We start from the raw sequence: 57,671 nt of genomic DNA, 5'->3' as shown, positions 1-57,671 counted from the left end.
TGCATCCTCGGCGCCGATAGCCATGTCGCAGCAACTGATCAACCCCAGGGCGCCGCCAAAGGCCGCGCCCTGCACCACGGCCAGGGTGGGTACCTTCAAGCGGTGCAGGGCGTACATCAGTTCGCCCAGTTCACGGGCGTCATCGAGGTTGGTGTTGAAGTCCAGCTGTGCCGATTGCTGCATCCACGCCAGGTCTGCGCCGGCGCTGAAATGCCGGCCACGGCCGCGCAGCAGCATGAAGCGCAGGCTGGCGTCGTCGGCCAGCTGGCCGAGGGCGACGATCAGCTCGCGGATCATCTGTGCATTGAAGGCGTTGTTCTTGTCCTCGCGGCTCAGCCACAGGGTGGCGAAGCCGCGCGGGTCGCGGATCACTTCGAGGGTGCTGAAATCGCTCATGGGTCACATCCGGAAAATGCCGAAGCGGCTCTGTTCGATTGGTGCGTTCAGCGCGGCGGACAACGCCAGGCCTAGCACGTCGCGGGTCTGCGCCGGGTCGATGACGCCGTCGTCCCATAGCCGGGCGCTGGAATAGTAGGGGTGACCCTGGTGTTCGTACTGGTCGAGAATGGGCTGCTTGAGCCTGGCCTCATCCTCGGCGCTGAAGGCCTGGCCGCTGCGTTCGCTCTGCTCGCGCTTGACCTGGGCCAGCACCCCGGCAGCCTGTTCGGCCCCCATCACGCCAATCCGCGCATTGGGCCACATCCACAGGAAGCGCGGATCATAGGCGCGGCCACACATGCCGTAGTTGCCAGCGCCAAAGCTGCCACCGATGATCACCGTGAACTTCGGCACCTGGGCGCAGGCCACGGCGGTGACCAGCTTGGCGCCGTGCTTGGCGATGCCGCCTTCTTCGTACTTCTTGCCGACCATGAAGCCGGTGATGTTTTGCAGGAACAGCAGAGGGATGCCGCGTTGGCAGGCCAGTTCGATGAAGTGCGCGCCTTTCTGCGCGGCTTCGGCGAACAGGATGCCGTTGTTGGCCAGTATCGCCACCGGGTAGCCGTGCAGGTGGGCAAAGCCGCACACCAGTGTGGTGCCGAACAGTGCCTTGAATTCATCGAACACCGAGCCATCGACCAGCCGCGCAATGACCTCGCGCACATCGAACGGTTGCTTGGCATCCGCCGGTACCACGCCATACAACTCGTCGGCGGCATACAGTGGCGCCACCGGGGCCAGGCACTGCAGCTTGCCCAGCTTGTGCCAGTTGAGGTTGGCCACGCTGCGCCGGGCGATGGCCAGGGCGTGCTCGTCATTGTCGGCATAATGGTCGGCCACGCCGCTGGTGCGGCAGTGCACATCGGCACCGCCGAGGTCTTCGGCGCTCACCACCTCACCCGTCGCGGCTTTCACCAGTGGCGGGCCCGCCAGGAAGATGGTCGCCTGCTGGCGGACCATGATCGCTTCGTCGGCCATGGCCGGCACATAGGCGCCGCCTGCGGTGCACGAGCCCATGACCACGGCGATCTGCGGGATGCCCAGCGCGCTCATGTTGGCCTGGTTGAAGAAGATTCGCCCGAAGTGCTCGCGGTCCGGGAACACTTCATCCTGGCGCGGCAGGTTGGCGCCGCCCGAGTCCACCAGGTAGATGCACGGCAGACGGTTCTGCTGGGCGATGGCTTGCGCACGCAGGTGCTTTTTGACCGTCAGCGGGTAATACGAACCGCCTTTTACGGTGGCGTCGTTGGCCACGATCATGCATTCCACGCCTTCGACACGGCCGATGCCCGCGATGACGCCGGCAGCGGGCACGTCTTCGCCGTACACCTCATGGGCGGCCAGCTGGCCGATTTCGAGAAATGGCGAGCCCGGGTCCAGCAGACGATCGATACGCTCACGCGGTAGCAGTTTGCCCCTGGAGGTGTGCCGTTCTTGGGCCTTGGGCCCGCCGCCTTGTGCAATGTGGGCGAGCAGGCCGCGCAGGGCCTGGACCTGTTCGAGCATGGCCGCGCTGTTGCCGGCGAATTCCGCCGAACGCGGGTTGATCTGGGTGTGCAAGGTAGCCATGTGCGCCCGTCCCTTGTGCTCAGCGGGTTTCGTTGAACAGTTCGCGGCCGATCAGCATCCTGCGGATTTCGCTGGTGCCGGCGCCGATCTCGTACAGCTTGGCGTCGCGCAGCAAGCGGCCCGCCGGGAATTCATTGATGTAGCCGTTGCCGCCGAGAATCTGGATCGCTTCCAGGGCCATCTGCGTGGCGCGCTCCGCGGTGTACAGGATCACCCCGGCGGCGTCCTTGCGTGTGGTCTCGCCACGGTCGCAGGCCTGGGCCACGGCGTACAGGTAGGCGCGGCTGGCGTTCAGTTGGGTGTACATGTCGGCGATCTTGCCCTGGATCAACTGGAACTCGCCGATGCTCTGGCCGAACTGCTTGCGGTCGTGGATGTACGGGACCACCAGGTCCATGCAGCTTTGCATGATGCCGGTGGGGCCACCGGAGAGCACCACGCGCTCGTAGTCCAGGCCGCTCATCAGTACGCGCACGCCGCCGTTGAGCTGGCCGAGGATGTTTTCTTCCGGCACTTCGACGTCATCGAAGAACAGCTCGCAGGTGTTGGAGCCGCGCATGCCCAGCTTGTCGAACTTGTTGCTGCGGCTGAAGCCTTGCCAGTCGCGCTCGACGATGAACGCAGTGATGCCGTGGGCGCCCTTGTCCAGGTCGGTCTTGGCGTAGATCACGTAGGTGTTGGCATCCGGGCCGTTGGTGATCCAGGTCTTGCTGCCGTTGAGCACGTAGCGGTCGCCGCGCTTTTCGGCGCGCAGTTTCATCGACACCACGTCGGAGCCGGCGTTTGGCTCGCTCATGGCCAGCGCGCCGATGTGCTCACCGCTGATCAGCTTGGGCAGGTACTTGAGCTTCTGCTCATGGGTGCCGTTGCGGTTGATCTGGTTGACGCACAGGTTGGAGTGGGCGCCGTAGGACAGCGCCACCGAGGCTGAGCCACGGCTGATTTCTTCCATCGACACCACGTGGGCCAGGTAGCCCAGGCCGGCGCCGCCGTATTCTTCCGGTACCGTGATGCCCAGCAGGCCCATGTCGCCAAACTTGCGCCACATGTCGGCAGGGAAAAGGTTGTCGTGGTCGATCTGTGCGGCGCGTGGCGCCAGCTCGGCGGCGACGAAGGTGCGCACCTGGTCACGGAGCATGTCGATGGTTTCGCCCAGGGCGAAGTTCAGGGAGGGGTAATGCATGGGGCACCTTCTTGTTCTTGAAATTAGGAAACACCGTAGCTCAGCAAGCGGTAGCCATTGGCTATGAGCGCTATGTCGTTTTCACCTTTACGTTAACGTAAACCTGCGGTCCGCCGGTGTCAATCCGGTCATCACCTTTACGTAAACGTAAATCTGCGCCACAGTATTTGTCGCTTGCTTGAGCCGTGCCCAGAACAACCACAAGAAGGGACACCCATGAGTCAACCCAGCTACACCCAAGGTCGTCAGGACCAACCCTTGCTGACCCTGACCATTGGCCAGGCCTTCGATGCGACCGTGGCCCGTTACGCCGATGGCGAAGCGTTGGTGGTGCGCCAGCAGGGCCTGCGTTTCACCTGGCAGCAGTTGGCCGAACAGGTCGATGTCCATGCCCGGGCGTTGATGGCCCTGGGTGTCGACAGGGGGGACCGGGTCGGCATCTGGTCACCCAACTGCGCCCAGTGGTGCATCCTGCAGCTGGCCAGCGCCAAGGTCGGTGCGATTCTGGTCAATATCAACCCGGCCTACCGGGTGGGCGAGCTGGAGTACGTGTTGCGCCAGTCCGGCTGCCGCTGGCTGGTGTGCGCCGATGCCTTCAAGACGTCCGATTACCATGCCATGGTCAAGGAGCTGATACCGGGGCTGGCTGCAGTGGTGCCCGGTGACTTGGCCAGCGAGCGCCTGCCCGAGCTGCGCGGGGTGATCAGCCTGGCCGGCAACCCGCCCCCAGGTTTTCTGGCGTGGCATGCGCTTGGCGAGCGGGCAGGGGAGACGGCTGTTGAGGCTTATCAGGCTCGCCAGCGCAGCCTGCAGTTCGATCAGCCGGTGAACATCCAGTACACCTCCGGCACCACTGGCGCGCCCAAGGGGGCGACGCTCAGCCATTACAACATCCTCAACAACGGTTTCATGGTTGGCGAAAGTCTGGGCCTGACCAGCACCGACCGCATGGTGATCCCGGTACCGCTGTACCACTGCTTCGGCATGGTCATGGCCAACCTCGGTTGCATCACCCATGGCAGCACCATGATCTACCCTAGCGACGCCTTCGATGCCGAGCTCACTCTGCGTGCGGTCGCCGAGGAGCGCGCCAGCATCCTCTATGGCGTGCCGACCATGTTCATCGCCATGCTCGACCACCCGTCGCGCCAGCACCTGGACCTTTCGACCCTGCGCAGCGGCATCATGGCCGGTGCCACATGCCCGATCGAGGTCATGCGCCGGGTCATCGACCAACTGCACATGGCCCAGGTGCAAATTGCCTATGGCATGACCGAAACCAGTCCGGTGTCCCTGCAGACCGGCCCCGACGATGACCTGGAGCTGCGCGTGACCACGGTTGGCCGCACCCAGCCCCAGCTGGAGACCAAACTGGTGGATGCCGACGGCTGCATCGTGCCCAGGGGCGAGATCGGCGAATTGTGCACCCGTGGCTACAGCGTGATGCTCGGTTACTGGGACAACCCGCAGGCCACGGCGGATGCCATCGATCCTGCAGGGTGGATGCACTCGGGCGACCTGGCGGTGATGGATGAAGATGGCCATGTGCGCATCGTCGGGCGCAACAAGGACATGATCATTCGCGGTGGCGAAAACATTTATCCGCGCGAGCTCGAGGAGTTCTTCTATACCCACCCGGCGGTGGCCGATGCGCAGGTGATCGGCATTCCATGTAGCCGCTACGGCGAGGAAATTGTGGCCTGGATCAAGCTGCACCCTGGGCACAGCGCAACCGTCGAAGAACTGCGGGATTGGTGCAAGGCGCGCATCGCACACTTCAAAGTGCCGCAGCATATCCGCTTTGTCGATGAGTACCCCATGACAGTGACGGGTAAGGTGCAGAAGTTCCGGATGCGAGAGGTCAGTGTGGCAGAAATCGTGGCGACTTGAGAGTGATGCTCCTCGGGTTGCCCCGCTTTAAGTGCTTCGAACAACCTGAGGAGCCTTGCCATCCACTGTACTGCTGGCGGAATTGACTAGTTTTTATTTTTTCTGACAACCGATAGTAGTCTACTCAATAAGCTTGGTTTTTCTGGGTAAAAAACGATCGGCTTGGGGTTTTTGATTTCCAGATTTGTTTCTATGTTTAGAAACTCCCCGTCAGTGTGGTGTAGCCGGAAGACATTCTTTTTATAGGTATATACTGGGCGCTCGGTCAAGTTTGCCATTGTTTGCCCGACGGGTTTCGACCAGCCGGTATAGCCTCCCCTACTTCCGGCTTTACAGCTAAGCAAGTGTATAGGGCCGTCAGTTAGCTCAAGGTTGGCGTCCTGCATCTTTTGCAGTACTTCACGGGGCTTGTATCCACCAATCGTGCCTAAGCTTCTATCGCCATGACCTTTAATATAGGTCATGCCATCGGAGTTGTAGCCTACCAGTAGTGCCCGGTTGTACCCACTTTGATTATCGACGACTTTGCCCAGTGCTATCATCGGACCGTCGGTGACCAATACCGGCTTTAAATTAAGACTGCGGGTGCGCCAGCGCCCACTGGGATCACTAAAGTTTGTAGGGTCACCGGACACAAATGCGTAAGCATTAACACCACCCCTGTCGAAAGGGCTGAAGTCATCAGGGCAGGTGAACCTGCGTAGAGTAGGGAGATAAGACCGATACCCCATGCCTAACCAGTATTGCGAACTGATGGCGTCGAAATACTCACCGTTGAATGCGACAGGTTGTACTTCATCCAAAGGGCTATGCCCGTATGCATCGTAAGCTACTAAATTCCGTATTGTTGAGGTGCTGTCGCTGATGGGGGAGTTATGTGGGTCGCAGGCCAATAGATGTATTTCTTTGTTTTTTCTATAGGCCGAAATAACTGTTTCATTCCTCAAGATGTAGGAAGTTTGTGTAGGGCTAAGCGTTGTAATATATGTGGCGTTACGGTAAAAGTGTCTTTTCATCGTCCAGGCCTCTTGGGGTAATTGGCACAGCGGCCCACTCGCTCACCTGCGCAGTCAGCGCATAGCATGTGTCGCGCACTTCAAGCGGCAAAGTTCTATAGGCTGGAGATGAGTGTGGCACCAAGGATTATCCCAATAGTGAGTTTTCTGAAAAATTGGGGGGGCCATCATCGAATCAATCCGCCCACGCCGCTACTGGCAAAAATATCAGGTGGCGTGGTCTACCCTTAAGCCTTCACCGGTGGCTCCTGGCTCGGCGGGTCGCCGACCGTCGGCGGCTCGGTCGGCTTGATCGGCAGCTCGTCCGGATCATCTTCCGGCACGGGCGGCGGCAGGCTCGGGTCGTCGATGTTGGGGTCGGGTGTCTCTGGTGGAATGGGAATGTTCATGGCCTGACCTCGCAGGGTGAATGAGAGGGTGGTGCAGGCTTTGATACGTGGCTGCGCCGTTTGCTCAATTTTTTTGAACCCCCTGCGTGGACGATGGCTCTGAACCCTTACCGCCAATGCCAACAGGGAGCCAGGACCGATGTCGCGCAACGAGCCCTTCGAAAGCGTACCGATGGCGAACGATCACCCCGACCAGGCCATCAGCCTGTCCCAGGCGCTGCTGGCGCCGCGCATCGTGATCGAGGATACCCAGCCCGCACTTGACGGTGGCGGTTTCGCCGTCAAGGCCATCAGCGGCCTGCCGGTTGCAGTCAGCAGCAAGGTCTACAGCGATGGCCACGATCGCCTGGCTGTGATGCTCAAGTGGCGGCAGGCCCATGGCCGGCGCTGGCACTGCGTGCCCATGCATTCGCCGGGCAACGACCTGTGGCTGGCCGAATTCACCCCCACCGAACTCGGCCCGCACCTGTTCAGTATCGAGGCCTGGATCGATCCGTTCGCCACTTATTGCCACGACCTGGAGAAGAAGTTCCACGCCGGCGTCGACGTGAAGCTGGAACTGGAAGAGGGCCGCCAGCTGCTCGGCAAAGGCGCAGAGCGCAGCGAGGGCGAACTGCGCAAGCAGATCGAGGCACTGCAGGCTCAGTTGCCCACGTTGGCCCAGGCTGACCAGGTGGCGCTGCTGCTGGATGCGCAGGCGTCGCGCCTGATGACCGAGGCCGAGCACCGCAGCTACCTCACCTGCAGCCGCGAATTCCCGGTCGATGTCGACCGCCCGGCCGCGCAGTTCGCCAGCTGGTATGAGCTGTTCCCGCGTTCGATCACCGACAGCCCTGAGCGCCACGGTACCTTCAACGACGTGCACGAGCGTTTGCCGATGATTCGTGACATGGGCTTTGACGTGCTGTATTTCCCGCCCATTCATCCGATCGGCAAGCAGCACCGCAAGGGCCGCAACAATGCCTTGCGCGCTGAGCCCAACGACCCGGGCAGCCCCTATGCCATCGGCAGCCCCGAGGGCGGGCACGATGCCATTCACCCGCAGCTGGGCACCCGGGAGGACTTCCGCCGCCTGGTGGCCGCCGCCGCCGAGCACGGGCTGGAGATCGCCCTGGACTTCGCCATCCAGTGCTCCCAGGACCACCCGTGGCTCAAGGAACATCCCGGCTGGTTCAGCTGGCGCCCCGATGGCACCATCCGCTACGCCGAAAACCCGCCGAAGAAGTACCAGGACATCGTCAACGTCGATTTCTACGCCGCTGACGCCGTGCCGTCGCTGTGGCTGGCCCTGCGCGATGTGGTGGTGGGCTGGGTCGAGGAGGGGGTAAAGACCTTCCGCGTCGACAACCCGCACACCAAACCGCTGCCGTTCTGGCAATGGTTGATCGCCAATGTGCGCAGCCAGTACCCGGACGTGATCTTCCTGGCTGAAGCCTTCACCAAACCGGCGATGATGGCGCGCCTGGGCAAGGTGGGGTACGCCCAGAGCTACACCTATTTCACCTGGCGCAATACCAAACAGGAACTGCGCGAGTATTTCGAGCAGCTCAATCAGCCACCCTGGAGCCTGTGCTACCGGCCCAACTTCTTCGTCAACACGCCGGACATCAACCCGTTCTTCCTGCACACCAGTGGCCGTGCGGGGTTTCTGATCCGCGCCGCGCTGGCGACCATGGGGTCGGGGCTGTGGGGCATGTACTCGGGCTTCGAGCTGTGCGAAGGCACACCCCTGCCGGGCAAGGAAGAGTACCTGGATTCGGAGAAGTACGAGATCCGCCCGCGCGATTTCACCCAGCCCGGCAACATCATTGCCGAAATCGCCCAACTCAATCGCATCCGCCGGCAGAACCGTGCCCTGCAGACGCACCTGGGCGTGGCGTTCTTCAACTGCTGGAACGACAACATCCTGTATTTCGCCAAGCGCACGCCCGAGCGCGACAACTACATCCTGATAGCGGTCAGCCTCGACCCGCACAACGCCCAGGAGGCCAGCTTCGAACTGCCGCTGTGGGAGCTGGGGCTGGACGATGACGCCGACACCCTGGGCGAAGACCTGATGAACGGCCACCGCTGGACCTGGCATGGCAAGACCCAATGGATGCGTATCGAACCGTGGCATCAGCCATTTGGTATCTGGCGCATAGAAAAGGCCCGATAAGCCCCAGGGCGGCGCTGAACCCGCAATTGAAAGGAGTCGCACATGGCCAAGCGTTCCCGCCCGGCAGCCTTCCTCGACGACCCGTTGTGGTACAAGGACGCCGTGATCTACCAGCTGCACATCAAGTCGTTCTTCGATGCCAACAACGACGGCATCGGTGACTTCGCCGGCCTGATCAGCAAGCTCGACTACATCGCCGACCTGGGCGTCAACACCCTCTGGCTGTTGCCGTTCTACCCCTCGCCACGGCGCGACGACGGTTATGACATCGCTGAATACAAAGCCGTACATCCCGACTACGGCAGCATGGCCGATGCCAAGCGTTTCATCGCCGAGGCGCACAAGCGCGGGTTGCGGGTGATTACCGAGCTGGTCATCAACCACACCAGCGACCAGCACCCCTGGTTCCAGCGCGCCCGCCATGCCAAGCGCGGCAGCAAGGCCCGCGACTTCTACGTATGGTCGGATGACGACCAGCAATACGACGGTACGCGGATCATCTTCCTCGACACCGAGAAGTCCAACTGGACCTGGGACCCGGTGGCCGGCCAGTACTTCTGGCACCGCTTCTACTCGCACCAGCCGGACCTGAATTTCGACAACCCGCAAGTGCTCAAGGCCGTGATCGGGGTGATGCGCTTCTGGCTGGACCTGGGCGTAGACGGCTTGCGCCTGGACGCCATCCCCTACCTCATCGAGCGCGATGGCACCAACAACGAGAACCTCCCCGAGACCCACAAGGTACTCAAGGCGATTCGTGCCGAGATCGATGCCAATTACCCCGACCGCATGCTGCTCGCCGAGGCTAATCAGTGGCCCGAGGACACGCGCCCGTACTTTGGCGAGGGCGATGGCGACGAGTGTCACATGGCCTTTCACTTCCCGCTGATGCCGCGCATGTACATGGCCTTGGCCATGGAAGACCGCTTCCCAATCACCGACATCCTGCGCCAGACCCCGGAAATTCCGGCCAATTGCCAGTGGGCCATCTTCCTGCGCAACCACGATGAGCTGACCCTTGAGATGGTCACCGATCGCGAGCGCGATTACCTGTGGAACTACTACGCCCAAGACCGTCGCGCGCGCATCAACCTGGGTATTCGCCGCCGCCTTGCGCCGTTGCTGCAACGCGACCGCCGGCGCATCGAGCTGCTCACCAGCCTGCTGCTGTCGATGCCCGGCACGCCGACCCTTTACTACGGTGACGAACTGGGCATGGGCGACAACATCTACCTGGGCGACCGTGACGGTGTGCGTACCCCCATGCAGTGGTCGCCGGACCGCAACGGCGGTTTCTCCAAGGCCGACCCGCAGCGCCTGGTACTGCCGCCGATCATGGACCCGTTGTACGGCTACCAGACTGTCAACGTCGAGGCGCAGGCCCACGACCCGCATTCGCTGCTCAACTGGAACCGCCGCCTGCTGGCGGTGCGCAACCAGCAGAAAGCCTTCGGCCGCGGCACCTTGCGTACGCTCACCCCGAGCAATCGCCGCATCCTGGCGTACATCCGCGAGTACACCGATGCCGAGGGCAACAGCGAAGTCATTCTGTGTGTTGCCAATGTGTCGCGTGCGGCGCAGGCCGCAGAACTTGAATTGTCCCAATACGCCGACAAGGTGCCAGTGGAGATGCTCGGCGGCAGCGCCTTCCCGCCGATCGGCCAGCTGCCGTTCCTGCTGACGTTGCCGCCTTATGCCTTCTACTGGTTCTTGCTGGCAGCGCACGACCGCATGCCCAGCTGGCATGTTCAAGCTACCGAGGGGTTGCCGGAATTGACTACGCTAGTGCTGCGCAAACGCATGGAAGAGCTGCTGGAAACGCCTTCGAGCGATACATTGCAAGGCGCGATTCTGCCGCAGTACCTGCCCAAACGGCGCTGGTTCGCCGGCAAGGAAGGGCCTGTCGACCAGGTGCGCCTGTGTTACGGCGTGCGCTTGGGCACCGCCACGACACCCGTGCTGCTCAGCGAAATCGAAGTGCTGGGCGATGGCGTGGCCAACCGTTACCAGTTGCCGTTCGGGCTGCTGCCTGAAGACCAGATCAGCAGCGCGTTGCCGCAACAACTGGCGCTGTCGCGGGTACGCCGTGGCCGTCAGGTGGGCCTGATCACCGATGCCTTTGTGCTCGAACCCTTCATTCGCGCTGTGCTGCGCGCCTGCCAGGACGGCCTGCGCCTGCCCTGTGGCAATGGCCAGGGCGAGCTGCGCTTCCACTGCACCGAACCGCTGGCCGGCCTGGGCCTCGATGAAGACAGCGCTGTGCGCTACCTGAGCGCCGAGCAGTCCAACAGTTCGGTAGTGGTGGGCGATCGCGTGGTGCTCAAGCTGATCCGCCGGGTCAACCCGGGGGTTCACCCGGAGCTGGAAATGAGCGCCTACCTCACCGCCGCCGGGTTCGCCAACATTTCGCCGCTGCTGGCCTGGGTCAGCCGCGTGGACGAGGCGCAGGCCCCGCACCTGCTGATGATCGCCCAGGGTTACCTGAGCAACCAGGGCGACGCCTGGGCCTGGACCCAGAACACGCTGGAGCGGGCCATCCGCGACGAGATGGAGCCATCCAGCAACGATGGTGAAGCGCATACCGACGCACTGGCCGAGCTCAACGGTTTTGCTGCCTTGCTTGGCCAGCGTCTGGGCGAGATGCATCTGTTGCTGGCCGCCCCGACCGACGACCCCGCCTTCCGGCCGCGCAGCAGCGATGGTGAAGACAGCGAGCGCTGGGCCCAACAGATCAGCAGCGAGCTCTGCCATGCCCTGGACTTGCTGGCGCAGCACCGCGACAACCTGGACAACGACAGCCAGGCGTTGGTCGACGACCTGCAACAGCAACGTGAAGGCCTTGCCCAGCACATCGCCAACCTGGCCAGGCAGGCCCAGGGTGGCCTGCTGATGCGGGTTCACGGCGACCTGCACCTGGGTCAGGTGCTGGTGGTGCAAGGGGATGCCTACCTCATCGATTTCGAAGGCGAGCCTTCGCGTGCGCTGCAAGAGCGGCGGGCCAAGCACAGCCCGTACAAGGATGTCAGCGGCGTGTTGCGATCCTTCGACTATGCTGCTGCGATGATCCTGCGCAGCGCCTCGGCGGTAGACGCTTCCGAGGCGGCACGGCAGGCTCGTCAGCGGGTCGCCCGGCAGTACCTGCACCAGTCGCGCCACGCCTTCGTCGAAGCCTATGGCCTGGCCACCGCCGCCATGCCTCACGCCTGGCAACAGGCCGAGGGCGAACGCGCCGCACTGGAACTGTTCTGCCTGGAAAAGGCCGCCTACGAGATTACTTATGAAGCCGAAAACCGGCCAAGTTGGCTGGCCGTGCCTTTGCATGGCTTGCATGGATTGATCAGTACCTGGGGAGAGTCATAGATGAATGCAACCACGCGTGATAACGGTGGCCTTCGGCAGCGGGAGCTCGATGCCCTTGCCCGCGCCGAGCACGCCGATCCTTTTGCAGTACTTGGCCCCCATGGCGATGGCGCGGGCGGGCTGTGGGTCCGCGCTTTTCTGCCAGCTGCCCTGAGCGCCCGGGCGCTGGCCCGCGATGACGGGCGTGTGCTTGCTGACATGCAGCAGGGCAGCCTGCCCGGGTTGTTCACCGCGCACCTGGATGATGCACAGCCGTACCTGTTGCAGATCGGCTGGGCCGGTGGCGAGCAGGTGACCGAAGACCCGTATAGCTTCGGCCCGCAATTGGGCGACATGGACCTGCACCTGTTTGCCGAGGGCAACCACCGCGACCTGTCCGGGCGCTTCGGCGCCCAGCCCATTGCGGTCGACGGCGTCCATGGCGTGTGCTTTTCGGTATGGGCGCCCAATGCGCGGCGCGTGTCGGTGGTGGGCGACTTCAACAATTGGGACGGCCGTCGTCACCCGATGCGCCTACGGCACAGTGCCGGGGTGTGGGAACTGTTCGTGCCGCGCCTGGGCGTAGGCGAAACCTACAAATTCGAGGTGCTGGGCAAGGAGGGCGTGCTGCCGCTGAAGGCCGACCCGCTTGCCCGCGCCACTGAGCTGCCGCCCAGCACCGCATCGAAGGTGGCCGGCGAACTCAGCCATTCATGGCAAGACCAGGAGTGGATGGAACACCGCGCCCAGCGCCATGCCTACAGTGCGCCGCTGTCGATCTATGAACTGCACCCAGGCTCCTGGCAGTGCGAGCTGGATGACTTGGGTGAAGTGTCGCGCTTCTACAATTGGCGCGAGCTGGCCGAGCGCCTGGTGCCCTACGTGCAGAAGCTCAACTTCACCCACATCGAGTTGCTGCCGATCATGGAGCATCCGTTCGGTGGCTCATGGGGCTACCAGCCCTTGTCGATGTTCGCGCCGACCTCGCGCTACGGCACGCCAGAAGACTTTGCCGCGTTCATCGACGCCTGCCACCAGGGCGGTATCGGTGTGATCCTCGACTGGGTGCCGGCGCATTTCCCTACGGACGAGCATGGCCTGGCGCGCTTCGACGGCACCGCTCTTTACGAGTACGACAACCCCCTGGAGGGCTTCCACCAGGACTGGAACACGTTGATCTACAACCTGGGCCGCAACGAAGTACGCGGTTTCATGCTGGCTTCGGCACTGCACTGGCTCAAGCACTTCCATATCGATGGCCTGCGGGTCGATGCGGTGGCCTCGATGCTGTACCGCGACTATTCGCGCAAGGCTGGCGAATGGGTGCCCAACCGCCATGGTGGGCGCGAGAACCTGGAGGCCATCGATTTCATCCGCCACCTCAACGGTGTGGCCGCCCATGAAGCGCCGGGCGCGCTGATCATCGCCGAAGAATCCACCGCCTGGCCGGGTGTCAGCCAGCCCACCCAGCAAGGTGGCCTGGGCTTCGCCTACAAGTGGAACATGGGCTGGATGCACGACACCCTGCACTACATCCAGAACGACCCGGTGCACCGCAGCTATCACCACAACGAGATGAGCTTCGGCCTGATCTATGCCTATTCCGAACATTTCATCCTGCCCATTTCCCACGATGAAGTGGTGCACGGCAAGCATTCTCTGATCGACAAGATGCCCGGTGATCGTTGGCAGAAGTTCGCCAACCTGCGGGCTTACCTGACCTTCATGTGGACTCACCCGGGCAAGAAGCTGTTGTTCATGGGCTGTGAGTTCGGCCAATGGCGGGAATGGAACCATGACCACCAGTTGGACTGGTACCTGCTGCAGTACCCCGAGCACCAGGGCGTGCAACGCCTGGTGGGTGACCTGAACCGGCTGTACCGTGACCTGCCGGCATTGCATGAGCAAGATTGCCAGCCGCAAGGTTTCCAGTGGCTGATCGGTGATGACGCGCAAAACTGTGTGTATGCCTGGCTGCGCTGGAGCAGCAACGGTGAGCCATTGCTGGTGGTGGCCAACTTCACCCCGGTACCGCGCGAGGGGTACCGGATCGGCGTGCCGTTCGGTGAGCGCTGGCAAGAGCTGCTCAACAGCGACGCCGAGCTGTATGCCGGGTCGAATGTGGGCAACCTGGGCGCGGTGGAGAGTGACGAGGTCGCCAGCCACGGGCAACCGCTGTCGCTGGCCCTGAACCTGCCGCCGCTGGGTGTACTGGTGATGAAACCCGCCTGATCCTTGGGCCTGAGTTGGCCTCTTGGCGGGCTTGTCCCGCGAAGAGGCCACACTGATCACCAGCGCATCCTGACCCCCAGGCTGCCGATCAACCCATTCAGATCGTTGTCATCCACATCACTGCTGTAATCGGCACTGACAAACAACGCCATGGAAGGTGTCACCCGCGCCACCAGGCCCAACCCCAGTTCCACCGTGGTCGAATAGCGCGAGCCGGATATCTTGTCGACCTGGTCCAGCTTGACTTCGTCGGCATCGCTGAAGTCATACCAGACGTTGGTCCGCACATAGGGTTCGATGGGCATGCCCCGCACTTCGTAGCGCCCGGACAACTTGGCACCGACCCGGCCGCTCCAGGTTGGCTGGCTGTCGAATGCCTGCAGCGTCTCTTCCTGCACCTGGTTGCCAGGGAAGAACTGCTGGTTGATCAACTGTGCCTGGGGTTCGATCACCCAACTGCCACCCAGGCGGATCGGGTAACCCCCCTCCACGGAAAACGTCATCGCATGGCCGCTGTCGTTCACCCGCTGGCCCGTCTCGCCCCGGCCCAGCACATCGATGCGCGTGCCCATGGCTACAGCGTCCACGTGCCAGCCCTGATCATGGGTCATGCTCCAGTACACCCCCAGGCTCTCGCCACTGAGGTTCACTGCATTGCGCTGCTTGTCGCCGAGCATCACACGGCTGCCCTTCAAGCTGCTTTGCAGATTGTTATGCCCCACGAAAATGCCCGCGCGGTGCACATTGCCGCCGCTGGTTTCACGCACGAACAGGTCCGGGCCAATCGTCAGTTGCTGGCTGGGTGCTTCCAGCTGCTCGGGGGCCTGCGCACCCGGGCGAGGTGTGCCTGGGAAAAACTGCGCCCATTGGCTGGCTATCAGGTCGGGCGCCAGCGGGCCATGGCGTTCGGCCATCTTGTTGCTGAAGGCCGTCAGCGTACCCAGGCTCAGGCCGCTGGCGCTGACGGGGTCAAGCGACAGCTGGGCCATTGCCGGCTGCTGCAGGAACAGGGGTGAGCTGGGGTCGTCCAGCAATGGGGAGGCGAAGGTTTCCACCGGGGTTGCCAGAAGCATCGACGTGGAAACCGCGTAGAAAATACGGTCGAAGCGCAACGGGTTCGAGGTGCTTTTCATGGCGGATCTCCTGTGTTTTTGTTGTACAGCCCAAGGACCTGGCCTGTTGTCACGAGCTGTACGGCAAAACACAGGGCGACCCAAACCAGTACGCCAGCTTTCTCAAGCACGCACGAAGGCGCGAGCTAAAGGCCCGGCGCAATTTTTTTACGACTAGATAATCTTTAGCTAAGGAGAGGTAAGGGCTTGCGTCAAGAAAGTGTTAAACAGGCGGGGAGCTTCAGGGCGCAGAGTTAACATCATGATTTCTGGCGAAAACACTACGCGCATAGCGGCGTTCGCTATTTCCTGCACCCTGGCTATGCCGAAACATTGCTAGCGCCGCTGTTACGCCGGGTGCGAGCCGTGCGTCCAAGGTGGCCAGGCGCAGCCGGCCCTGAGATCCGTTCGGTCCAGGGCCGGTTGAGCCAACCCCGGTTCAGTCCTCCTCGCGCTGCAGCACCATCAGCAGCAACGAGCGCCCCTGGACCTGGAACGTGCTGTCGAATGGCAAGTGTTGCCCTTTGCGCAGTTCCGGCCGGTCGGTGTCCACCAGGCAGCTCCAGTAGTCACCGTCCGGTACCGTCGGCAGCAGGAACGGCACCACATCGTGGTGCGCATTGACGATCAGTAGCACCGTCGCCTCCGAACCCGGCCGGGCGATGCCACTGACCTGGGCGCGGCCGTCGATCAGCATGCCCAGGCAACGCCCATGCGGGTCTTCCCACTGCTCCACACTCATCTCGCTGCCGTCGGGCGCCAGCCAGGTCACGTCCTTGACCCCGATCGCCTCGTTGTAGTCGCCGACCAGAAAGCGTGAGCGGCGCAGCACCGGGTAGGCCAGGCGCAGGCGGGTCAGGCGCTTGACGAAGGCCAGCAGGCCTTTGCCTTCTTCGTCCAGGTCCCAGTTGACCCAGCCGATCTCGCTGTCCTGGCAGTAGGCATTGTTGTTGCCGTGCTGGGTGCGGCTGAACTCGTCGCCAGCGACGATCATAGGGGTGCCTTGGGCCAGCAGCAGGGTGGCGAAGAAGTTGCGCATCTGGCGCATGCGCAGGGCATTGATTTCAGGGTCGTCGGTGGGGCCTTCCGCGCCGCAGTTCCACGACAGGTTGTTGTCGGTACCGTCCTGGTTGTTCTCGTCGTTGTCTTCGTTGTGTTTGCCGTTGTACGACACCAGGTCGCGCAGGGTGAAACCGTCGTGGGCAGTGACGAAGTTGACCGAGGCATAAGGGCGCCGGCCGCGGTTGTTGAACATGTCGCCCGAGGCGGTCATGCGCGAGGCGAAGTCGGCCAGCTGGCCTTCGTCGCCTTTCCAGAAGGCGCGCACGGTGTCGCGGAAGCGGTCGTTCCATTCCGCCCAGCCCGGTGCGAAGTTGCCCACCTGATAGCCACCTGGGCCGCAGTCCCATGGTTCGGCGATCAGCTTGACCTGGCTGAGCATCGGGTCCTGGCGACAGGCGACGAGGAACCCGTGGCGTTCGCTGTAGCCGTCGTGGTAACGGCCCAGGATGGTTGCCAGGTCGAAGCGGAAGCCGTCCACGTGCATCTCGCCAGCCCAGTAGCGCAGCGAGTCGGTCACCAGTTGCAGCACGCACGGGTGGCTGAGGTCCAGGGTGTTGCCGGTACCGGAATCGTTGATGTAATAGCGTTTGTCATCGGGCATCAGCCGGTAGTACGAGGCATTGTCGATACCGCGCATGGACAGCGTCGGGCCGCGCTCGTTGCCCTCGGCGGTGTGGTTGTAGACCACATCGAGGATCACTTCGAGGCCGGCGTCGTGCAGGTGCGCGACCATTTCCTTGAACTCGGCGATCTTGCCGCTGGCCAGGTAGCGCGGGTGGGGGGCGAAGAAGGCGATGCTGTTGTAGCCCCAGTAATTGTTCAGGCCTTTGTCCAGCAGGTGCTGGTCATTGACGAAAGCGTGGATCGGCAACAGTTCGATGCTTGAAACGCCAAGGTCCTTGATGTGCTTGAGCAACTCGTCGTTGGCAAGGCCGGCGAACGTGCCGCGCAGTTTTTCCGGCACGGCAGGGTGGCGCATGCTGATGCCGCGGGCATGCGCTTCATAGAGGATGGTGCGCTCCCAAGGGATCTGTACGCGCTGGTCGCGGCCCCAGGTGAAGGCCGGGTCGATGACTTTGCATTTGGGTACGAAGGGCGCGCTGTCGCGCTCGTCGAACGACAGGTCGCCGTCGGGATGGCCGATGGTGTAGCCGAACAGTGCCTCGGACCATTTCAGGCTGCCGACCAGTTGCTTGGCGTAGGGGTCGATCAGCAGTTTGTTGGGGTTGAAGCGGTGGCCGTTCTCGGGCTCGTAGGGGCCGTAGACACGGTAGCCGTATACCAGGCCTGGGTGGGCGTCAGGCAGGTAGCCGTGGTAGATCTCGTCGGTGTACTCCGGCAGCTCGATGCGCTCGAGTTCCTGCTCGCCTGTGGAGTCGAACAGGCACAGCTCGACCTTGGTGGCGTTGGCTGAGAACAGGGCGAAGTTGACCCCCAGCCCATCCCAGGTGGCGCCGAGCGGGAAGGGCATGCCCTCGCGCAGGCGGGATGGTGCGATGGAGCGGGTTTTCTTGGGAATGCGGGGGCTCATGGCGGTCCTCGGATGGCCGTAGGGAAGGGGGCGGATGGTCCTTCAGTCGCGGCCCCATCGCCGGCAAGCCGGCTGCCACCGCAATCCCAGGGTCTTTGAGATCTTTGTGGGAGCCGGCTTGCCGGCGATAGGGCCGGGACCGGCTTAGCCAGCAGCCGGCTTCTTCACCGTTTTGGGCTTTTTCGCAGCGGCCGGTTTCACCCCTGGCAGCGCCGCAGCCTTGGGCTCGGCAGGTGCTTTTGGCGCCGCCGCGACCTTGGGCTTGGCGGCGGCCTTCTTGCGCGGCGCAGCCTTTGGCGCCAGCGCCTCGGCCTCGGCCAGCTTGCGGGCCATGTCCCAGTGGCGCTCTTCCTCGCCTACAGGCTTACCTTCAGACTCCCAGATCTGGTAGGCAAATTCGCGAATACGTTTTTCATCGACACTCATCATGACGCTCCTGATGCTCAAGATTGTTGTATCAACACATTGACCGGAAATTCCGACAGCACGGCGCTCAACATCAGCTCCTTTGAAGGGCTGACCACCGCGCTTGGGAAAAGTCCCATCGAGTTGGCAGGCGACAAGGCAAACGGCAGAATCACCCGGGTGTCGTCCCAGTTCTGTGCCGGGATCAACGGTGTAGCAGCGCCGCCCAACAGGCCGCTGGCCAGGCGCGGGGCGACGACGATGGCGCGGTGTTCCTCACCCAGCCGGGCAAAGGCCACGACCTTGTCGGCATGGCGGCCCTGCACGTTCAGCGGCAGGTAGGCACCGCGGCGGAACAGCTCGGCGTGGACCTGCCGGCAATCCAGCAGCCGCGCCAGCAGCGCCTGCTTGATGCGGCCGTCGCGCCAGTGCGCCAGCAGCTCTGCCACGGGCAGGGCGTCGTCCAGCGTGTGACGCCTGCAAGCGTAGTCCACGGGGCGGCGGTTGTCGGGGTCGACCAGGCTGAAATCCCAGTACTCATTGCCCTGGTAAAGGTCTGGCACGCCGGGCGCGGTGCTGCGCAGCAAGGCCTGGACCAGGCCATTGAGGGCGCCGGGGGTGGCGATCGACTGCGCCGCGTCGGCCAGGGACTGGCGTAACTGCTGGTTCTCGCGGTCGAGCAACAGGCCATCGACATAGGCGGCGCAGGCGGCCTCGTAGGCTTCGTTCGGCGCGTTCCAGCTGCTACGCAGCTTGGCTTCGCGCAGCGCCTTCTGCTGCCATTGGCGGATGCGCCCGGCATAGTGCTGCAGGGCGTTATCGTCGTGCAGGTCAAGGTCCAGGGGCCAACTGCCCAACAGCGTCTGCAACAGCAGCAACTCGTCGCCCGGGCTCGGCGCAACGCCGTCGTCCAGCTGTTCACGCAGCGGAGCAGCCAGCTCGCGCCAGTGCTCCACGCGGCTGGCGAACCAGGGGCCGCGTTCGCTCAGCACGGCCAGCCGCGCGCGGGTGTCTTCGCCGCGTTTGTGGTCATGGGTGGCGGTGGCCAGCAGGTTGTCGGGGAAGTCGCGCTGGCGGCGCTGGGCCTCGTTGTGGAAGTGTTCGGGGCCGGCACTGAAACGCTCGGCCTCGAAGCCTACGTCATTGCGCGACAGCAGGCGGGCCGAGCGGTAGAAGGTGGTGTCCTCCACGGCTTTGGCGGCGCTGGGCGCGGTGAGCTGTTGAAAGCGCACGCAGGCATGGCGCAGGTGCTTGCGCGGCCGGCCGGGGGGCAGTGCGCGCCATGCCTGGCCGCCGAGCCATTGTTCGAGCTGCTCGAGCAACGGCCAATCGGCTTCGCTGAGGTCGTGGCGGGCATTGGCCAAGGCCTGCTGGAAGAATTTCTCGTCTTCGGCCGGGCGGCCGCAAGCATTGAAATACGTGCGGTACACCGGGTAGTGGGCAACCAGCGCCTGCAACGCGCGGCGGATCGCCCCAAGGGTCAGGTCGCGGGTCATCAAGTCGTCGCGCGCGACTTGCAGCAGCGCCTGGGCCACCGACTCGCAGTCGCCGGCCAGGCTGGCATTGAGCACCAGGTAGCGGGCCTGGCGGACTTCCTCCGGGAAGTTCGGGCGCTCGCTGACAGTGGCCCACAGCTCGGTCAGCGGCGCTTCGCCGGCGGGGTCGTGCTGCAGCAGCGAGACCTGGTTCATGAACTCGTAGCCGGTGGTACCGTCGGTGAGCCAGTCGCGATGCAGGTGTTCATCGGTGCCGAGAATCTTCTCGACGTAGATCGGGAAATGCTCAAGCGCCGCATTGAAGGGGCGCCTGGCAAGCAGACCGTCGACCCGCCGGCGCAGCTTGCGGCAATAGCCGCGTGGGTCGGCCAGGCCGTCGATATGATCGATACGCAGGCCATCGACCAACCCTCGCTCAATCAGCTCGAACAGCTTGGCATGGGTCGCCTCGAATACCACCGAGCGCTCTACGCGCAGACCGCCCAGCTCGTTGATGTCGAAGAAACGCCGCCAGTTGATGTCGTCGGCGGCAGTGCGCCAGCTGGCCAGGCGGTAGGTTTGGCGTTCCAGCAGCAGGTGCAGGCGTTTGAAGCCGCTTTCGGTGCGGCTGTCGAAGGCGAGCAGTGCAGACTGCAGGTCGGCGCCCTCGCGCACCAGGCGGGCCAGTTCGGCTTGCACCGGCAAAGCCGCTGCCAGCGGGTCGGCTGCATCGTTCAGTGCGGTGAAGTGCTCGGCCAGGCGCTGCAGGGCAGGCTCGGGGCTCAGGGAAAGAATCCAGCCATAGTCAACCGGGCAGATCGGGAAGCGGTGCTCGTAATGGGCCACCTGCAGCACGCCGTGTTGCTCGTCGAACTCCAGCGGAATTTCGCCATTTTTCAGCGCCGCGCCATAGTCACAGCCCAAAAACGGCAGCAACAGCTGGCCGGCCAGCAGGGGGTCGCTGGAGTGCCACTGGATATCGAAGAACTCGGCGTAGGGGCTGCGCCGGCCCCACGCCAGCAAGCTCTGCCACCAGGGGTTGTCGGCGCCGCCGACGGCCATGTGGTTGGAGACGGTGTCCAGGATCAGCCCCATGCCGTGCTGGCGCAAGGCGGCCACCAGCCGCTCCAGGGCGGCCTCGCCACCGAGCTCCGGGTTGACCTGGGTCGGGTCGACCACATCGTAACCGTGGCGCGAGCCGGCGCGGGCCTTGAGGATCGGCGAGGCATACAGGTGGCTGATGCCCAGCTGGGCAAAGTAGGGCACCAGCGGCAGTGCATGGTCGAGGGTGAAATCACTGTGCAACTGCAGACGCAGGGTGGCGGACAACGGCTTCATCGGTCACGCTCCCAGGCTTGTTCGCGGGCCTGGGCCAACAGCTCCAGGCGGCGCGCGGCATCTTCATCGTCGAGCAGTTCGCGCACCGGGGGCGCGAATCGCCGGCGCCAGTTGGGGTGGCCTTCGGTCGTGCCGGGGAGGTTGGGTTGCTCTTCACTGCCGAGCAGGTCTTCGAGCGGGATCAGCACCAGCGGTGCGCGGGTGTGACCAACGTAACGGATGGCAGCATCGATCAAGTGGTCGTTGTCCTTTAGTGGGCCGTAATTGGCTTGCAGGGTGCGGCGCAGGCCGTCACGCTCTTTCTGTCGCGCCTGGCGCCAGTGCAGCTCGGTGGCGTCATCGATCAGTTGCAGGCGCTGGCTCCAGTCGATGTCGCGGTTTTGCAGCCAGCCGGCCAAGGGCGCCAGGTCGTGGGTGCCGGTGGTGGCCAAGGCTTTGTCCGGCCAGTCGAGAATCGGCGTGAAGTGGCCGGGCTGGGCCTGCTCGAAAGGCAGCACGCGCATGCCCAGCACGGCTTTGTCGGCCAGTTGTTCGCGCAGGCCTTCAGGCACGGTGCCCAGGTCTTCACCAAGGATGATTGCCTGGTGCCGCACCGACTCCAGGGCCAGCAGGCGCAGCAGGTCCTCCAGCGGATACTGCAGGTAGGCCCCTTCGTCGGGCTTGCAGCCACGGGGGATCAGCCACAGGCGGCGCAGGCCCATCACATGGTCGATGCGCAGGCCGCCGGCATGGGCCAGGTTGGCCCGCAGCATTTCGATGAAGGCGCGGTAGCCATTGCGTTTCAGGCCTTCGGGCGAGAACGCGCAGATGCCCCAGTCCTGTCCGCTGCGGTTGAGGATGTCCGGCGGGGCGCCAACCTTCAGGTTGGCCAGCAACTCGTCCTGGCGGCTCCAGGCCTGGCTGCCGGCACCGTCGGCGCCCACCGCCAGGTCGGCGATCAGGCCGACCGCCATGCCGTTGCCACGGGCGGCTTCCTGGGCGCGCTGCAGGCTGCGCTCGGTCAGCCACTGGCAGAACGCATGGAACTCGACCTTGGCGGGATACGCGCTGGCGAAGGCCTCCACTTCTGGGTGATAGGGGTCGTGCCAGGCGCTCGGCCAGTTGCGCCAGTCGGCACCCAGGCCGTCGTCCACGGCTTGTGCCTGCAGCACTTCAAAGCGGCAGTGGTGCTCCAGCGCCTGGCCACCGGCCTCGCGGAAGCTCTCGAAGTCTTTGCGCAGGGGGTGATCAGCCTGGATGAAATTCTGGTACAGGGCGTCGAGCAGGCGCAGGCGGGCGTCGGCGGCGCGTGGCCAGTCGACCAGCGGGCGTTGCTCGAGGTCTTCCAGGGTTTGCTCCAGGCCACAGGCCTCGACGGCCATGCGCACGGCACGTTCACCGAGCACGGCAGTGGGGCTGGCATACAAGGGGTTGAGCAGCAGGCGGCTGGAGGGTGAGTAGGGGCTGTAGTGTTGCTGGTCGAACGCCGACAGGGCGTGGATCGGGCTGATGGCGAGGGCGTCGGCACCACGCTCTGCGGCGCTGCGCGCCAGTTGCTCCAGAGCCAGGCAGTCGCCGTAGCCGCCATCACCTGGGCGGCGCAGGCTGTAAAGCTGCACCGCAATGCCCCAGCAGCGCGGTGGCGGCTGTTCGACAGCGTCCTCCAGGCTGTGGCAACGCAGCGGCGCCACGGCCACTGTGAAAGTACGGCCATCGATATCGACGCGGTGATAGCCCAAGGGCAATGCGCCAGGCAGTTGTGCCTGGTTGTCGAGGGTCAGGTCGAGCTGGCTGTGGTCTTCCAGGGTGCAGCGGGCGGCGCTGCCTGCGCTGAAGTAGCGCGCCAGTGCCAGTGGCCGGCCCAGGTCGGCAGTCAACAGCGGCGGTAAGTGTTCGCTGTCTTCGGCGGCGTCCACGGCGCGCAGGCTGTCCTGGAGGGCGCGGTCGTCACTGGCCGGGTGGCCAAGCGCTTCAAGGACCTTGCGCAGCACGTCGTCGCTGACCTGTTGTGGCCTGTTGTTGGCGTCGATCCAGTCGCGGGCCAGCCCTACGCGGGCGGCCAGGCGGTGTAATGCAGTTTCACTCATGGGCGCTCCTGGCCAGGTGCAAGCAGGCTGACCACGCAGCTGTACGCAGACAGTGCGGTGTCGGGGTGCGTGGTATCGCTACTGTCGAACAGGCGGTGTTCGGCTGCGGGCAGTTCGACCGGCTGTGGCGTGGCGGCCAGGTTCAGGTCGATGCGCAAGGTGTTGCCATTGCCCAGGCGCCAGCGTGCGGTCAGTGCCTTGTCGCCCAGCACGTCGGTGCCCAGCGCACGGCTGCCAGGCAGGTACGGTATGACATGGCGCCGGCGCAGCTCGAGCAGTTGCTGATAAAGGCCGTGCCAGCCGGCGATCACTTCCTGACGCTGTGGCCGTGAGGCCTGGAATGTCTGTTCGGCATTGGGGTCGGGGATGCGCTCGCGCTGCTCGGGATCGGCAAACGCGGTGAAGTGGGCGAATTCGCCACGCCGACCTTCGCGCACGGCATCGGCCAGCTCGTCATGGAAGTCGGTGAAGAACAGAAACGGCCGGCAACTGCCATCCTCGTCACCCATGAACAACAGCGGGATCATCGGCGACAGCAGCAACAGGCCGGTAGCGGCGCGCAGGGCAGGGACCGGGCACAGGCGTGTCAGGCGTTCGCCCAGGGCGCGGTTGCCGATCTGGTCGTGGTTTTGCAGAAACAGTACGAACGAGCTGGGCTCAAGGTGGCCACTTGGTTCGCCGCGCGGGTGACCATGGCGGTTGGCCTGGCCCTGGAACACGAACCCTTCGGACAGGCAGCGGGCCAGCTTGTTGATCGGCAGGTCCTGGTAGTCGGCGTAGTACCCTTCGGTTTCACCCGTGAGCAGCACGTGCAGCGCATTGTGGCCATCGTCGTTCCACTGGGCGTCGAAGCCCTGTTCCAGCAGGAACGCCTGATTGTGCTCATTCTCCAGCATCAGCCACACCTGGCGGCCAGGTTCCACCGCAGCGCGTACCCGTTGCGCCAGCTCGACCAGGAAGTCGGGCTGGTCGATGGCATGCACTGCATCCAGGCGCAGGCCGTCGCAGCGGTAGTCGCACAGCCACATCAGAGCGTTCTGGATGAAGAACTCACGCACCTCTGGCCGACGGAAGTCAATGGCTGCGCCCCAGGGCGTCTGCCGGTCCTCACGGAAGAACGGGCTGGCGTACTGGTGCAGGTAGTTGCCGTGCGGCCCAAAGTGGTTGTAGACCACGTCCACCACTACCATCAGGCCCTGGCCGTGGGCGTTGTCGACCAGCGCGCACAATTGCTCTGGGCTGCCATAGCTGTGCTGCGGCGCGAATGGCAGCACGCCGTCGTAGCCCCAGTTACGATCGCCAGGGAACTGCCCCAGCGGCATCAGCTCGATGGCGCTGATGCCAAGCTCTGCCAGGCGCGGCAGATGCCGGGCGACACCAGGGTAGCCCTCGAGCACGCCGACGTGCAGTTCCTGAATCACCGCTTCGTGCCAAGGGCGGCCTCGCCAGGGGTGTTGCCAGGCGTAAGCCTGGGTATCGACCACCTGGCTCGGGCCCTGCACGCCTTCGGGCTGGTAACGCGAGGCCGGGTCGGCCACCCGCAGCTCGCCGTCGATGCGATAGTGGTAACGGTCACCGGCCTGGCACAGGGCAACGCCGGTATACCAGCCATCTGCGTCGGGCAGCAGCTCGATCGGCGGCTGCTGCTCCAGTTCCAAGCTCACGCTGCGCGCATCCGGCGCCCATAGGGCGAAGCGCGCCGACGTGGCGTCCAGTAGGTGTGCGCCATGCCTGTGCATCTTCGACTCCCCGCTCAGTAGTGGCTCAACTGTGCCTGTTTGACCAGGTCCTCGTAGAGGCGGGCGTAGGGTTCGACCGCCTGGCACCAGTTGAACGGCTGGGTCATCGACAGGCAGCGCATGGCGTTGAGCAGGCTTTTCTTGCCGTAGACATAGAAGGCACGGCTCAGCGCTTCGCGGTAACTCTCCACGGTCGACTCATCGAACAGGAAACCGGTAACGCCATTCTCGATCGTGTCGGCCAGGCCTCCGGTGTTGCGCGCTACGGGCAGTGAGCCAAAACGCTGCGCATACATCTGGCTCAGGCCGCAGGGCTCGTAGCGTGATGGCATCAGCAGAAAGTCGCTGCCGGCGAACATCCGCCGCGCATCGGTTTCGTTGAAGCCGATACGCACGCCGATGCGGCCGGGATGGCGCAGGGCCAGTTCGCGCATGGCCTGCTCTTCTTCAGGCTCGCCACGGCCGATGATCGCGATCTGCCCGCCCTGTTCGACGATGTAGTCGGCCACGCCCAAGGTCAGGTCCAGGCCTTTCTGGAACACCAGTCGCGAGACCACGGCGAACAGTGGCCCTTCGCTTGGCTCGAGTTCGAACAGGCGGCGGACTTCTTCGGCGTTGCGCGCCTTGCCATCCCAGTCGTTGATACTGAAGTTGTGCTGCAGATGCTGGTCGGTGGCCGAATCCCAGCTTTCGTCGATGCCATTGGGGATGCCGCCGAGCAGGCCTTGCTGGGCCTTGCTGGCGAGGAAGCCATCCAGGCCGCAGCCGAATTCCGGCGTGGTGATTTCGCGGGCGTAGGTGGCACTGACGGTGGTGATGTGGCTGGAGTAGGCCAGGCCGGCCTTGAGGAAGGACAGCTTGCCGTAGAACTCCATGCCTTCCTGCTGCATGGCATGGTCAGGGATCGCCAGTTCCGGGCTGCAGGCGCGGCTGTACACACCTTGGTAGGCCAGGTTGTGAATGGTGAACAGGGTCGGGGTGCTCAGGCCGCGCCAGTGCATGTAGGCCGGGGCCAGGCCTGCGGGCCAGTCATGGGCGTGCACCACTTCGGGCTTCCAGTGGATCTTGCCTTCACCGGCGGCAATCTCGGCCGCGGCAAGGCCAAGGCGGGCGAAGCGGATGTGGTTGTCGGGCCAGTCGCGACCGTTGTTGGCACCATAGGGCGTGCCGTCGCGCTGGTACAGTTCAGGGCAGATCAGCACATAGATGACCAGGCCGTCAGCCATGTCCATGCGGCCGATCTTGCACGGCGGCAGGGCCGCATGGCCGCCGAGTTCACCGACGATATGAATGGGGTTGTCGCTTTCCATCACCTGGCTATAGCCGGGGATCAGCACACGAACATCGTGCAGGTGCGCCAATGCTCGCGGCAGTGCTGCCGAAACGTCGCCCAGGCCGCCGGTCTTGATCAGGTCGGCAATTTCGGAGGTGACGAACAGGATCTTGCGTTTGTTGGGGTTGTGCTGGCGCTGGGCGCCGGGTGCCTTGACTGTCGTGGCGAAATCCGGGGTGAGCGGTTCGCGGTTTTCCGGTTTGAATGAATCTACGTGAGGTTCGACAGCGGCACTGATCATACTTCTCTCCGTCCCTATGGTGTGGCCGAGTGCTGGCACCCGTTTGCTTTATTTCGTGCTGGTTATCTCTGTTTCGTGTCTTCGTAGTGCGGTCCTTGCCCCAAGGTCGTGCGCGCAGGCACGGCGCGATCGGCATTCCCGCCGAAAGCGTTTGGTCTGGAAGGAGTGAGCGGGCTGCAGCGAGGGGTATCCCATTGCTTTGGCCTACTTAAAGTTCCTGACCCGTCGCCTTTTGCAAAAGTTCGACTTTTTTCATGTCGCCTCTTCCCTGAGCAAATCGCGGGCCGAAAGCTGAGTGTAGGAGACCGGAAGTAAAAAGGGTGACCCACTGGTCACTTTCGTTATGACGCGAGATAGACGCAAACGTTGGCGTGTGTCATCGCTTTGAGAAGGGGTGTTCCAAGAGAGGGCGCAGGCAAATTTCGGGGGGCCATTTTGTGGCGAAAAAGGGTGTATGCACCGTTAGGGTGCACGATGGGGCTTACCCATTTTGGCCTTCTCGCAGGTCGATCTGCGAAAAGGCCGACACCTGCAGCTAGAACCTGCGGGTACTGATCAATTCATCCAGGACCCGTGTCGGCACCCTGAACGGCACCGACATGTGATCTTCTCCAGCCTCGAGCTGGAAATCACTGCGCAGCCCGTACTGCGACAGTGCCTCCAGGCGCAATTGCAGGGCCCGGGCATCCTGAATCTCCTGGGGCATCTCGCGGTCACCGATCAACAGCGTAAGGCTGCTATGGGTCAGGTCCAGTTGCCCGGCGTGGGCACGCTGCATGAATGTCCGCTCATGGGCCATCAGGTAGCGGTCACGCCACCACAGGCTCGGGCTGATGGCGATCACGTGCTGGAACAGTTGCGGTCGGGTAAACAGCGCATACACGCCGAACATGCCACCGAACGAATGCCCGACCAGGCTGCGCTGGTCCTGATCGACCTTGAAGCGGGCATTGACCTTTGGCATCAGGCGTTTTTCGATGAAGTCCAGGAACAGGTCCTGGCCACCTTGGGGTGGTTTGTTGCGCTCGGCAGGTTGCGGTGGCGACAGGTCGAAGGCGCGGCGTTCGAAGTCCAGTGGGGTGTCGCTGGGGTAGCCGATGGCGACCAGTATCGCGCCGCGCAGCCGGTCTTGAGCGCGCTTGGCGGCATGAAACGCCGGGAAGTAGGCGTTGCCGTCAAGCAGGTAGATCACCGGGTAGCCGCCGGTCCAGGGCACATCGCCCTCCGGCAGGCTGATCATGATCCGGTATTCGCGGCCCTCGGCACTTTTCATCGACCATTGCTCGGTGCCGTCCAGCGTCACCGGCGCGGCGTGGGCCAGGCTGGCAAGCAGCGCAGTGCCCAGCCAGATCATCAATGTGCGCATGTTCATCCCCCCCTTTACCAGCGATAACTCAGGCTGGTGACCACGCTGCGCGCTTCACCCCGGTAGCAGTAGCCCTGCTGGCAGTTGATATAGCGTTTGTCGAACAGGTTGCGCGCATTGAGCGCCAGGCGAACGCCGTCCAGGCCGCCGCCGAAGTCGTAGTGCACGCCGGCATCGACCAGTGTGTAGCCTTCGTTCTTCACGGTGTTCTGTGCATCGCCGTAGTTGCTGCCGGTGTAGCGGGCACCGCCAGAGACGCCTACGCCCATCGGCAGGCGGTAGTCGAGCCAGACAGAAGCAAGATGGCGGGGAACGTCCAGTGGCTGCTTGCCTTCATTGCCATCGTTGCTTTCAGTCACTTCGGGGTCGTTGAAGCTGTAGCTGGCGGTCATCTTCAGCCGGTCGCTGAGGTCGGAAACGGCTTCCAGTTCCAAGCCCTTGGAGACCTGCTCGCCAGTGGCGATACTGTTGATCGGGTTGGCCAGGTCGCGGGTCAGCACGTTCTTCTGGGTCAGGTGGTACAGCGAGGCGGTGAGCATCGTTGCGCTGCCTGGTGGCTGGTACTTCAAGCCCACTTCGTATTGTTCGCCTTCGGTGGGTTTGTAGGCACCGCTGCCACTCTGTGGCTGGAACGAGGTGGCGTAGCTGGCGTAGGGTGCCAGGCCGTTGTCGAACAGGTAGAGCGCGCCGACCGAGCCAGTGGTGGCTGAGTCACTGGTCTTGCGGTTGATGCCGCTGAGGTTGTCGCTGCGCCGCACGTGCACGAAGTCGCGGCGCAAGCCGGCCGAAAGCCGCCAGCGGTCGAGGTCGATCTGGTCCTGCAGGTACAGGCCGGTGCGTTGCTCCAGGCCATCTTCGTCCGCCAGCGGCGTACCCGGTTTGGCCACCGGTTGGTGGTAGTCGGGCGCGAAGCGGTCGATCGACGGCGCCGGGCCGCTGGCATACGACAATGAGGTGTCGATCCAGCCGTAGTCCACGCCGGTCAGCAAGGTGTGGTGCAGGGTACCTGTTGCAAAGCGGCTGACCAGGCGCGTGTCGGCCGAGACACTCGACATGTCTTCGTACACACCGATGGCATCGCGATCGAGGATGTGCCCCTCGCGCTCCTGATAGGGTTGCAGGTACTGGTTGGTGGTATCGACCTGGCCGTAACGCAGGTTCTGCTGGAAGCTGAAGGTGTCGTTGAAGGTGTGCTCGAATTCGTAGCCGAAGGTCCATTGGCGCTGTTGCAGCTTGTCGAAGTACTCGTCACCCTGCCAGAAATCGGTCAGGTGATCGCCCTGCTGGTAGAGCATCGGTGAGGCGGCTGTCTCGCGTTCCTGGTATTGCGCCAGCAGTGTCAGGCTGGTGTCTGGGTCGATCTGCCAGGTCAGCGAGGGTGCGATCAGGCGCACGTCGTTGTTCAACTGCTCGATATAGTTTTCGGCATCGCGGTACACACCCACAACGCGGTATAGCAGGTCGCCGGACTCGTTCAGCTTGCCACCCAGGTCGAATTGCCCTTGTTGGTGGTTGTAGTTGCCCGACTGGATCTGCACTTCATTTTTTGCCTGCAGGCCAGGGCGTTTGCTGACCCGGTTGACCATGCCGCCGGGGCTGATCTGCCCGTACATCACCGACGACGGGCCTTTGAGCACTTCGATGCGCTCCAGGTTGTAGGCTTCGGTCTGGTACAGCGACAACCAGCCGCTGCCGGGTTGGCGCAGGCCATCGAGAAAATCCGCGCCCATGGTGGTTTCGAAGCCACGGATGCTGATCATGTCGAAACGTGGGTCCAGGCCTGATGCGCCTACCCGTACACCGGCAGAGTAGGCCACGGCATCCTCGACGCGGTCGACCTTGCGGTCGGCGATCTGCTCGGCGGTGACCACGCTGATGCTCTGCGCGGTTTCCAGGATGGGCCGGTCGGTCTTGGTGGCGCTGCTGGCGTTGCTGGCGAAGTAGCCCTCGACGGGCGCGAAGGCGCTTTGCGAGGCGGTTGCGTCGATGCTGATCGGCTCCAGTTGCAGGCTGGCGTCGCCCTGGCCTGGCAGCACGACATAGCCGGCGCTGGACTTGTGCAGTTGCAGGCCACTGCCACTGAGCAGTTGGTTCAGCCCGTCTTCCAGCGGGCCGCCACCGGCCAGCCCTGGGCTGTTCAGGCCGCGCACGGCCTCCGGCGAGAAGGACAGGGTGATCCCGGCACGTTCAGCGAAGGTGCTCAGCGCCTGCCCCAAGGGGCCTGCCGGGATGCTCGGCGCGGTCGCTGTGGCGGCCAGCGCACCGCCGGCGTGCAGGGCCAACGCAAGGTACACGGCACGGGACAAGGTTCGGGAGCGGCGGGGCGGTCGGGCAGGCAGCATGAAGCGATCCATTCGAGGGGGTGATCATCCCTAACCGGATGAGCGCGTGAAGTCCGACAGTTTTTTCATGCCTGGGATGAAATACGCACCCACCAGCGTGTGCGTTGGTCGATACGCACAGGCAGCAGGTGGGCGATGTTGTCCAGCAGTGCCCCCGGCTGGTCGAGGTGGAACACGCCCGACAGGCGCAGGTCGGCCACTGCCGGGTCGCAGCGCAGCCAGCCACGGCGGTAGCGAGCGGCCTCGGCGAGGAAGTCGGCCAGGGGTATGTCGTTGACGATCAGCAGGCCGCGGCTCCAGGCGAACGGATCCAGGGCGCCGCCGCCCAGAGGCGCCAGTCGCGTGGGGTAGAGCGCAAGGCCGCTGCCAGCCTGCACCCGCTGCGAGCCCGCAGCGGCAGTCACCAGCACTTCACCGCGTTCGACGTGCAACTCGCTGTAACCATCGCGCTCGCGCAGCACGGCGCGCGCCTGGTGGCCTTGGCAAACGCCCTGCTGGCAGCGCACGCGCCAGTCGGCGCCATCGACCAGCATTTCGCCACTGCGCAGGCGGATTTCCCTACCATGCAGGTCAACGGCGCTGTCAGTGTTCAATTGCAACTCGAGGTCGCCGTTCAGGCGCAACTGCCGCTGTTCACCGACACCGGTGGTGAAGTCACTGCGCCACGCGGGGGGCGCAGTGCCGATCAGCAGCGTGGCGCCGCCCGCTGTCAGGCCCAGGCCCAGCAGCTTGAGGGTGCGGCGGCGGCTCAGGTCGACGTCGGCCTGGCGCAGCACGGCAGCCGTGCAAGTGGCATCGGGCAGGTGCCCGTTGTGGAAGTGCCCGCTGACCTGCTGCATGCGCTGCCAGGCCAGGTCATGCCGTGTATCACGCAGCCGCCAGGCATTGAACTGGCTGAACACCTCGACATTGCCCGGGCTGGCCCGCAAGCGCATCTGCCACTCGATGGCCGTACGCACGATGGCTTCAGGCAGCCGCTCTGGCGCGGCGGTCACTCGAAGCACAGCCGGTAGCAGTGCAGCAACGCGTTGGCTACGTGGCGCTCTACCGTGCGGCTGGAAACCCCCAGCCGTTCGGCTATTTGCGCATGGGTCAGGCCGCCCAGCTGGTACAGCAGGAAGGCGTCGCGCACCGTGGGTTTGAGGCCATCGAGCAATTGCGCGATGCGCTCAAGGCACTGCATGGCCTCGTGGCGCACGTGCGGGGAGGGGTAGCTGGCCTCGGGCAACTGCGCCAAGGTTTGCAGGTAGGCGCGCTGCAGTGCGTCGCGCCGCCAATGGTCGACCACAAGGCCGCGGGCGATGCGTACCAGCAGAGCGCGGGGCGCCTGGGTACTGATCGGCTGGTTGCGCACCAACAGGCGTACGAACGTGTCCTGGGCCAGGTCTGCGGCCTGTTGCGAGCAGCCCAGCGAGCGCTTCAGCCAGCTGTGCAGCCAGCCGCGCTGGGTGTCGTACAGGACCTCAAGCGGAATGATCGCATCCGTTTCATGCACTGCCATGCAACGCCCCGGGCCAGGTGAATGGAGAAAGCGCGCACGATAAACGCGAATCGTTCCCAATTCAAACTTTTTTCTGTGGGGGCCAGCAGTGTGGGAGCGTTAACGCTCCCACCAGGGGGGAGAATGAATCAGAGGCTTACAGGTTCATCGCCGGAGCGCGCCCGCTCCAGCTGCATGTGCAACTGAGCGACTTGCTGGCGCAGTTGGTCGCGTTCGTCCTTCAATTTACGCAGCTCATCACGGCGCACGGAGACATAGAGGGTCTGGGTTGGAGTGGCAGGCATCAAGGTACCCATGTAAACACCTCGCGGTTTTGGCTGGTGACAATCAAAGCGTAGTCGCTTCACGCGGCGGGCATTCTGAATTCTTTCACTGCTCATTGGAACTTTTTTGTTTAACGTTGTCTCGCCGTTCGTCGCTGAACCCTCGGGCGGTGTGCTGGACTAATCTGAAACGCTGGACTGTGTTGTCATTCATTTTTCAAGGGGAGCATCGGCTCATGCAACTGGGAATCGTCGGGCTGGGCCGCATGGGCGGCAATATTGCAAGGCGGCTGATGCGCGCCGGGCACCGCACGGTCGTGCACGACCGTAACCGTGATGCAGTCGTCGGGCTGGAAGGCGAGGGCGCCCAAGGGGCTCACGACCTTGGCGCGCTGGTGCAGAAGCTCAAGGCGCCGCGGGCGGTATGGGTAATGCTGCCGGCGGGCGAACCTACCGAGCAGACCATCGCGCAGCTGGCCGAACTGCTGGAACCGGGCGATGCGATCATCGACGGTGGCAACACCTTCTACAAGGACGACATGCGCCGCGCCGCCGAGCTGGCCAAGCGCGGGCTGCATTACCTGGACGTCGGTACCTCTGGCGGGGTGTGGGGCCTGGACCGTGGCTACTGCATGATGATCGGCGGTGAGAAAGACGTGTTCGAGCGCCTGGAGCCTTTGTTCAAGGCGCTGGCGCCGGGCGTTGGCGACATTCCGCGCACCCAGGGGCGCGAAGGTGAGCACGACCGCGCCGAACATGGCTACATCCATGCAGGCCCGCCCGGCGCCGGGCACTACGTGAAGATGGTGCACAACGGCATCGAATACGGGTTGATGCAGGCCTACGCGGAAGGCTTTGACCTGCTGCGCAGCAAAGGCGGCGATGAGCTACCGCAAGAACAGCGCTTCGACCTGAACGTCGCCGAAATCGCCGAGGTATGGCGCCGTGGCAGCGTGGTCACCTCCTGGCTGCTCGACCTCACCGCCGATGCCCTGGTGGCCGACCCGCACCTGGCGCAGTTCAGCGGCTCGGTATCGGACAGTGGCGAAGGCCGCTGGACGATCGACGCAGCAGTCGAGCAGGCCGTGCCGGTACCTGTCCTGTCCAGTGCGTTGTTCGCCCGGTTCCGCTCACGCCAGCAGCAGGGCACCTACGGCGACAAGGTCCTCTCGGCCATGCGCCTGGGCTTCGGTGGCCACGTCGAGAAGAAAGGCCAATGACCCGACAGACCACTCCTGCAGCCGGCCCTTGTACCTTGTTCCTGTTCGGTGCCAACGGTGACCTGGTCAAGCGCCTGCTGATGCCGGCGCTGTACAATCTGGGCCGGGACGGCCTGCTCGACCGCAACCTGCGCATCGTTGGTGTGGACCATAATGCCGCCACTGCCGATGAATTCGCCGAACGCCTGCACGCGTTCATGCGTGAACGCGACAAGGGCGGCGAGGGCGCAGCCAAGTGCCTGGACGAAAAACTTTGGGCGCGCCTGGCCAAGCGCCTGGACTACCAGACCGGCGACTTCCTGGACCCGGCCACCTATACCGCGCTGGCCAAGCGCATCGACAAGACCAGCCATGGCAACGCCATTTTCTACTTGGCCACCTCGCCACGCTTTTTCCCCGAGGTTGCCCAACGCCTGGGGGATGCCGGCTTGCTCGACGAGTCTGGTGGTGGCTACCGCCGGGTCGTGGTGGAAAAACCCTTCGGCACCGACCTGGCCAGTGCCGAGGCGCTCAATGCCTGCCTGCTCAAAGTGATGAGCGAGCGGCAGATCTACCGCATCGACCATTATCTGGGCAAGGAGACGGTGCAGAACATCCTGGTCAGCCGTTTTTCCAATGGCTTGTTCGAGTCGTTCTGGAACAACCACTACATCGACCATGTGCAGATCACGGCCGCCGAAACGGTGGGCGTCGAGACTCGCGGTGGGTTCTATGACCACACCGGTGCCCTGCGCGACATGGTGCCCAACCACCTGTTCCAGTTGCTGGCGATGGTTGCCATGGAGCCGCCTGCAGCCTTTGGCGCAGATGCCGTGCGCGGCGAAAAAGCCAAGGTGATCGGCGCTATTCGTCCCTGGTCGACGAAGATGGCCCTGAAGAACTCCGTGCGCGGCCAGTACACCGCGGGCAAGCAGGGCCGCAAGCGCCTGGCCGGGTATCGCCAGGAGGACAGGGTGGCGGCCGACAGCCAGACCGAAACCTACGTGGCCCTGAAGGTGATGATCGACAACTGGCGCTGGGCCGGCGTGCCGTTCTACCTGCGTACCGGCAAACGCATGAGCGTGCGCGACACCGAAATTGCCATCTGCTTCAAGCCTGCGCCCTACGCGCAGTTTCGCGAATCGGAGCTGGAGCGGCCCAAGCCCAACTACCTGAAGATCCAGATCCAGCCCAACGAAGGCATGTGGTTCGACCTGCAAGCCAAGCGCCCGGGCCCGGAACTGGTGATGGAAAACGTCGAGCTGGGGTTCGCCTACAAGGACTTCTTCAAGATGACCCCGGCCACGGGGTACGAGACCTTGATCTACGACTGCCTGACCGGCGACCAGACCTTGTTCCAGCGTGCCGACAACATCGAGAACGGCTGGCGTGCGGTGCAGCCGTTTCTGGATGCCTGGGCGCAGGACGGCGAGGTGCATGAGTACCCGGCGGGCGAGGATGGGCCAGCGGCCGGCAATGAGTTGCTGGCCCGTGACAAGCGCGAGTGGCACCGGTTGGGATGATCGCACGGCCCACTGTGTGGGCCAGACAGTTGCATTAAGGAGATCCAATGCCTGCCCACATCGAAGACTATGCGCTGCTCGGCAACTGCCGCAGCGCCGCCCTGGTCAGCCGTGACGGTTCCATCGACTGGCTGTGCCTGCCACGCTTCGATGCCCCCGCCGTGTTCGCGGCGCTGCTGGGCAATGAAGAAAACGGTCGCTGGCGCCTGGCCCCCAGCGACTCCATCGAGCATGTCAGCCGGCGCTACCAGCAAGATACCCTGGTGCTGGAAACCACCTGGGTGACTGCCAGCGGCCGCGCCCGTGTGCTGGACTTCATGCCGCTGGACGACGTCAATTCGGTCGTGCGCATCGTCGATGGCATTGCCGGCGAAACCAACTTTGAAATGGACCTGGTGATGCGCTTCGACTACGGGCGCAGCGTACCCTGGGTGGAAAAGCTCGACCCGCTGACCCTGAGCGCCGTCGCCGGCCCCGACCGGCTGATCCTGTGCAGCACGGTGGCCTCGCACGCCCGCGACCACCACACTGTCGCGCGCTTTCGGGTGTGCGCCGGTGAGCGCCAGGTGTTCAGCCTGCGCCATCAACCTTCGCACCTGCCGGTACAGCCCGACTGCGATATCGATCATGCCCTGGCGCATACGGTCAGCCAATGGCAGGCCTTTGCCGCCCGCTGCCCGGATGTCGGCCCCTACAGCGCGAGCGTGCGCCGTTCATTGCTCACCCTCAAGGCCATGACGTATGCCCCTACCGGTGGCATCGTTGCGGCCGTCACCACCTCGCTGCCCGAAAGCATCGGCCACGAGCGCAACTGGGACTATCGCTTCTGCTGGCTGCGCGATGCCACCATGACCCTGCTGGCGTTCATGAACCTGGGTTACTTCGACGAAGCGCAGGCCTGGCGTGAGTGGCTGCTGCGTTCGGTGGCCGGCAACCCGGAGCAGATGCAGATCATGTACGGCCTGGCAGGGGAGCGAGACCTGCAGGAATACACCCTGCCGTGGCTGGCCGGGTATGAGCACTCGCAGCCGGTGCGGGTGGGCAACGCTGCTGCTCAACAGCGGCAGCTGGACATCTACGGCGAGGTCGCCGACGCCATGGCCCAGGCGATAAAGGGCGGGTTGCCCAGGCACCCACGCAGTGCGGCGATTTCCCGCCTGATCATGCCCTACCTGGAGCGCATCTGGCGTGAGCCGGACGAAGGCATCTGGGAGGTGCGTGGTGGCAGGCAGCACTTCGTGCATTCCAAGGTCATGGCCTGGGTCGCATTCGACCGCGCGGCAGGGTTGGCTGAGACCACCGAGGAGGGCAGTGAGCGCGGGCAGTATTACCGGCAGGTGGCAGATGAAATCCGCCGCGAGGTGTTTGAGCAGGGGCTCGATGCCAAAGGCCTGCATTTCGTCCAGGCCTATGGCTCGAGCGAAATGGACGCCAGCCTGCTGCAGATCGCCCTCACCGGGTTCCTGCCGGCCCAGGATGAGCGGTTTCTGCGCACGCTCGAACAGATCGAGCAGCGCCTGCTGAAAAACGGTTTGCTGATGCGCTATGACAGTGACCGCTGCAGTGACGGCCTGACGCCGGGTGAAGGGACGTTCCTGGTCTGTTCGTTCTGGTTGGCCGATGTGTATGTGCTGTTGGGGCGCCAGGGCGAGGCGCAGGCGCTGTACGAGAAGCTGACCGGGCTGTGCAATGACGTGGGTTTGCTGGCCGAGCAGTACGACCCGGCAGGCAAGCGCATGCTGGGCAACTTCCCCCAGGCGTTCAGCCACATCGGCATCATCAACACGGCGCTGAACCTGCACCGGGCGCAGTGCCCGGCAAGGGATCGGGCCCAGTGTGGTTGAAGGGCATGGCTACTCGTATTCAGCGAAATGACCGGAGTAGACTAGTGCCAAGAGCAATCGACAAGGAATACGCATGAGCGTTCGTCGCCATGAGCTGGCAGCCAGGGCATCGCAATTCTGATGGCCAACCACAAGATCGAAATTCGCCGTCGCAATGTCGAGAAGATCCTCGTGGCCGCAGAAAAGGTGTTCGCCGAGAAGGGCTACGGCGCAACGTCCATGGGTGACATCGCCGAACAGGCCGAGCTGCCGCGCTCCAACCTGCATTACTACTTCAGTACCAAGGATGAGCTGTTCCGCGCGGTGCTGCAGGACCTGCTGGATGTGTGGAAGCAGGACGCACTGTGCTTCGAGAACTTCGACGACCCCCGGGTGGTGCTGACCAGCTACATTCGCGCCAAGATGGGCCATTCGCGCTCACGGCCGCTGGGCTCGAAGATCTGGGCCGAAGAGATGCTGCATGGCGCGCCGCTGCTTGGGGTGAGCCTGGATGACAGCCTGGTGCCCTGGGCGAAGCTGAAGGTAGACAAGATTCGCCGCTGGGTGGAGGAGGGGCGCATCCTGCCGGTGGAGCCTTCGGCGCTGCTGTACATGATCTGGGCTTCGACCCAGCACTATGCCGACTTCGGCTACCAGGTGGCGGTGCTCAATGGCGGAGAACCGCTGTCGGACCTGGCGTTCGAGAGTGCGGTACAGACGGTGACGAGTGTGATCCTGCGCGGTATCGGCCTGGAGCCTTGATAAGTGCATCGCGGTTTCGTGCAGGAGCGGCCTTGTGTCGCGAAAGGGCCGCAAAGCGGCCCCAGCGATTCCCAGGCGTCAGCTCGCCTCGCGGTAGGGGTTGCGCGGGTCCTGCGTCCAGTTCAGGTATGGCTTGCCGGTATCCTGCGCCACCATCTCGATGCAATCTTCCACCGGGCAGGTGATCTGGCACAGGTTGCAGCCCACACATTCGTCTTCGATCACGCTGTAGGCGTGGGTTCCGTCAGCCTTCAGCGTACTGGCAATGGCCTGGTGCGAGGTGTCCTCACAGGCGATATGGCAGCGCCCGCAACCGATGCAGGCATCCTGGTCGATGTGCGCCACCGATTTGTAGTTGATGTCCAGGTACTTCCAGTCGGTGGTGTGCGCCACGGCCTGGCCGCGGAATGCTTCGAGGTTCTGGTGCCCGTGCTGGTCCATCCAGCGCGCCAAACCGTCCTTCATGTCCTCGACAATACGAAAACCGTGCAGCATCGCCGCAGTGCACACCTGCACCGCGCCACTGCCCAAGGCAATGAACTCGGCCGCATCACGCCAGTTGCCGATACCCCCGATGCCACAGATCGGTAGCCCGCGCGTTTGCGGGTCGCGGGCAATCTCGGCGACCATGTTCAGGGCGATGGGTTTGACCGCCGAGCCGCAGTAGCCACCGTGGGTGCTCTGATCGCCGACGATCGGGTGGGCGACCATGCGGTCCAGGTCGACGCTGGTGATGGAGTTGATGGTGTTGATCAGCGACACGGCATCGGCGCCACCGCGATGAGCCGCACGCGCCGACTGGCGGATGTCGGTGATGTTGGGCGTGAGCTTGACGATCACCGGCAACGCGCAGTGCGTCTTGCACCAGCGGGTGACCATTTCCACATACTCCGGCACCTGGCCGACCGCCGCGCCCATGCCGCGCTCGGGCATGCCATGCGGGCAGCCGAAGTTCAGTTCGATACCGTCGGCACCGGTGGCTTCCACCAGCGGCAGGATGAATTTCCATGATTCTTCGATGCACGGCACCATCAGCGAGACGATAAGCGCACGGTCTGGCCAGTCCTTCTTCACCTGGGTGATTTCGCGCAGGTTGATTTCCAGCGAGCGGTCGGTGATCAGCTCGATGTTGTTGATGCCCTGCACCAGCCGGTTGGCGCCGTAATGCGCCGAGTAGCGCGACGACACGTTGACCGCTGCCGGGTCCTCGCCCAGGGTCTTCCAGACCACGCCGCCCCAGCCGGCTTCGAAGGCGCGGACCACGTTGTAGGCTTTGTCGGTTGGCGGTGCGGAGGCCAGCCAGAAGGGGTTGGGCGCCTTGATGCCGGCGAACACGATAGACAAGTCGGCCATTTATGCAGCCTCCACATTGAGCATGAGTTGGGCATGGATAGCTTCGGCGGCCAGCTTGCCATGTTGCACGGCCTGGACGGTGAGGTCCTGGCCCAGGGCGGTACAGTCGCCACCGGCGTAGACGCCCGGCAGGCTGGTGCGCATGCCCTCGTCGACGCGAATGCGCTCGCCGTCGCGGGCCAGTTGCGCAGCCAGCGGGTCGTTAAGGCTTTGTTCGTCGAAGCGTTGGCCGATGGCTTTGAAGATGGCATCGGCGGCCAGCTCGAAGGTCTCACCGGTGTCGCGCAGGCGGCCATCGGCCAGTTCGGTGCGGGCGAAGCGCATGCCCCGCACGCGGTTGTCGTCGTCCAGCAGCACGGCGTCGGGGCGCGCCCAGGTGTGCAGACGCACCTGGTTGGCCTTGGCGATGTCCTGCTCGTGGCCGGTGGCGCCCATGTCGGCGTAGCCGCGGCGGTATACCAGGTTGACATCGCGGGCACCCAGGCGGCTCATCTGTACGGCCATGTCGATGGCGGTGTTGCCTGCGCCGATCACCAGGCAACGCTCTGCCAACGGCAGTTGCGAAAGATCATCCGCCTGGCGTAGCTCACGGATGTAGTCGGTGGCGGCGAGCATGCCGGGCGCCTCTTCGCCAGGCAGGCCGAGCTGGCGTATGGCGTTCAGGCCAAGGCCGAGGAATACCGCGTCGTACTGATCACGCAGCTCTGCCAGGCTCAGGTTGTCGCCCAGGCGGTGGCCGTGGCGCATTTCGATACCGCCGATACCGAGCAGGAATTCCACTTCGCGCTGGGCATAGTCGTCCACCAGCTTGTAGCGGGCGATGCCGTACTCGTTCAGGCCGCCGGCCTTGTCGCAGGCCTCGAACACCACCACCTCATGGCCATGCATGGCCAGGCGATGTGCGCAGGACAACCCGGCGGGGCCTGCGCCGACCACGGCGATGCGTTTGCCGGTGGCTGGCGAGCGTTTGAACGGGTGCTCGGTGAAACCGGCATTGTCCAGGGCATAGCGCTGTAGCTGGCCAATCAGTACCGGTGCGCATTCCTGGGCGTTGTTGCGCACGCAGGCCTGCTGGCAAAGGATCTCGGTGGGGCACACGCGGGCGCAGCTGCCGCCCAGGATGTTGGCCGAAAGGATGCGCTCGGCGGCACCTTGCAAGTTCTCGTCGCTGATACGGTGAATGAACGAGGGGATGTCAATTTCGCTCGGGCATGCGTTCACGCAGGGCGCGTCGTAGCAATACAGGCAGCGGGCGCTTTCCACTGCGGCCTGGCGGGCGGTGAGGGGTGGCGCGAGGTCACTGAATTGCTCGGCCAGCTGGTCGGCGCCGGCCCGGGGGCGCGGCAAGTGGTTCAGGGCATCGATCACGGTTGTAGCCTCTCTTTTTTTTAGGGCTTGGGCGGGGGGGGGGCGCCATGCGCCCCAATCGCCGGCAAGCCGGCTCCCACAGGTACAGTGATGGCCCTGGGAGTGATGCCGCCCCTGTAGGAGCTGGCTTGCCGGCGATGGGCTGCGCAGCAGCCCCAACAGCTTCAGCGCTGGACGGGTATCGGGCGCTGCTGCTCGGCGCGGCGGCCCAGGACCTCGTACACCGAGGGATACGCCGGGCGCTCCACGTAACGCCCCGCGCCAGGCTCGGCACGCAGGTCGCCATCGGCCCAGACCACGCGGCCCTGGCTGATGGTGTGGCTGGGAATACCGCGCACGGTGCGGCCTTCGAAGATGTTGAAGTCAACACGCTGGTGGTGGGTTTGCGCGCTGATGGTGCGCGTGCCCTGTGGGTCCCACAGCACCAGGTCGGCATCGGCGCCGACGCGGATGGCGCCCTTGCGCGGGAACAGGTTGAAGATCTTCGCGGTGTTGGTGGAGGTCAGCGCGACGAATTCATGCATCGACAGCCGCCCGCTGTTGACGCCAGCGTCCCACAACACCGCCATGCGGTCTTCGATGCCGGCGGTGCCGTTGGGGATGCGGCTGAAGTCGTTGCGGCCCATGGCTTTCTGCTCGGCGCAGAAGCAGCAGTGGTCGGTGGCCGTGGTGTGCAGGTTGCCCGATTGCAGGCCGCGCCACAGGGCTTCTTGATGCTCGCGCGGGCGGAAGGGTGGGCTCATGACATAGCCTGCGGCGGTGGCCCAGTCCGGGTCGCGGTAGACGCTGTCGTCGATCAGCAGGTGCCCGGGCAGCACTTCACCGTAGACCGGCTGGCCCTTGGCCCGGGCATAGGTGATTTCGTCCAGCGCTTCACGGCTGGAGATGTGTACCACGTACAACGGCGTACCAATGGTTTCGGCGATGCGGATGGCGCGGCTGGCAGCCTCGCCTTCGACTTGCGAAGGGCGCGACAACGGGTGCGCCTCGGGGCCGGTCAGGCCTTGGGCGAGCAGTTTTTGCTGCAGGTGGTAGACCAGCTCGCCGTTCTCGGCGTGCACGGTGGGGACCGCGCCCAGTTGCAGGCAACGCTCGAAGCTGGCGACCAGGGTGTCGTCGGCCGCCATGATCGCATTCTTGTAGGCCATGAAGTGCTTGAAGCTGTTCACGCCATGTTGGGTGACCAGCTCGCCCATTTCTTCGGCGACCTGCTCGCTCCACCAGGTGATGGCAACGTGAAAGCCGTAATCGGACGCGCTCTTTTGCGCCCAGCCGCGCCAGGTGTGAAAGGCCTCCAGCAGCGATTGCTGCGGGTTGGGGATGACGAAGTCGATGATCGAAGTGGTGCCGCCGGCCAGCCCTGCGGCTGTGCCGCTGAAGAAGTCCTCGCTGGCCACTGTACCCATGAAGGGCAACTGCATGTGGGTGTGCGGGTCGATGCCGCCGGGCATCAGGTACTGGCCGCTACCGTCGAGGATCTCGCAGTCGGTAGGGGCTTGCAGGTCTTTGCCAATGGCGCGGATCTGGCCATCGACACACAGGACATCAGCGGGGTAGCTCTCTTCGTGGGTAACCACGGTGGCGCCACGGATCAACAGGGACATGCCGTCTTCCTCGCAGGCTGACCGGTCTGTGCCGGTTCTTCAATTGTTATGCGCCAGTGGCTGGAGGATGAATTTCAATCCTGTCAGGCCTGACAAGAATGGAATTTAGATGCTCATTGTGGATTGTTCAAGAAAATAATTTATGAGCTTATAGCTTCTATAACTAATTGTTTTTTAACGATTAATTTCAACAATCACCAAAATGGTGAGGCCTTTCACCATTTTGACGCACTTGACAAGAAGCCAAATTGGTCAAGATTTTCCATGCAAAATCAGCTGCTTGAAACCTGGCCGGGAGGCGCAAGGCGCGCCACTGAAAAACCAGGCTGCACCAGTTTGAAACCTGATGCAGGGGCCAGGGCCGGTCCATGGCGCTGACAGCGGCAGGCGATGGAATGACTGTGCCATCGCCTCAAACGGATCAATGCCTTGCAGATCAGTTGATTACCTGCGGTCGGCGGCGGCCGGCCGGTCAGCCGAAGGCCAGCCCGGCACGTATTTTGAGTACGGCCACAACCGCCAGGCCGGACCGCAGGAGCAGTACTGGTGGTGTATGTACTCCGGCCATCGCGTTAGCCCGATGAGCAGACAATTAGAAAAATCTGGAGAAGGCCCCATGCAACAGAGCAGATCGCAAGTGATCGAGCAGGATGGCCTGTTCGAGCTGTCCGCAGGCAGTGACGTACTCGACAGCCCGCGCTACAACCACGACATCGCGCCCACAAAAGTGCACCAGCGCACCTGGAACAAATGGCACATCACCGCACTGTGGGTGGGCATGTCCATCTGCGTGCCCACCTACACCCTGGGCGGCGTGCTCACGGCCTACTTTGGCCTGAGCGTGGGCGAGGCGTTGCTGGCGATCCTGCTGGCCAACCTCATCGTGCTGATCCCGCTCACCCTCAACGCCTTCCCCGGCACCAAGTACGGCATTCCCTTCCCTGTGTTGCTGCGTTCATCGTTCGGTATCTTCGGCTCCAACGTACCGTGCCTGATACGCGCGGTGGTTGCCTGTGGCTGGTTCGGCATCCAGACGATGTTCGGCGGCTTGGCCATTCACCTGTTCCTGGGCTCGATCTTCGATGACTGGAAAGCGCTCGGTGGCACCGGTGAAGTGATCGGCTTCATGGTGTTCTGGGCCCTCAACCTGTGGGTGGTGTTGCGCGGCGCCGAATCGATCAAATGGCTCGAAACCCTGTCGGCGCCGCTGTTGGTGGCGGTCGGCTTCGGCCTGCTGTTCTGGGCGTTGCCGCACATGTCGATGACCGAGCTGCTGGCCCAGCCGCCCAAGCGCCCGGAAGGGGCGAGCGTAGTGAGCTATTTCTGCGCCGGGCTTACCGCGATGGTCGGTTTCTGGGCCACTTTATCGCTGAACATTCCGGATTTCAGCCGCTACGCCAAGAGCCAGAAGGACCAGATCCTCGGGCAGATCTTCGGCCTGCCACTGACCATGTTCCTGTTCGCCTCCCTGGGCGTGGTGATGACCGCCGCCTCGGCGTCGCTGGTGGGTGAAACGGTGTCCGACCCGGTGAGCCTGATCGGCAAGATCCAGAGCCCGGGCTGGGTGGCACTGGCCATGGCGCTGATCGTCATCGCTACGCTGTCGACCAACACCGCGGCCAACATCGTCTCGCCGACCAACGACTTTCAGAACATTGCCCCGCGCCTGATCGGGCGTACACGTGCCGTGTGGCTGACAGGCTTCATCGGCCTGGCGCTGATGAGCCACGAGCTGCTGAAAAAACTCGGCTGGATCGTTTCCGACATCAGCCTGGAGAGTGTCTATTCCAACTGGCTGCTGGGGTACTCCAGCCTGCTTGGGCCGATTGCCGGGATCATGGTGGTGGACTACTTCCTGATCCGTCGGCAGAAGCTGGATCTGGCCGGCCTGTACCGTGATGACGTTTACCCGGCCTGGAACTGGGCAGGGTTTGCTGCCTTTGCGCTACCTGTGGCACTGACCGTGATGGCCATTGGTAACAGCAGTTTCAGCTGGTTCTACGACTATGGCTGGTTCACCGGGTCGCTGCTTGGCGGGGCGTTGTACTACGCCCTGGGCGGCTTGGCGGTGCGTGGGCCAGTGCAGCCTGTGATCAATGCAGACAACAAAAACGCCTGAGGAGGCCTGACCCATGACCGCAGCCCAACAAGCCCTGCTATCGACTGAACGCCACGTTAACAGTGACCGCCTGTGGCAATCGCTGATGGACCTCGCCCGCCTCGGTGCCACACCCAAGGGTGGTGTCTGCCGCCTGGCGCTGACCGACCTCGACCGCCAGGCCCGCGACCTGTTCGTCGAGTGGTGCGAGGCGGCCGGTTGCAGCGTCAGTGTCGATGCCGTCGGCAACATCTTTGCCCGCCGCCCTGGGCGCAATCCCAAGCTGCCACCGGTGATGACCGGCAGCCACATCGACACCCAGCCCACCGGGGGCAAGTTCGATGGCTGTTTCGGGGTGATGGCGGGCCTTGAGGTGATACGCACCCTCAATGACCTGGGCATCGAGACCGAAGCACCGCTGGAAGTGGTGGTATGGACCAACGAGGAAGGCTCGCGCTTTGCGCCCTGCATGATGGGCTCGGGGGTGTTTGCCGGCAAATTCACCCTGGAGGAAACCCTGGCCAAGCGTGACGCCCAGGGCGTGAGCATGGGCGAGGCGTTGACTGCCATCGGCTACGCCGGCCAGCGGGCAGTGCTTGGCCACCCGGTAGGCGCGTATTTCGAAGCCCATATCGAGCAGGGACCGATCCTTGAAGACCAGGCCAAGACCATCGGTGTGGTGCTTGGGGCGCTGGGGCAGAAGTGGTTCGACCTGACCTTGCGCGGCGTTGAAGCCCATGCCGGCCCTACGCCGATGCACCTGCGCAAGGATGCACTGGTCGGCGCTGCGGCGGTGGTGGAGGCGGTCAACCGGGCGGCGCTGGGCCATCAACCGCATGCCTGTGGCACGGTCGGTTGCCTGCAGGCCTACCCCGGTTCACGCAACGTGATTCCGGGGGAAGTGCGCATGACCCTGGACTTTCGTCACCTCGAAGGTGAGCGGCTGGACGCGATGATCGCCGACGTGCGGGCAGTGATTGAGGCCACCTGTGACAAGCACGGGCTGAGCCATGAACTGATCCCCACGGCCGACCTCCCAGCGCTGTACTTTGACCGCAGTTGCGTCGATGCCGTGCGCGATGCTGCGCAGACCTTGGGCCTGCCGCACATGGATATCGTCAGCGGGGCAGGGCATGACGCGATCTTCCTGGCCGAGTTGGGGCCGGCGGGGATGATCTTCGTGCCTTGTGAAAACGGCATCAGCCACAACGAAATCGAGAACGCCACCCCGCAAGACCTGGCAGCGGGCTGTGCGGTGCTGCTGCGGGCCATGCTGGCGGCGTCGGAGGCGATCGCCAGCGGGCGGTTGGCGGCTTGATGCCTGAGCGTCCCATCGCCGGCCCTTAGATCACAAAACCGATGGACAACAGCGCGATCATGTCGATTGGGATTTGCTAGGTACCCGTAACGCGGCCCAGGCACCCATCGCGCCCGATGTGGTAACGCTGCAGGTCCTGGGCCAGGGTCAGGTTGCCGCTGTAATGGGCCTGCGCCTCTTCCCTTACCTCGTCGATGCATGGGCTGCGCCGAGGGTCCGGCTGATAGCGGGCACTGAAGTGCGTCAGCACCAGGTTGCGCACACCGGCCGTTTCGGCAAAGCGCGCCACCGCTGCGGCACTGCTGTGGCCGAAGCTGACACCTGTGCGGGCGATGATCGGTTGTGTGAATGTCGCTTCGTGCACCAGCACATCAACGTCTTTCGCTGCCTCGGCCAAGAGGTCGGGGTTGTCATTGTCGCCGCAGACGATCACCCGCCGTGCCGGCCGCGAGGCGCGCAGGTAGTCGCGGCCATGCAGCACGTGCCCGGCATGCTCCACCGTGAGGCCCTTGGCAAGGTCGCCCCACAGCGGGCCGCGCGGGATACCTTCGGCAGCCAGGCGCTGCACGTCAAGGCGCGGCTCGGGGTTCAGCTCGGTGAACACGAAAGCGACGCTGGGCACCCGGTGCGACAGCTGTACGGTGCTGACGGCAAGGGTATCGCTGCGCCATTCGCCCAGTTGCTCGACCGCCAGCAAACGCAGTTCGAACGCCAGGAAGGTATCACTGGCAGCCAGGCTCAGGCGCACCCAGTCGTGCAAGGCGGCCGGCAGCACCAGGTCCAGCGGCGCCGTGCGCCCGCTCATGCCGGCGCTGGCCAGCAGGCCTGGCAGGCCGAAGCAATGGTCGCCGTGCACATGGGTAATGAAGATGGCGCGCAGGTCGCGGACCGACAATGGGGTATGCAGCAGTTGATGCTGGGTACCTTCGCCGCAATCGACCAGGTACCAGTGGCTGCCGCTGGCTTCGATCACGGCGGTGGCGCTGACGTTGCGCGCCTTGGTGGGCACCCCGGCCGAGGTACCCAGAAACAGCAGGTCCAATGACTGACTCCAAGTTTGATCAGGCGCTCACCCTGGCCCGAGCGAACCAGGGCGTCGATGAATCAGGGTTTTACTGCATCATCGCCCTGCCGCCAGATCAGCTCGCTGGTGTCATAACCCTGTTTCTGGGCAATGGCCAGCATCTGTTCGCGGGTCTGGTCGTTGATGACCGGGGTGCGCGACAGCAGCCACAGGTATTCGCGGTTGGGGTGCCCGACCAGTGCTACGCGATAGTCCTTGTCGTGATACAGCACCCAGTATTCGCCCTTGGTCAAGCCTGGCGCCAGGCGGCTGAACCAGTTGTCGAAGGTGACCCACAGCTTGTCGGTCTTGCCCGGCTGCTGCGCCTCGGCGATGCCCTTGGCCTCGTTCCATTGGCCGTCCTTTTCCTTGCAGCGGTTGGTCACATCGATGCGACCGTCTTCGCGCAAGCCATAGTTGGCTTCGGACTGCACGCAGTTGCGCTGGAAGAACATCGGCAAGCGCGCCTGCTCGTACCAGGTGCCCTGGTAGCGCTGCAGGTCGACCTGCTGTGTGGCCGGTGGCGCACGATGCTCATCGCTCGAACCGGCGCAGCCCGCCAGGGCCAGTGTCATGCAGGAAACAATCAGGGCTGTACGCATCGCCATGGCAAACCTCTTGGGAAGGGATGAAGAGCTTACCTGTCTTTCGATGCGTGTGCGGGGCAAAAGTTGTATGGGTTTTTGTGTGCAGGGCAAACCTCTGTCGCCAGGCGCCTGAGCAACCCGGGCAAGTCCCGCTTTTGGCACAAGTACGGCAACCAGGCTGGGTTAACATCCGTGCAGTGAACCTTTATCCCCGCAGGAGTGCAGCCCGTGACCGAGTACAGCGCATTCAAGGTCGAACTGACCGACAACATCGCCCATGTGCAGATCAACCGCCCTGAGAAGATCAACGCCATGAATGCTGCCTTCTGGGAAGAGATCGTCGATATCTTCCAGTGGGTCGACGACACCGATGCGGTGCGCGCTGTGGTCATCAGCGGCGCGGGCAAGCATTTTTCCTCGGGTATCGACTTGATGATGCTGGCCTCGCTGGCCGGCCACATGGGCAAGGACGTTGGCCGCAACGCGCGCCTGCTACGCCGCACCATCCTGCGCCTGCAGGCCTCCTTCAATGCCGTGGACAACTGCCGCAAGCCCGTGCTGGCGGCCATCCAGGGCTACTGCATTGGCGGTGCCATCGACCTGGTGTCGGCCTGCGACATGCGTTATTGCAGCACGGACGCGCAGTTCTCGATCAAGGAAATCGACATGGGCATGGCCGCAGACGTCGGCACCCTGCAACGTTTGCCACGTATCATCGGCGACGGCATCATGCGCGAGCTGGCCTTCACCGGGCGTAACGTTGCGGCCGACGAGGCGCTGCGCATCGGCCTGGTCAACCGGGTCTATGATGATCAGGCTGCATTGCTCGACGGGGTCTTTGCCATTGCCCGCGAGATTGCCGCAAAATCACCGATCGCCGTGGCGGGCACCAAGGAGATGCTCAGCTACATGCGTGACCATCGCATCGACGATGGCCTGGAGTACATCGCCACCTGGAACGCCGCCATGCTGCAGTCCGAAGACCTGCGCGTGGCTGTGGCGGCGCACATGAGCAAACAGAAACCGACGTTCGCCGACTGACCGGGCCGGGGGACGCAGTAAAGGAACCCCCGACATGTCAGCACGCTGGACTAGCGCAGTACTCGACCCGCAGATCACCGGCGGCTGGGCCGTCGCCCGCAGCCCGGAAGGGTTTTTGGTGGACGCCAATGGCGCGCTGTTCCCCCGCGACTGGCTCAAGCGCCAGGACCTGGATGTGCTCGCCGAGCACGGCATCGGCCATTTCGACGGCGAGCCGGTGTTCCTGCTGGAACTGCGCAGCGCCGCCGAGGTGCCCGGTTGCGGCTGGCGCGGCTTGCGGGCATTCATGCTCGAAGGTGATTTCGATCTTTATAAAGTGCTGGGCTACGCCGCGCAGATCGGCACTTGGGCGCGTGAGCACCGTTTCTGTGGCAGCTGCGGCCAACCGATGACGCAGATCCGCTGGGAGCGGGCGATGTACTGCCAGCCCTGCGACCTGCGCAGCTACCCACGCATTTCGCCGAGCATGATCGTGCTGGTGACCCGTGGCGACGAAATCCTGCTGGCCCGGTCGCCGCGCTTCGTCACCGGCGTTTACAGCACCCTTGCAGGCTTTGCCGAACCAGGCGAGTCGGCCGAGGACTGCCTGGTGCGCGAAGTGCGCGAAGAAGTGGCGGTGGAGGTGCGCAACATCCAGTACGTAGGCAGCCAGTGCTGGCCGTTCCCGCATTCGATGATGCTAGGCTTCCACGCCGAGTATGCCGGCGGCGAGATCGTCATGCAGCCGGACGAGATCGAAGACGCCAGGTGGTTCAACGTGCACGACCTGCCACCGCTGCCAGCCGGGCGCTCCATCGCCCGGTACCTGATCGATCTGTATGTCGCCAGGCGTTCAGGCCTGCCCGAACCAGTGTTGCCACGCTAGGCGCACGGTCAGCGCCAGCACCACGGTGATGAACACCGGGCGGATGAACTTGCTGCCGCCGCTGATCGCCGTGCGTGCGCCGAAGAACGCACCCACCATCACCGAAAGGCCCATGCACAGGCCGACGACGTAATCCACCTGCCCGGAAATGATGAACACCGTCAGCGCCGCGATGTTGCTGACGAAGTTCATGCTGCGCGCCACGCCGCTGGCGCGGACCAGGTCGATGGGGTAGAGCAGCAGGGTGCTCACGGTCCAGAAAGCACCGGTGCCGGGCCCGGCCACGCCATCATAGAAGCCCAGGGTGAAGCCCTGCGGGAACTGCCACTTCTTCTTGATCGGCGCATCGGCATCCAGCGGCGCTTTGGGCGTACCCCCGAACAGCAGGTAGATGCCGCAGGCGAAGACGATCACCGGCAGCATCTTGTTCAGCCATTCGGCCGGCATGTAGTGGGCGACGACCGCGCCGATCAGCGCGCCGACCAGGGTGGCGAACAAGGCCGGGCGCCATTGCGCCGGGTGGAACAGCTTGCGTTTGTAGTAGGTGAAACCGGCGGTGGCCGAGCCGAAGGTCGAGCTGAGCTTGTTGGTGCCCAGCACCAGGTGTGGCGGCATGCCGGCGGTGAGCAGTGCCGGGGTGGTGAGCAGGCCACCCCCACCGGCGATGGCGTCGATGAACCCGGCGACGAAGGCGACCAGGGTGAGGATCAGCAGGGTGAGTGGTTCTACGGTGAGTTCGAGGGGCATGGGTGTCTGGCAGATTGGAAGGGTGACGCAGCAGAGGGCCGCGCTAAGGCCTATATACTAATGCCCGAGGAAGGCGACTTGTAATGCTCAATTGATCCCGGACACAGTTTTGAGTTTTTCTTCAGCTTAAGCAGGCGCCAGTCCATCATTGAACTGATGGGGCGGATCCAGTTGTAGTGGTTCATCAGATACTGGCTAGTATCTCGCTGAGGCTGCTGGCCGGTCATGTAGCCTTGGTGGTCAAGGCTGCGAAATACACGTTCCATCGGCGCATTATCCCTGCAACTGCCTCGTCGGCTCATGCTCTGGCGCATGCGGTAGCGCCACAGTCGCTGGCGGAAGTGTCGCTTCGACGGCAATTGCCTTCGCACTGTCCTTGCCAGGCGAATGTTGCTCGATGCCAGTGCTGTACCGAGCAACATTCCACCCTGTTTATGGTTTGACAGGCACTCCGAGTTGCTCAGTCCCAGGTTGAGTCTTGTAGGTTCCACTTCCCGGGGGTTGCCCCATCGGAGAAGCGCAAGCAATCGCCCTCTACTGTCAGCGGTCGACCCGATTCCCGGTCCTTCTGCCAGATCTCGTAGTAGTTGCCCATATCGTAGAACGTAACCTTATCCTGCTTGGAGGCTACCGGCTTGACCCACCCGCTGCTGGAGTCGATGTACTTGTCCTTTTCAGTGCTAGAGCTGATCTGGAGGTACCCGCCCCAGTTGCCGTCCTTGGCCCAGCCTTCGACGACTTTGACCCACAGGCTCGCTTGCGAGGAGCCGGCCGCTACATACTGCTCCTTTTTTTTGTCATACCCAGTGCCGGCGAGCGCAACGTTGACTCCCAGGTAACCGTCGGGCCGGAACCGCACGGTGCTCCCGGAGGTGCGCGAGGGGACATACCGGTTGTCCGGGAGTGTGGCCTTGGAGATCACAATCTCGTGCACCGCCCAAGCGAAGTCACGCCAGTGCTTCTCGTTCGTGGATCGGAAGGTGGTGCTAATGTAATTCTTGAGGGCCGTCTGATCCGTACCGACCTCCTGAACACTTTGTACGATCTTGCGTAAGCGTTCCTCGTCCTCCTGCCCCCACTGTTTGATCAGGCTTTCGATATGCTCCTGTTTGGCCTCATTGTGCTTGGCCTCGATCTCCGCGATCTCATGCGGGCTATGCGTCTTAATCTCCGTGGGCGCGTCTGAATCCAAGAAGATCAAGAAGCTATTTCTACGTAGGTATCCCATAGGTCTTCCTTTCGTTCCATCAATAGAAAAAGGCCTAATCGCCGCTCGGCGACTTCTCGTGCACACCCTGGTGTGTACTTTGAAGATCCGCCAACCAGAGGGTTACTACAACTGGCAAAAATGTGAGTTGTGGCTTCTCGCGGAGCAAGCTAGCCCCCCCCAGATACGTCACACCTTTCAAGGCCAGCGCTGTAGCTATGGGGGCCGGCCGCCGACGGCAGAGCCGATTCAGGTAACCGAATCAGCTCTGGATAAAGGCCAGCAAATCCGCATTGATCACATCGGCATGGGTTGTCGGCATACCGTGCGGGAAGCCCTTGTAGGTCTTCAATGTGCCATTGGGCAGCAGCTTGGCCGACAGCGGGCCGGAATTTTCATAGGGAACGATCTGGTCATCATCGCCATGCATCACCAGCACGGGTTGCTGGATCTTCTTCAGGTCTTCGGTGAAGTCAGTCTGGGAAAACGCCACGATCCCGTCGTAGTGCGCTTTGGCGCTGCCGATCATGCCTTGGCGCCACCAATTGGCAATGACCCCCTCGGCCGGCTCGGCACCGGGCCGGTTATAGCCATAGAACGGGCCGGTCGGCACATCGCGGTAAAACTGTGCCCGGTTACTCGCCACCTGTGCCTGGAACCCGTCGAAAACCGACTTGGGCAAGCCGCCGGGGTTGTCTGGCGTTTGCACCATCAAGGGCGGCACGGCGGCGATCAGCACCGCTTTGGCCACCTTGTCGCCTGGGTAGCGGGCCATGTAGCGCACCACTTCGCCGCCTCCGGTGGAGTGACCGACATGCACCGCACCCTGAATACTCAGGTGCTCGACCACGGCGGCCACGTCATCGGCGTAGTGGTCCATGTCATGGCCGTCCCATACCTGGCTGGAGCGGCCGTGGCCGCGGCGGTCGTGGGCGACCACTCGAAAACCTTGGCCAAGGAAGAACAACAGCTGCGCGTCCCAGTCGTCTGCGCTGAGCGGCCAGCCATGGTGGAAGTGGATGACCGGCGCATCGCGCGGGCCCCAGTCCTTGTAGAAGATCTGAACGCCATCCTTCGTGGTCACGTAGCTCATGGTCGTGTCTCCTCTGTGCAGGGGGATTGCCGAGTGAGCTATTCAGAATAGGAGAGTTTTCTGTCTTGTCAGTACCGGCCTCTTCGCCGACAAGCCGGCGATGAGGCCAGTATCTGTCTCAAAGGAACCACCGGTACTCGCGGGCACTCACCTCCTGCATGAACGCCAGGTGGTCCTGGCGCTTGTTCTCGCAATACACCATCACGAACTCTTCCCCCAGCCCTTCATTTACGGCCGGGTGCCCACGCATGGCTGCGACTGCGCTGGGCATGTCCTTGGGAAAGTCGACCCCGCTGGCGCGATCGTCATTGAGCGGCGCAATTGGCTCCAGCGCGGCATCCAGCCCATGCTCCATACCGCACAAGATGGCCGCCAGCACCAGATACGGGTTGGCATCTGCCCCCGCCAGGCGGTGCTCGATACGCACATTGCAAGCATCCGACTCGGGGATGCGGATGCACGCATCACGGTCCTCGAAGCCCCAGCTGGCGCGGCTGGCGGCATTGACCATGGCGCCGTACCGGCGAAACGCATTGTGGTTGGCGGCGAATATCGGCATGCAGTGCGGCAGCAAGGCCAGGCAACCGGCCACTGCATGGCGTAGCGGGCGCTGCTGGTCGGCCGCCAGCAGGTTGTTGCCGGCCTTGTCGTACAGGCTGACATGCACGTGCATGCCGCTGCCTGGCGCCTGCAGGTAGGGTTTGCTCATGAACGAGGCGCGCAGCCCGTGCTTGAGCGCCACGCCACGCGTGCTGCGGCAGAACAGGGCAGCCCAGTCGGCGGCACGCAGGCCGTCGTCGCAGTGGCCGAAGTTGATCTCGAACTGGCCAGGGCCGAGCTCGGCGGTGATGACGTTGGCGTCGACCCCTTGCGCGTTGGCGGTTTCGACCATGTCGCGCAGCACGTCGCTGAACCGCGACAGCCGTTCGATGTGCATGTTGGGCTGGTCGTCCGCGTCATCGCTGAACGGGTCGCGGGGGAACTGCGGCAGCCCCTGCTTGAGTGCCCGGTCGAACAGGTAGAACTCCAGCTCGAACGCCACCACCGGGCGAATGCCGCGCCGTTCCAGGCGCTGCAGCACGCGGGCGAGCACCTCCCTGGGCTCGAACTCGATGGGTGAGGCGGTGCCGTCGGAGCTGATCAGCATCTGGCCCAGCGGTTCGCGCTCCCAGCTGACCGGCTTGAGTGTGCCGGGCACCAGGCGCCGCAGGGCGTCCGGGTCGCCGTCGTTGAAGCAGTAGTCGCCAATCGGGAACAGCCCGCCTTGCACGCCCAGCAGCACGCAGTTCTGCGGCAGTTTCAGCGGGCTGCCGGCGGCAACCTTTTCGAGCATGTCGATGGGGTAGCGTTTGCCGTAGAAGTGCCCGGGGATGTCCAGGCTCAGCAGGTCGACATGGCGCACATTGGGGTAACGGGCGCGGAAGGCCCGTACTTCGCTGAGCAGATCGGCAAAGCCTGTCGTTGTTGTCATGCTGTGCTCTCATCGGAAGACCCAGAGGACACGGGTCGTCTGGTCAGTCAGGTTGGCGTAGCGGAAATGGCTGTGCGCAGGGAGCTGGAAGCTGTCGTTGGGGCCGAGTTTGACGGCGTCCGGGTGGCTATCCAGCCACAGGGTCAGCGCGCCTTCAAGGACGAAACCGCCTTGTTCGGCGCTGTCGTCCAGATGCCCCTCGCCACTGCTGGCGCCGGGCGCCAGGTGGCTTTCGAGCATGGCAAAGCTGCCGTTGAGGGTCGGCGAGACCAGCACATCGCTGATGCCTTCGGCGTAGTAGATCGTGCGCCGTTCACCGGGGCGGGTGACCCAGTCGAGTTCGCGCGGTTGGCTGGCCTGGTAGAAATAGGTGGTGGGCACGTGTAGCGCTTCGCTGATCGCAGTGAGGTCGGCCACGGTCGGCTGCGACAGGCCGCGCTCGACCTGGGACAGAAAGCCCAGCGAACGCTTGACCTTGATCGCCAACTCGCCGAGGGTCAGCCCGCGGTGCTTGCGCAGGCCACGAATCAGCAGGGCCAGGCCCTGGGCGTCTTCAGACATGATCGCGCATCCGGTACCAGGCCTTGGCTGCGGCCTCCAGCGGGGCAGCCAACAGGTCACCGCCCGGGAAACGGCCATTGTCGATGCCCTGGTACAACGCCAGCAGGTCGTCGTCGCCCAGGATCGCGTCGCTGACCGCGCGCGCCGCTGCCAGGGTTGGCAGTACGCCATGGCCGGAAAAGCCCTGCAGCCAGTAGCGCTGGCCGTCGCGGCCAATGTCCGGGGTGCGCTGGATGCTGCAGTCGATATGCCCGCCCCAGGCATAGTCGATGGCAACGCCCGCCAGTTGTGGGAACACACGCTCAAGGTAGGGGCGGGTGGCGCTGGCCACGTCCTTGGGTATGCCGCCCAGGTACGTGCAGCCGCCGCCGAACAGCAGGCGGTGGTCCGGGGTGAGGCGGAAATAGTCCGGTACGAACTGATTGTCGATCACGCAACTGTTGCGTGGTAGCAGCGACCGGGCGAAATCCGCGTCCAGTGGCGTGGTGGCCACTTGATAGGAGCCCACCGGCAGCAGCCGGCGCGACAGGTTGCGGTCAAGGCGGTCGATGTAGGCGTTGCAAGCCAGCACCAGCACCTCGCCGTGCACTTCGCCATGGTCGGTGCGGGCGATATAGCCATTGGCGCTCTGCTGGTAGTCGAGTACCTGGCTTTGCTCGAAGATCTGCCCGCCGGCAGCCTCGATCGCGCTGGCCAAGCCCTGGGCCAGTTTCAGCGGGTTGAGGTGCGCGCCCTTGGCGTCGTACAGGGCAGCCTGGTAGCGCGGGCTGTCGATCCACTGGGGCAACTCGTCACGGCCGATCAGGCGCAGGGCCTGGTAGCCCCATTTCTGTTCGGCATCAAGCAGGGCTTGTTCCAGCATTTTCACCCGGCGTGGCAGCACCGAGGTCCAGAGGCTGCCGGCCCGGTAATCGATATCGAAGCCGTGCCGTTGCGGCAGTTCACGCATTTCGTCGGCAGCCCAGCACATGCTGTCCCACAGGCGTCGGCTGCGTTCCACGCCCAAGGCTTTCTCGATGGGCGGCATGTCGCACGACCAGCCCAGCAGCGCCTGGCCACCGTTGCGACCGGATGCGGCCCAGGCCACCCGGCTGGCTTCCAGCAGGGTCACACGCTTACCCGCCAGGGCCAGGCGCAGGGCAGTGTGCAGGCCGCTGAAGCCGGCGCCGATGATGATCACGTCGGTGTCGTGCCGGCCTTGCAGGGTAGGGCGCAGGGGAATGCTGGCAGGGTAGGTGCGGGCGTAATAACTGGCGACGTGCTGGGCGGATTGCTTGAACATGCCTTGGCCTCATGAAATTTTTTATGATTATTTTCATGAAAATTTAGCATGGAATTTTCATTGCGCCAGTCGAGTCGCGTTGGCGATATGATCGGGTGGCCGTACAGCGGCTCCACGCACCTGCCAGGACTATCTATGCGCCGCCTGCCTTCCCTCACTGCCCTGCGCACGTTCGAGTGCGCCGCCCGCCACGGCCACTTCGGCCGTGCCGCCGCCGAACTGTGTGTCACCGACAGCGCGGTAAGCCACCAGATCCGCCAGCTCGAGGAGCAGCTTGGGGTCACGCTGTTCGAACGCATTGGCCGCCAGGTGCGGCCCAGCGCCGAGGCCGAGCGGCTGTTGCATCATCTGCAGCAGGCCTTCGAACTGATCGGCAAGGCCTGTGACGAACTGCGCGACCCGGCATCGCAGGCGGTGCTGCGGGTGGCGGTAACTGCCGAGCTTGCGCAGAAATGGCTGGTGGCGCGGCTCGCCGACTTCAGCGGCCGTTACCCGCACATCACCCTGCACCTGCTCGAGCAGCCGATCGCCGCGGGAGCCCCGGCGCTGGATGTCGACCTGGCCATCACCTATGGCACCAGCACACTCGACGCCAGTACCCACTTCGTCAGGCCCTTGCCGCTGCTGCAATTCTTTCCGGTGTGCAGCCCTGGCCTATTCAACCAGGGCGGCCTCAAACGCCCACGCGACCTGGTGCGCCACTGCCTGTTGCACGACGATCAGGACGGCCGGACCTGGACCACCTGGCTGGCTACCCATGCCGACGATGCCTTGCCCACGCGCCAGCTTTACTTCCCGCATGCGGCCCTGGCACTCGAGGCGGCGCTGCTTGGGCAGGGCGTGGCCATGGGGGACAACCTGACCTGCCAGAGCGATTTGCAAAGTGGCAGGCTGGTGCGGCCTTTCAGTGCCAGTGTCACCGCGCAGGGGCAATACGCACTGGTGTGCGAGCGGTTGCGCCTGGAGCGTGTTGCGGTGGCACAGTTCATCGAATGGTTCATCGAACAGTTGGGTGATAGCTGAATTTAATTCAACTATCGCTGAGTTTTCATCGTTGGATGAGCCAGGCCGGCCAGCGTAGCGTGCAGGCATCACTCACCGACATGAGGTTGACCCATGGCACGTTCGCTCACCACCACGCCCAAGGGCGATGGTTTCCGCTTGCCTGGCGAATTCGAACACAAGGCTGGCTGCTGGCTCGGTTGGCCCGAGCGGCCAGATGTGTGGCGCAATGGCGGCAAGCCGGCGCAAAGGGTCTGGGTCGAAATTGCCACCGCCATCGCGTCCAGCGAACCGGTCACGGTTTGCGCGTCTGCTGCCCAGTACGCCAATGCGCGGCGCTTGCTGCCAGCGCAGGTGCGGGTGGTGGAAATGACCTGCAACGACACCTGGTTCCGAGACAGCGGCGCGTGCTTCGTGGTCAACGACAGCAGCGGCGAAGTGCGCGGTGTGGACTTCGAATTCAATGCCTACGGCGGCCTGGACGGCGGCCTTTATTACCCGTGGGACAAGGACGACCAGATCGCCCAGAAAATCCTCGAAATCGAAGGTTTGGACCGCTATCGCGCGCCATTGATTGCCGAACTCGGCGGCATCCAGAGCGACGGCCAGGGCAGCCTCTTGACCACCGAACAGTGCCTGCTCAACCGTAACCGCAATGCCCACCTGGGCAAGGATGAAGTCACGCGCCGGCTTGAGGACTACCTGGGTGCCGACCAGGTGATCTGGCTGCCGCGCGGTTGCAAGTTCGACGAAACTGATGGCCACATCGACGACCTGGCGTGTTTCGTGCGGCCCGGTGAAGTGGTGTTGCAATGGACCGACAACCGTGAAGACCCACAGTGGGAGATCTACCAGGAGGCGTACGATATATTACGCAGCACCCGCGATGCTCGCGGGCGGGAACTCAAGGTTCACAAGCTGCCCCAGCCCGAGGTGCTGCAGTGGACGGCCGAGGAAGCTGCCGGGTTGGATCAGGTCGAAGGCACGCACGTGCGGGAGGCTGGCACCCGGATCTGTGCGTCGTACATCAACTACTACGCCGGCAACACGGCTATTGTCGTGCCGCTGTTCGGTGACCGCAACGACAGCGTGGCCCAGGCCACCCTGGCCGAACTGTTCCCCGGCCACCGTATCATTGGCATCGACAATTCGCGGGAAATCCTGCTCGGTGGCGGCAATGTCGCCTGCATCACCATGCCTCAATACGCCGGAGGTCGCCGCTGATGAACTTGACCCTGCTCGCGGCTGCACTCGCCTTGGGCTGCGTGGCGTCGGTGGCCCAGGCGGCCGACGCACAACAGCCGACCGTCAACCTGTATATCTGGGGCGAATACCTTGCCCCGGACACGTTGACCAACTTCGAGAAGGAAACCGGCATTCGGGTGGTTGCCGACCACTTCGACTCGCTGGAAACCGCAGAGACCAAGCTGCTTACCGGCGGCAGTGGCTACGACGTGGTGCTCAGTGCCGGTCAGCACTTGAGCCGGGCGATTGCCAGCGGTGCCCTGCAGCCGCTGGACAAGGCGCAGTTACCGCACTTGGCGGGTGTCGGCGAGGAGTTTCGCCAGCACATGGCATTGTATGACCCTGGCAACCGGTATGCCGGGACCTACGCCTGGGGCACCACCGGCGTGGGTTATCAGCAGCAGGCGGTGACGGCGCGCCTGGGCGAGGCGCCAGTAGGCAGCTGGGCGATGCTGTTCGACCCGCAGGTGG

At 63.7% G+C, this 57,671-nt stretch carries 43 protein-coding genes and 1 pseudogene (2 of these 44 running past the window's edge); 15 read left to right on the top strand and 29 right to left on the bottom strand.

Going from position 1 to position 57,671, the window contains the following annotated elements; all coding sequences use genetic code 11:
• The 3 genes in view from ACEWE8_RS09365 to ACEWE8_RS09355 are tightly spaced (at most 19 nt apart) and all read right to left on the bottom strand, a layout consistent with a single transcriptional unit that may run on beyond the window.
• A protein-coding gene (locus tag ACEWE8_RS09365; RefSeq protein WP_012313711.1) for a gamma-carboxygeranoyl-CoA hydratase crosses the window boundary here: on the bottom strand, positions 1-396 show its start. 420 nt of this gene lie to the left of the window's left edge; only the first 396 of its 816 coding nucleotides appear in the window; its start codon is at positions 394-396; its stop codon lies beyond the left edge, outside the window.
• A gap of 3 nt (positions 397-399) precedes the next feature.
• Positions 400-2,007 (bottom strand): carboxyl transferase domain-containing protein, encoded by a 1,608-nt coding sequence (locus tag ACEWE8_RS09360; protein WP_046787292.1) that lies wholly within the window; start codon positions 2,005-2,007, stop codon positions 400-402.
• Between the two features lie 19 nt (positions 2,008-2,026).
• Positions 2,027-3,190, bottom strand: coding sequence for an isovaleryl-CoA dehydrogenase (locus tag ACEWE8_RS09355; protein WP_012313713.1), 1,164 nt, complete (start codon positions 3,188-3,190; stop codon positions 2,027-2,029).
• 216 nt (positions 3,191-3,406) lie between these two features.
• Here ACEWE8_RS09355 and ACEWE8_RS09350 point away from each other — a divergent pair, with 216 nt between their 5' ends.
• Positions 3,407-5,080, top strand: coding sequence for an AMP-binding protein (locus tag ACEWE8_RS09350; protein WP_046787291.1), 1,674 nt, complete (start codon positions 3,407-3,409; stop codon positions 5,078-5,080).
• An 86-nt stretch (positions 5,081-5,166) separates the two neighbouring features.
• Here ACEWE8_RS09350 and ACEWE8_RS09345 read toward each other — a convergent pair whose 3' ends face one another.
• Both ACEWE8_RS09345 and ACEWE8_RS09340 read right to left on the bottom strand, forming a co-directional pair.
• A complete protein-coding gene (locus ACEWE8_RS09345) occupies positions 5,167-6,096 on the bottom strand; it encodes an RHS repeat-associated core domain-containing protein (RefSeq protein ID WP_080952156.1) in 930 nt (309 codons plus the stop codon).
• 227 nt (positions 6,097-6,323) lie between these two features.
• Complete coding sequence (locus ACEWE8_RS09340) at positions 6,324-6,485, bottom strand: hypothetical protein (RefSeq protein ID WP_177010474.1); 162 nt, start codon at positions 6,483-6,485, stop codon at positions 6,324-6,326.
• A 139-nt stretch (positions 6,486-6,624) separates the two neighbouring features.
• Between ACEWE8_RS09340 and ACEWE8_RS09335 the strand changes: the two genes are divergently transcribed.
• From ACEWE8_RS09335 to glgB, 3 genes are read left to right on the top strand one after another with little or no spacing between them, the layout of a single operon-like run.
• Complete coding sequence (locus ACEWE8_RS09335; RefSeq protein ID WP_046787290.1) at positions 6,625-8,643, top strand: alpha-1,4-glucan--maltose-1-phosphate maltosyltransferase; 2,019 nt, start codon at positions 6,625-6,627, stop codon at positions 8,641-8,643.
• A gap of 42 nt (positions 8,644-8,685) precedes the next feature.
• Entirely contained in the window at positions 8,686-12,003 is a 3,318-nt protein-coding gene (gene treS, locus ACEWE8_RS09330) for a maltose alpha-D-glucosyltransferase (RefSeq protein WP_046787289.1), read from the top strand.
• On the top strand, positions 12,004-14,214 hold the full coding sequence (glgB, locus tag ACEWE8_RS09325; RefSeq protein WP_395589295.1) for a 1,4-alpha-glucan branching protein GlgB: 2,211 nt from the start codon (positions 12,004-12,006) through the stop codon (positions 14,212-14,214).
• Between the two features lie 56 nt (positions 14,215-14,270).
• Here the strand turns inward: glgB and ACEWE8_RS09320 are convergent, their stop codons facing one another.
• The 12 genes from ACEWE8_RS09320 to ACEWE8_RS09265 form a co-directional block, all read right to left on the bottom strand.
• Positions 14,271-15,347 carry an autotransporter outer membrane beta-barrel domain-containing protein gene (locus ACEWE8_RS09320; RefSeq protein WP_046787287.1) on the bottom strand — a complete coding sequence of 359 codons (1,077 nt, stop codon included), beginning with the start codon at positions 15,345-15,347 and terminating at the stop codon, positions 14,271-14,273.
• A 418-nt stretch (positions 15,348-15,765) separates the two neighbouring features.
• The gene (glgX, locus tag ACEWE8_RS09315; RefSeq protein WP_046787286.1) at positions 15,766-17,919 is read right to left on the bottom strand and encodes a glycogen debranching protein GlgX; all 2,154 of its coding nucleotides are present in this window, start codon (positions 17,917-17,919) and stop codon (positions 15,766-15,768) included.
• Between the two features lie 144 nt (positions 17,920-18,063).
• A complete protein-coding gene (locus ACEWE8_RS09310) occupies positions 18,064-18,348 on the bottom strand; it encodes a DUF2934 domain-containing protein (protein WP_046787285.1) in 285 nt (94 codons plus the stop codon).
• A gap of 14 nt (positions 18,349-18,362) precedes the next feature.
• The gene (locus ACEWE8_RS09305; RefSeq protein WP_395589294.1) at positions 18,363-21,137 is read right to left on the bottom strand and encodes a malto-oligosyltrehalose synthase; all 2,775 of its coding nucleotides are present in this window, start codon (positions 21,135-21,137) and stop codon (positions 18,363-18,365) included.
• Complete coding sequence (malQ, locus tag ACEWE8_RS09300; RefSeq protein ID WP_046787283.1) at positions 21,134-23,203, bottom strand: 4-alpha-glucanotransferase; 2,070 nt, start codon at positions 23,201-23,203, stop codon at positions 21,134-21,136. The genes ACEWE8_RS09305 and malQ overlap by 4 nt, the downstream gene beginning before the upstream one ends.
• A complete protein-coding gene (treZ, locus tag ACEWE8_RS09295) occupies positions 23,200-24,942 on the bottom strand; it encodes a malto-oligosyltrehalose trehalohydrolase (RefSeq protein ID WP_046787282.1) in 1,743 nt (580 codons plus the stop codon). Before treZ ends, malQ begins: the two co-directional genes overlap by 4 nt.
• Positions 24,943-24,956: 14 nt before the next feature.
• Positions 24,957-26,516 (bottom strand): glycogen synthase GlgA, encoded by a 1,560-nt coding sequence (gene glgA, locus ACEWE8_RS09290; RefSeq protein ID WP_367904089.1) that lies wholly within the window; start codon positions 26,514-26,516, stop codon positions 24,957-24,959.
• A gap of 535 nt (positions 26,517-27,051) precedes the next feature.
• On the bottom strand, positions 27,052-27,882 hold the full coding sequence (locus tag ACEWE8_RS09285) for an alpha/beta hydrolase (protein ID WP_046787361.1): 831 nt from the start codon (positions 27,880-27,882) through the stop codon (positions 27,052-27,054).
• Between the two features lie 14 nt (positions 27,883-27,896).
• Positions 27,897-30,224, bottom strand: a complete 2,328-nt coding sequence (locus ACEWE8_RS09280; protein ID WP_223255150.1) for a TonB-dependent siderophore receptor — start codon at positions 30,222-30,224, stop codon at positions 27,897-27,899.
• Between the two features lie 65 nt (positions 30,225-30,289).
• Complete coding sequence (locus ACEWE8_RS09275) at positions 30,290-31,219, bottom strand: DUF4880 domain-containing protein (RefSeq protein WP_046787279.1); 930 nt, start codon at positions 31,217-31,219, stop codon at positions 30,290-30,292.
• Entirely contained in the window at positions 31,216-31,725 is a 510-nt protein-coding gene (locus tag ACEWE8_RS09270; RefSeq protein ID WP_046787278.1) for a sigma-70 family RNA polymerase sigma factor, read from the bottom strand. The genes ACEWE8_RS09275 and ACEWE8_RS09270 overlap by 4 nt, the downstream gene beginning before the upstream one ends.
• A 128-nt stretch (positions 31,726-31,853) precedes the next feature.
• Positions 31,854-32,021, bottom strand: coding sequence for a DUF6026 family protein (locus ACEWE8_RS09265; protein ID WP_168216561.1), 168 nt, complete (start codon positions 32,019-32,021; stop codon positions 31,854-31,856).
• A gap of 167 nt (positions 32,022-32,188) precedes the next feature.
• On the opposite strand from ACEWE8_RS09265, the gene gnd reads away from it, so the two are divergent.
• The 4 genes from gnd (at position 32,189) to ACEWE8_RS09245 (ending at position 37,295) form a co-directional block, all read left to right on the top strand.
• A complete protein-coding gene (gene gnd / locus ACEWE8_RS09260) occupies positions 32,189-33,208 on the top strand; it encodes a phosphogluconate dehydrogenase (NAD(+)-dependent, decarboxylating) (RefSeq protein ID WP_323613676.1) in 1,020 nt (339 codons plus the stop codon).
• Positions 33,205-34,710 (top strand): glucose-6-phosphate dehydrogenase, encoded by a 1,506-nt coding sequence (gene zwf, locus ACEWE8_RS09255; RefSeq protein ID WP_115275321.1) that lies wholly within the window; start codon positions 33,205-33,207, stop codon positions 34,708-34,710. The genes gnd and zwf overlap by 4 nt, the downstream gene beginning before the upstream one ends.
• Positions 34,711-34,757: 47 nt before the next feature.
• On the top strand, positions 34,758-36,554 hold the full coding sequence (locus ACEWE8_RS09250; RefSeq protein ID WP_046787276.1) for a glycoside hydrolase family 15 protein: 1,797 nt from the start codon (positions 34,758-34,760) through the stop codon (positions 36,552-36,554).
• A gap of 120 nt (positions 36,555-36,674) precedes the next feature.
• Positions 36,675-37,295, top strand: a complete 621-nt coding sequence (locus tag ACEWE8_RS09245) for a TetR/AcrR family transcriptional regulator (RefSeq protein ID WP_046787275.1) — start codon at positions 36,675-36,677, stop codon at positions 37,293-37,295.
• A gap of 78 nt (positions 37,296-37,373) precedes the next feature.
• On the opposite strand, the gene preA is transcribed toward ACEWE8_RS09245, so the two are convergent.
• The 3 genes from preA to hydA form a co-directional block, all read right to left on the bottom strand.
• Complete coding sequence (gene preA / locus ACEWE8_RS09240; protein WP_046787274.1) at positions 37,374-38,648, bottom strand: NAD-dependent dihydropyrimidine dehydrogenase subunit PreA; 1,275 nt, start codon at positions 38,646-38,648, stop codon at positions 37,374-37,376.
• A complete protein-coding gene (locus ACEWE8_RS09235) occupies positions 38,649-40,016 on the bottom strand; it encodes an NAD(P)-dependent oxidoreductase (protein ID WP_046787273.1) in 1,368 nt (455 codons plus the stop codon). It lies immediately after the preceding gene.
• 164 nt (positions 40,017-40,180) lie between these two features.
• Complete coding sequence (gene hydA, locus ACEWE8_RS09230; RefSeq protein ID WP_046787272.1) at positions 40,181-41,620, bottom strand: dihydropyrimidinase; 1,440 nt, start codon at positions 41,618-41,620, stop codon at positions 40,181-40,183.
• Between the two features lie 616 nt (positions 41,621-42,236).
• Here hydA and ACEWE8_RS09225 point away from each other — a divergent pair.
• Together ACEWE8_RS09225 and ACEWE8_RS09220 are read left to right on the top strand one after the other, a co-directional pair.
• Positions 42,237-43,739, top strand: coding sequence for an NCS1 family nucleobase:cation symporter-1 (locus tag ACEWE8_RS09225; RefSeq protein ID WP_046787271.1), 1,503 nt, complete (start codon positions 42,237-42,239; stop codon positions 43,737-43,739).
• A 13-nt stretch (positions 43,740-43,752) separates the two neighbouring features.
• The gene (locus ACEWE8_RS09220; RefSeq protein ID WP_046787270.1) at positions 43,753-45,036 is read left to right on the top strand and encodes a Zn-dependent hydrolase; all 1,284 of its coding nucleotides are present in this window, start codon (positions 43,753-43,755) and stop codon (positions 45,034-45,036) included.
• Between the two features lie 76 nt (positions 45,037-45,112).
• Here ACEWE8_RS09220 and ACEWE8_RS09215 read toward each other — a convergent pair whose 3' ends face one another.
• A complete protein-coding gene (locus tag ACEWE8_RS09215; protein WP_046787269.1) occupies positions 45,113-46,078 on the bottom strand; it encodes a ribonuclease Z in 966 nt (321 codons plus the stop codon).
• 62 nt (positions 46,079-46,140) lie between these two features.
• Positions 46,141-46,707, bottom strand: coding sequence for a lipocalin family protein (locus tag ACEWE8_RS09210; protein WP_080952155.1), 567 nt, complete (start codon positions 46,705-46,707; stop codon positions 46,141-46,143).
• Positions 46,708-46,914: 207 nt separating this feature from the next.
• Here ACEWE8_RS09210 and ACEWE8_RS09205 point away from each other — a divergent pair, with 207 nt between their 5' ends.
• Together ACEWE8_RS09205 and nudC are read left to right on the top strand one after the other, a co-directional pair.
• The gene (locus tag ACEWE8_RS09205) at positions 46,915-47,727 is read left to right on the top strand and encodes a crotonase/enoyl-CoA hydratase family protein (RefSeq protein ID WP_046787268.1); all 813 of its coding nucleotides are present in this window, start codon (positions 46,915-46,917) and stop codon (positions 47,725-47,727) included.
• Between the two features lie 34 nt (positions 47,728-47,761).
• A complete protein-coding gene (gene nudC, locus ACEWE8_RS09200; protein ID WP_046787267.1) occupies positions 47,762-48,592 on the top strand; it encodes an NAD(+) diphosphatase in 831 nt (276 codons plus the stop codon).
• Here the strand turns inward: nudC and ACEWE8_RS09195 are convergent.
• From ACEWE8_RS09195 to ACEWE8_RS09165, 7 genes and pseudogenes are all read right to left on the bottom strand, one after another.
• Positions 48,560-49,339: a TSUP family transporter gene (locus ACEWE8_RS09195; RefSeq protein ID WP_046787266.1), complete on the bottom strand. Its 780-nt coding sequence runs from the start codon at positions 49,337-49,339 to the stop codon at positions 48,560-48,562. The two genes, nudC and ACEWE8_RS09195, sit on opposite strands and share 33 nt — an antisense overlap.
• Before the next feature lie 126 nt (positions 49,340-49,465).
• Positions 49,466-49,686, bottom strand: a pseudogene (locus tag ACEWE8_RS09190) (IS3 family transposase); the annotation flags it as partial.
• Positions 49,687-49,799: 113 nt separating this feature from the next.
• Positions 49,800-50,567 (bottom strand): hypothetical protein, encoded by a 768-nt coding sequence (locus tag ACEWE8_RS09185; protein ID WP_046787265.1) that lies wholly within the window; start codon positions 50,565-50,567, stop codon positions 49,800-49,802.
• A 241-nt stretch (positions 50,568-50,808) separates the two neighbouring features.
• Positions 50,809-51,639, bottom strand: coding sequence for an alpha/beta fold hydrolase (locus ACEWE8_RS09180; protein ID WP_046787264.1), 831 nt, complete (start codon positions 51,637-51,639; stop codon positions 50,809-50,811).
• Between the two features lie 118 nt (positions 51,640-51,757).
• Positions 51,758-53,110 carry a glutamine synthetase family protein gene (locus ACEWE8_RS09175; RefSeq protein ID WP_046787263.1) on the bottom strand — a complete coding sequence of 451 codons (1,353 nt, stop codon included), beginning with the start codon at positions 53,108-53,110 and terminating at the stop codon, positions 51,758-51,760.
• 9 nt (positions 53,111-53,119) lie between these two features.
• A complete protein-coding gene (locus ACEWE8_RS09170; RefSeq protein WP_046787262.1) occupies positions 53,120-53,671 on the bottom strand; it encodes a helix-turn-helix domain-containing protein in 552 nt (183 codons plus the stop codon).
• Positions 53,664-54,953 (bottom strand): FAD-binding oxidoreductase, encoded by a 1,290-nt coding sequence (locus ACEWE8_RS09165; RefSeq protein ID WP_046787261.1) that lies wholly within the window; start codon positions 54,951-54,953, stop codon positions 53,664-53,666. The genes ACEWE8_RS09170 and ACEWE8_RS09165 overlap by 8 nt, the downstream gene beginning before the upstream one ends.
• A gap of 135 nt (positions 54,954-55,088) precedes the next feature.
• On the opposite strand from ACEWE8_RS09165, the gene ACEWE8_RS09160 reads away from it, so the two are divergent.
• The 3 genes from ACEWE8_RS09160 to ACEWE8_RS09150 form a co-directional block, all read left to right on the top strand.
• A complete protein-coding gene (locus ACEWE8_RS09160; RefSeq protein WP_046787260.1) occupies positions 55,089-55,976 on the top strand; it encodes a LysR substrate-binding domain-containing protein in 888 nt (295 codons plus the stop codon).
• Between the two features lie 93 nt (positions 55,977-56,069).
• Positions 56,070-57,179: an agmatine deiminase gene (aguA, locus tag ACEWE8_RS09155; RefSeq protein WP_046787259.1), complete on the top strand. Its 1,110-nt coding sequence runs from the start codon at positions 56,070-56,072 to the stop codon at positions 57,177-57,179.
• Positions 57,179-57,671, top strand: the start of a protein-coding gene (locus tag ACEWE8_RS09150; RefSeq protein WP_046787258.1) for an extracellular solute-binding protein. The gene runs 608 nt beyond the window's last position; 493 of the gene's 1,101 nt are visible here — the first part of the coding sequence; its start codon is at positions 57,179-57,181; its stop codon lies beyond the right edge, outside the window. Before aguA ends, ACEWE8_RS09150 begins: the two co-directional genes overlap by 1 nt.

It is taken from the genome of Pseudomonas sp. TR47 (assembly GCF_044143025.1).
In the GTDB taxonomy this organism is placed as follows: domain Bacteria; phylum Pseudomonadota; class Gammaproteobacteria; order Pseudomonadales; family Pseudomonadaceae; genus Aquipseudomonas; species Aquipseudomonas putida_E.
The sequence above is the reverse complement of the archived record's forward strand: the minus strand, read 5'-3'. Positions and strand labels throughout refer to the sequence as shown.

What these genes read in the sequence shown, in the direction of transcription:
- malQ (WP_046787283.1), bottom strand. Translation starts at nt 23,203, where the DNA reads ATGAGTGAAACTGCATTACACCGCCTGGCCGCCCGCGTAGGGCTGGCC.
- ACEWE8_RS09355 (WP_012313713.1), bottom strand. Translation starts at nt 3,190, where the DNA reads ATGCATTACCCCTCCCTGAACTTCGCCCTGGGCGAAACCATCGACATG.
- zwf (WP_115275321.1), top strand. Translation starts at nt 33,205, where the DNA reads ATGACCCGACAGACCACTCCTGCAGCCGGCCCTTGTACCTTGTTCCTG.
- glgB (WP_395589295.1), top strand. Translation starts at nt 12,004, where the DNA reads ATGAATGCAACCACGCGTGATAACGGTGGCCTTCGGCAGCGGGAGCTC.
- nudC (WP_046787267.1), top strand. Translation starts at nt 47,762, where the DNA reads ATGTCAGCACGCTGGACTAGCGCAGTACTCGACCCGCAGATCACCGGC.
- treZ (WP_046787282.1), bottom strand. Translation starts at nt 24,942, where the DNA reads ATGCACAGGCATGGCGCACACCTACTGGACGCCACGTCGGCGCGCTTC.
- ACEWE8_RS09305 (WP_395589294.1), bottom strand. Translation starts at nt 21,137, where the DNA reads ATGAAGCCGTTGTCCGCCACCCTGCGTCTGCAGTTGCACAGTGATTTC.
- ACEWE8_RS09280 (WP_223255150.1), bottom strand. Translation starts at nt 30,224, where the DNA reads ATGCTGCCTGCCCGACCGCCCCGCCGCTCCCGAACCTTGTCCCGTGCC.
- ACEWE8_RS09220 (WP_046787270.1), top strand. Translation starts at nt 43,753, where the DNA reads ATGACCGCAGCCCAACAAGCCCTGCTATCGACTGAACGCCACGTTAAC.
- ACEWE8_RS09175 (WP_046787263.1), bottom strand. Translation starts at nt 53,110, where the DNA reads ATGACAACAACGACAGGCTTTGCCGATCTGCTCAGCGAAGTACGGGCC.
- ACEWE8_RS09180 (WP_046787264.1), bottom strand. Translation starts at nt 51,639, where the DNA reads ATGAGCTACGTGACCACGAAGGATGGCGTTCAGATCTTCTACAAGGAC.
- ACEWE8_RS09195 (WP_046787266.1), bottom strand. Translation starts at nt 49,339, where the DNA reads ATGCCCCTCGAACTCACCGTAGAACCACTCACCCTGCTGATCCTCACC.
- ACEWE8_RS09165 (WP_046787261.1), bottom strand. Translation starts at nt 54,953, where the DNA reads ATGTTCAAGCAATCCGCCCAGCACGTCGCCAGTTATTACGCCCGCACC.
- aguA (WP_046787259.1), top strand. Translation starts at nt 56,070, where the DNA reads ATGGCACGTTCGCTCACCACCACGCCCAAGGGCGATGGTTTCCGCTTG.
- ACEWE8_RS09340 (WP_177010474.1), bottom strand. Translation starts at nt 6,485, where the DNA reads ATGAACATTCCCATTCCACCAGAGACACCCGACCCCAACATCGACGAC.
- treS (WP_046787289.1), top strand. Translation starts at nt 8,686, where the DNA reads ATGGCCAAGCGTTCCCGCCCGGCAGCCTTCCTCGACGACCCGTTGTGG.
- ACEWE8_RS09245 (WP_046787275.1), top strand. Translation starts at nt 36,675, where the DNA reads ATGGCCAACCACAAGATCGAAATTCGCCGTCGCAATGTCGAGAAGATC.
- ACEWE8_RS09350 (WP_046787291.1), top strand. Translation starts at nt 3,407, where the DNA reads ATGAGTCAACCCAGCTACACCCAAGGTCGTCAGGACCAACCCTTGCTG.
- ACEWE8_RS09160 (WP_046787260.1), top strand. Translation starts at nt 55,089, where the DNA reads ATGCGCCGCCTGCCTTCCCTCACTGCCCTGCGCACGTTCGAGTGCGCC.
- preA (WP_046787274.1), bottom strand. Translation starts at nt 38,648, where the DNA reads ATGGCCGACTTGTCTATCGTGTTCGCCGGCATCAAGGCGCCCAACCCC.
- ACEWE8_RS09320 (WP_046787287.1), bottom strand. Translation starts at nt 15,347, where the DNA reads ATGAAAAGCACCTCGAACCCGTTGCGCTTCGACCGTATTTTCTACGCG.
- ACEWE8_RS09170 (WP_046787262.1), bottom strand. Translation starts at nt 53,671, where the DNA reads ATGTCTGAAGACGCCCAGGGCCTGGCCCTGCTGATTCGTGGCCTGCGC.
- ACEWE8_RS09345 (WP_080952156.1), bottom strand. Translation starts at nt 6,096, where the DNA reads ATGAAAAGACACTTTTACCGTAACGCCACATATATTACAACGCTTAGC.
- glgA (WP_367904089.1), bottom strand. Translation starts at nt 26,516, where the DNA reads ATGATCAGTGCCGCTGTCGAACCTCACGTAGATTCATTCAAACCGGAA.
- ACEWE8_RS09210 (WP_080952155.1), bottom strand. Translation starts at nt 46,707, where the DNA reads ATGGCGATGCGTACAGCCCTGATTGTTTCCTGCATGACACTGGCCCTG.
- ACEWE8_RS09310 (WP_046787285.1), bottom strand. Translation starts at nt 18,348, where the DNA reads ATGATGAGTGTCGATGAAAAACGTATTCGCGAATTTGCCTACCAGATC.
- glgX (WP_046787286.1), bottom strand. Translation starts at nt 17,919, where the DNA reads ATGAGCCCCCGCATTCCCAAGAAAACCCGCTCCATCGCACCATCCCGC.
- hydA (WP_046787272.1), bottom strand. Translation starts at nt 41,620, where the DNA reads ATGTCCCTGTTGATCCGTGGCGCCACCGTGGTTACCCACGAAGAGAGC.
- ACEWE8_RS09360 (WP_046787292.1), bottom strand. Translation starts at nt 2,007, where the DNA reads ATGGCTACCTTGCACACCCAGATCAACCCGCGTTCGGCGGAATTCGCC.
- ACEWE8_RS09285 (WP_046787361.1), bottom strand. Translation starts at nt 27,882, where the DNA reads ATGCGCACATTGATGATCTGGCTGGGCACTGCGCTGCTTGCCAGCCTG.
- ACEWE8_RS09335 (WP_046787290.1), top strand. Translation starts at nt 6,625, where the DNA reads ATGTCGCGCAACGAGCCCTTCGAAAGCGTACCGATGGCGAACGATCAC.
- ACEWE8_RS09265 (WP_168216561.1), bottom strand. Translation starts at nt 32,021, where the DNA reads ATGGGTACCTTGATGCCTGCCACTCCAACCCAGACCCTCTATGTCTCC.
- ACEWE8_RS09185 (WP_046787265.1), bottom strand. Translation starts at nt 50,567, where the DNA reads ATGGGATACCTACGTAGAAATAGCTTCTTGATCTTCTTGGATTCAGAC.
- ACEWE8_RS09270 (WP_046787278.1), bottom strand. Translation starts at nt 31,725, where the DNA reads ATGGCAGTGCATGAAACGGATGCGATCATTCCGCTTGAGGTCCTGTAC.
- ACEWE8_RS09225 (WP_046787271.1), top strand. Translation starts at nt 42,237, where the DNA reads ATGCAACAGAGCAGATCGCAAGTGATCGAGCAGGATGGCCTGTTCGAG.
- ACEWE8_RS09250 (WP_046787276.1), top strand. Translation starts at nt 34,758, where the DNA reads ATGCCTGCCCACATCGAAGACTATGCGCTGCTCGGCAACTGCCGCAGC.